Source organism: Pseudothauera lacus, from assembly GCF_003034845.1.
GTDB classification, from domain to species: domain Bacteria; phylum Pseudomonadota; class Gammaproteobacteria; order Burkholderiales; family Rhodocyclaceae; genus Pseudothauera; species Pseudothauera lacus.
Window position 1 is genome coordinate 226,909 of record NZ_PZKC01000003.1, and the last position, 55,894, is coordinate 282,802.

The window sequence follows — 55,894 nt, forward strand, 5'->3', positions numbered from 1 at the left end:
GAGCTGAAGTCGCCATGCGGCGCGTTACCGAGTTGCTGCCCGACAGTGCGGAAGCGTTCAACAATCTTGGTAACACCTTGCAGACCCAGGGGCGCTTCATCGAAGCCCAAAGCTGCTATCGGCGGGCACTGGCGCTGCGGCCTGGTTTTTATGCCGCGCACAGCAACCTGATAAATGCGATGAATGAGTCGGAGAGGATCACTCCGCAGATGTGCTTGACCGAAGCCCGCCGGTATGGTGAGAGCCTTAGTGGTGCCGGTGCCGGGCCTTACGCTGAGTGGGGTTGCGACCCCGCCCCGGCTCGTCTGAGGATTGGCCTGGTTTCTGGTGGTCTGCGTCGTGGCCCGATTGCTTACTTCACGCTTGGCGTACTGCACGCGCTTGACCGCAGCCAGATCGAGATCATTGCCTATCCCACCAACGATTCCGGGGACGAACTCACCGAAGCATTTCGCGCGCAATGCGATCGATGGCAGCCGATCAGGGGGCTGGACGATGATGCGGCAGCGGCCAGAATTCATGCTGACGGCGTACATGTGCTGATCGACATGGCGGGTCATGGTGCAGACAACCGCTTGCCGGTATTTGCCCGTAAGCCTGCCCCTGTGCAGGTGAGCTGGCCGGGCTATTTTGCTACTACAGGGGTGCAGCAGATGGACTGGTTCATTGGCGATTGCGTCAGTTTGCCGGAGAGTCTGCGGGCCCATTTCACCGAGCAGATCTGCTACCTGCCGGATACCCGTCTGTGCTTCACACCGCCGGACGATGCGCCGGATGTGTCGGAGCTTCCGTTGCTGCGCACGGCGTTTCCAACTTTCGCCAGCTTCCAGAGACTGTCTGCCCTGAGCGATCAAACTCTAGTGCTGTGGGCGCGGGTGCTGAATTCAGTGCCGAGTGCCCGTCTACGCTTGCAGGCCAGAGAGTTTGCCTATGCTCCCACCGTCGCGGCCGTTCGCACCCAGTTGCAGTCCTGCGGGCTTGACCCGGCTCGTGTGGATTTCCATGGAACCTCCAGCTTTGCCGATTACCTTGCCGCTTACCGTGACGTTGATGTCGTGCTTGACAGCATCTCATTCTCCTCTGCCGCAAGAGCCTGCGAGGCCCTGTGGATGGGCGTGCCGACTGTCACCCTGGCCGGAGATTCTCTGATCACTCGTCAGGGGGCGGGAGTGCTCCATGCCGCCGGGCTGGATGGTTGGATTGCACGTTCCGTAGATGAGTATGTCGATCTCGCAGTACGGGCTGTCTCGCGGCCTGCTGAGTTGGCCTCTCTGCGTAGCGGGATGCGTGATCGCCTCACCACGTCGGCTTTGTGCGATGCGGGGCGGTTCTCGCGTGCGCTGGAGGCAGCGTTTTGGAGAATGTGGGAAGTCCAGGCTGGCGGTCGAATGCTGGAGCGAGTGATTGATCAATCTACGATTGCAGGGGGAGCGTGATGGCGCAGAAGTTCGAGCAGGATGATCAGGTCAACTTTTTTGTTCCGGTGTTCTGGGGGACCAAGGAACCGGAGCTCTTCGCGGATCTGATGCGGGTGGCGGCTAAGATGACCGGGGCCTACCACTTCGCCGACAACATGTTTGTGTTCCAGCGTAACAATTCCATGGTTCGCGATGTGCCCTTCATGGATGCATGGCAGCAGAACATTGTCTCCTCCTCCGATGAGGCCATCCTCTGGCGACGCTACATTTTGGCCATGGCCGGCTACCACTGCAGTCACCTCGACGGTGATTTTGTCGAATGCGGTGCCTACGAGGGTGTAGGTGCCAAGACCGTGCTCGACTACCTTGGCGGCCCGGAGTTTCCCAAGACCTTCTGGCTGTACGACCTCTTCGAGCACAAGGCCGACTCGGTGAATCATCCCATGCCTTCACATGGCCCTCAACTTCATCAACAGGTCGTGGAGCGCTTTGCTGGCTACCCCAATGTGCGGATTTTCAAGGGCTATCTGCCGGAAGTGCTTGAGCAGGGAGCACCAGAGAGGATCGCCTATCTGCACATCGATCTCAATCAGGCGCCGGCAGAGATCGCCACTTTGGAGGCCTTGTTTGATCGAGTGGTGCCGGGCGGCATGATCATTCTTGATGATTACGAGATGTACTTCTATCGTGCTCAGAAGGCCGCGGAGGATAACTGGTTCGGTCAGCGCGGCTACAAGGTTTTCCCGCTTCCCACGTCGCAGGGTTTCGTGATCAAGAGGTAGGGCGATGCGTCTGACCGAAGATGTGTGTGCTCAGATATTGCAGGCTACCGATGGTGTGCGACTGGGGAGTGGGCTGTCGATCAGTGGGCGGGGGCGGTTTGCATCGCCGTGCATGATCTATGGCGGTGGCGGTGTGATGACGGATGTATCGCTTGGAGGGTACTCCTACCTTGTTCCGCCCTTCGAGGCTAGCCACCTCTCGATCGGCAACTACTGCTCGATTGCTGGCGGCTTCAGAGTTGGACTCGGGCATCCGGTGAACTTGTTGACAGCCAGTCCAGTTGCATGGAGACCCTGGATGGAGGGGTGTGATTTCCCCGGGCGTACGAGTTACGACTACCTCTCCACTCGTATCGGGTCGGACGTATGGATCGGCACCAACGTCATCGTCAAGGCCGGGGTAAGCATCGGTGACGGGTGTTTCATCGGTGCCGGATCGGTGGTTACCCGGGATCTGCCGCCATTTTCCGTGGCTGCTGGAAATCCTTGCCGGGTCATACGCTCGCGCTTCAACCCGGAGTTACTGCAGCGGATCTTGCTGGCGCGCTGGTTTGACCACGACTGGCGCGATGAGCAGCTTGATTGGCGCTCTCCCGAGGCCACTCTTGATGGCATTGAGGCTGCGCTTGTGAGTGGTTACAGCCGGCCGTTCGTGTCGTACTACTATGAAATTGTGGGTGACGGTTTACAGTTGTACCGTGAGGAAGTGTCTGCCTCTGGGTCCCAGTAGCGGTCGCCGGCCTTCAGATCAACTGAGTGGCGGACATTTTTTGCGCAGCGCAATGTGATGACCGCACAGGAAACGGTCAGTAGCTGATCGTCAGCTCGTAGGTGCCCCGGTACTGACCATCAAGATAGGGACGAGGGTCGGCGAGGGTTTCCAGCGTTGCGCCAATTGCGAGTTCCAGTTCACCGTTGGCGCTGCTACGGCCGCTTCCAGCAGGCAGGGTAGTGAAATTCCTGGCGAGAAACTGCGGGGCGTTGATGTTTGGGTCAGTATGGCTCAGCAGTACGCTGCCAGCCTGGGGGGTGATGTGCAGCATATGGTTGGGTGCCGCACCGCTGACCCGGATGCGCCCTGACTGGGCACCGCCGAGCGGTGTGAGCCTGGCTCCGCTGCTGGTACCCGATTCCAGAGTCCCCGCCGGTGAGAGGGTCAGGGTGGCGATATCCACTGGGTGTGAATGGGCCGCCAGCGCGCCGAAGGACAATGGCCGGAGCTCCTCCAGCGCCAGTGTGGAGCGGACTCGGGCGCTGAACTCCAGCGTCTCAGTGAAGGTTAGGTAGCCCTGCGCTTCTGGCGACCAGTACTGCACGTGCAACTGCACGCTGCCGCTGTACGGTGCGTCAGCATAAAGAGTTCCGCTGGCGCTGTTTTGCAGGCGGGCGCCGAGTCTGAATGTGGCTTCGCCACTGGTGGCGCTGAACACCTCCTCGGGATGCTCGAAAGCGGTGGTGAGGAAGAACTCGGGTATTCCGAAACCACCTTCACTGAGCGTACCGTCATCGATCTCGATACGCAGCCTGACACCGGGTGGAAAGCCGTTGAGGCGGTACTCCCCCGCACGGGCGCCGCCGATGACGATGATCTCGCCGCTGCTCACCGCCTGCCCGGCTGCGGAGATGCGCAGCGCCGAGGGCGTGGTGTTGTCACGCAAGGCCAGAATGCCGAAATCGAGCATCTGCTCCACATCCAGCGCAGGCGCGGCGTAACCGTTTGTCGCCCACGCGAGTGCGGTCAGCAAGGCGGTTTGCAAGAGGCGTACTGAGGAGCTTTGCATGTTGGTGAGAGTGCGATCTTGAAGGCGTAGGGCAAAAAAACAGGCAGGGCGCACCCTGCCTGTTGTTTGCTCGCAGCGCGCTCAGTAGCTTGCTTCGACTTCGAAGCTGCCCGAGTATGCCGCTTCTTCATAGGCAGTGCGAGTGCCCGAGACGTCGGTCATGAGCGTTGCGCCGATACCGAAGGAAATGCTGGTGGCGCCGAACGCCGGCGTGATGGTGCAAGTATTGGTCGCCCCGCAGTTGGTGCCCGAGGCGCCGCTGACCACCGAGCCTGCGCGGAAGTTGCCGAGGAAGAAGCGAGCGACAGCGGGGTCAGCGACACGCACTTCAACTGCATTGGCAGCGGCCTGTGCCGTGGAGAAAGCGGTGCCGTTGGTGCCGCCGTTGGTCGCAGTCTGAAGGTCAGCAGCGGCAAAGACAGCGTCAGGGAGGGTGATGCTGACCGGGGTCGTGTTGCCTACGGCGACGCTGCCGCGCGCGGCGCTTTGGCCACCCAGGGTCAGCAGCACGAGGTCGGAGGAGCCATACACCGTGCCGTAGTTGCCGTTGGGCTGCAAAGTCACCCACTTGTAATCATCCGCATCGGCTGATACAGCGAACAGCGTGCCGAGGTTCATGTCGGCTTCGTTGGTGACGGTGAGGCTGTTCTGTACCGTGGCGTTGACGTTGAACTGGGTCTGCGCTGCAACGCCGGTCGCTACACCGAGGATAGCCACAGCGGTTGCGGCCTTGGGAAGCATTTTGGAAGTCATCATGGATCTCCTGGTCGAGTCAAATGGAACTGCTAACAACGGCCGGCGCGTGCTGCTGCTGACCAAGCCCGGTGCCGTTACCATCCCGGTGGGCCACTCACCGAACGCAGCGTTTTCCCGTTGCCGATGCTTGTCTGGGGAGCGCGTCGAAGAGTTGCCGACCTTTGGTGAGAGTTTCAACGGTTGCGCGCTTACAAACTTTAGCGAATTATCGGAGTGTGTGCTCAATTCATCGCACGCGCATGATCTGTTCGTGCCACAGGGTGCCGCGGTACTCGGCACTGCCTTCGTAGGCAACGCGGATCATCGAGCCGGAAGGGAAGCTGCGCTCGCGCAGTACAACGGTCAATTCTCGTTCGCCGACGTCGGGAAAGATGCTGATATTGTCGAGTTGGCCGATGCGTTCTACCGGAGCGTTTTCCGCTTTCTGCAGGTCCACGGTTACGCGACCAAAGCTGCTGGCGTTGCCGGTGTGTCTCAACAGCACCATGAGGCGGGCATTGGCTTCGTTTGCGCTGGCCGGCAGCGGGGTGATTTCGGCAATGCGTACCGCAGGAGTGCCGTCGAGTTGATGGCGGACGACGACAGGCACCGAAATGGAGAGCTGCATGTCGAGCTGCAGGGTGACCCCACTGCCCTCGCCACCGGAGATCTCCTGTCGCGAGATGGGCTCGGAAACCTCCGGTACAACGCGGAACAACAGATGGGAGCGGTATTCGCCCGGCGGGAGCTCGCCGTCCGGACGGAAGCTAACCCGCACGGTCTGGTTGCTATTCGGCTCAACCGTAATCTGCCGCGGAGTGACGCGCAGGTGCGGGCTGGCTTGAGGGTGCGGTGCGGCTGCGCCCTCCTGGATTCGGCTGCCGACTCCGTGACGCCCCTGTTCCTGCTCGATCCATTCGAGTCTGTAGGTGCGCGGGCCATTGCTGGGATTGCGCAGGATGAAGTTCGCCGTCTCGCCAGGCTGCGTCAGCAACAGGCGGATGGGGCTGACCAGCATTTCGGCATGGGCGCTACCGGAGATGAGGAAAAAGCTCACAAACATCATTGCGAGGAGCTGGATTGCCGGCAGTGCGGCGGGGCGCGCGGAAAGCGTGGTGTTCATCTAGGGGCCTCGTTGCTCAAGGATTGAAGATTTTCTGTACAGGTTAGCAGTCTGAGCGATCGGTGGGCATCACCAGGCGCGCACATGCGCACTGCTGCGCAGTTCCAGAGTCAGGCCGCTGTCGAAGCGGGCGAGTGCCTGTTCGGGATAGACCTGCTCAACCAGCAGTTCGCCGAGCGGGCGTTCCTGCGATAACGGCTGGCCTCCTGGGCCTCTTGAGTTACTTTCGTTGACGAACAGGCGCAGCCGCATGCCTGCCTGCAGGTTGCTGGTGAAGCCGGCGTCCAGATGTACCCGTCCTTCGCTGGTGCCGATGATGCGAGCCTGCATGGGCAGGCAGGCCAGAGCGTCTTCGACGGCTTCGGTTTGCTGGCGGAGGAGTTCGTCGATACGTTGGCCAAGTGTGGTGGTGAAGAAATCGCTGCTCAGCGTGCTGTGCCCGCGGTTATCCACTTTACCTTTGACGGCAGTGTTGTGTTGAAGGTGAGCAATCGCGGCGCCGCTGTACCCGTCGTGGATGGTGAGTGTGGTTTCCAGTACGCGCTCGTCGCCGCTGGGCATGGCGATGGGTTTGAAGCGTCCGAGGCTGATCTCGCCACGTCGCGTGCCCAGGCTGGTGAATTCGCCGCTGACCACGACTTGGGCATCGAACTGGCGTGCCAGAGTGGTGATCTGCTCGGCTACGCTGCGCAGAGGGTCAAGCGTGTAGGTGGTACCGTCGCGCAGCAGGAAACGGTCTGTTTTTGCCAGCCGGCGTTGCAGCTCGCGCGGCCAGGCGCTCGCGATGCCAGGTAGGTCGGCGGCCTGGCTGGAGTGGGTGACCGGCATGGCGAGCACCAGTACCTTCTTGCGTAGCACGAATGGGGTGCCGGGCTCTGGACGGCACAGTGCAGAGCTGCGCGCGACCTGACGCTCCTGCTCGGCCAGTTCGGCACGTCGTTTGTCTTCGGCGGTCTGGACCATGGGAAGGGTCGTACAAGCCGAGAGGGCGATGCCGGCGGCGATGGCCGTCACGGTGCGCCATGCCTTGGGAGTGGAAGGGGCTGGGGACATGATGTGGGTCCTTAGCGAGCAGTGCTAGTGGAAGCCAGTGCGCGCAGCATGGCGTCGATGGCGTCGAAGCCGCGCTCGAAGAAGCTTGCCACCACGGGGCCGAAATGGCCCATGGAGAGCGCGAGGAGGAAGAAGCCGAGGGTGAGGGTGACCGGGAAGCCGATGGCGAAGAGGTTGAGCTGGGGAGCAGCGCGGGTGAGTACGCCGAGGGCGACGTTGGTGATCAGCAGGGCGGTGAGCAGGGGCAGTGCGAGGAGCAGGCCGATGGCGAAGATGAGGCTGGCGTAACGGGCGATGAAGGCCCAGCCGCCGGCGGCGAGCGGGGTGGTGGTGATGGGCAGCCAGTCGAAGCTGCGCACGACCAGGTCGACCATGATCAGGTGGCCGTTGATGGCGAGGAAGAGCAGGGTGGCAACGAGGCCGAGGAACTCGGACAGCACCGCGGTCTGGCCGCCGGTGGTGGGGCTGAAGAAGATCGCAAAGGACAGGCCCATCTGCATGCCGATGAGGGCACCGGCCATGTCCACCGCGGCAAATACCATGCGCATCATGAAGCCGATGGCGATGCCGATGGCCATCTGCCAGACCAGCACCAGCAGGCCCTCGTAGGAGCCCGGGTCGATTGCCGGCATCGGTGGCAGGGTAGGGATGATGGCCAGCGCGATGCCCATGCCGATGCCCAGGCGCACGCGCACCGGTACCGAACGGTGAGAGAACAGCGGGGCGCTGGCGAACATGCCGAGCACGCGCGCCAGCGGATAGATGAAGCCGCCCAGCCAGGCGGCGAGCTGTTCGTAGGTGACGACCAGCATGGTGGCGTGTTCAGCCGATCATGTACGGGATGGACTCGAACAGACGGCGCATGAAGTCCGTTATCGTGGTCAGCATCCACGGGCCGGCAATGACCATGGTGATGAACATCACCACCACCTTCGGCACGAAGGACAGGGTCATCTCGTTGATCTGCGTGGCGGCCTGGAAGATGCTGATGACGAGGCCGGTGACCAGTGCCGCGGCGAACAGCGGGCCGGCGACCATGAGGGCGACCTCGACGGCCTGGCGGCCGAGGTCGATGACGGTGGTGGGGGTCATGGCGTTACTCCTTGGGGTGCGGCGCTATACCGCGAAGCTCTGCACCAGCGAGCCGATCAGCAGGGTCCAGCCGTCGACGAGCACGAAGAGCATGATCTTGAACGGTAGCGAGACGATCACCGGGCTCATCATCATCATGCCCATCGACATCAGCACCGAGGCCACCACCATGTCGATGATGATGAAGGGGATGAAGATGATGAAGCCGATCTGGAAGGCGGTTTTCAGTTCCGAGGTGACGAAGGCCGGCACCACCACGCGCATCGGCAGGTCTTCGGCCTTTTCCACCGGCGGCACGTCGGCGAGGCGGGCGAACAGCGACAGGTCGGGTTCGCGGATCTGCTTGAGCATGAAGGCCTTCATCGGCACCGAGGCACGTTCCAAAGCAACGTCGAAGCCGATCTCGCCAGCCGCCATGGGCTGATAGGCTTCCTGATAGACGCGTTCGGCCACCGGTGCCATGATGAAGAAGGTGAGGAACAGCGCCAGCCCCAGCAGCACCTGGTTGGGCGGCGAGGTCTGCGTGCCCATGGCCTGGCGCAGCAGTGAGAAGACGATGATGAGGCGGGTGAAGCTGGTCATCATCAACACCACCGCCGGGATCAGGCTCAGCGAGGTGAGCAGCAGCAGGGTCTGCACGCTGAGGCTGTAGCTGGTGCCGCCGCCCGCGGTGGGGGTGGCGGTGACTGCCGGCATGACCTGGGCGAGCGCGGCCAGTGGTGCGCCGGCGAGGATCAGGCCGCACAGCAGGCGGAGCAGGGTGTTCCTAGGCGTCATGCTTGCGCCGTTCCACGGATTGCCTGAGCCAGGCGGAGAAGTCCTTCACCGCGGGTGCGCCGCTCTCGCCGCCGGGCGTGGCGGGCAGGTCGCCAGCGTCGAGGGTGTGCAGCGTGCGGACGTTGTTCTGGGTGACGCCGAGCACCAGCACCTTGCCGGCGACCTCGACGAGCATTACCCGTTCCCGCGGGCCCAGCGCGGCGCCGCCGAGTACCTTCAGGTGGCCTGCGGCGCCGCGGGGGGCGGAGAGGCGCTTGATCGACCACAGCGCGGCAAAGAGCAGGGCAATGACCACGGCGAGGCCGAACAGCATCTGGGTGATGCTGCCGCCCAGGTCGGGCAGGGCCTCACCCGTCTGCGCGCAGGCGGGCAGGGCGGGTAAGAGCAGCAGGACGAGGAGGATAGGCTTCACGACGGGCTCGCGGACGATCGACGAGCCTAGGATAGCCGCGCAAGGGGACAGGCCGCGGCACGAACAGCGGGGTAAAAGGGCGATTATTCGCGGTTTTGATGGCGCGCTCGCGGGATTGCGCCCCTCCCCCTTCAAGGGGGAGAGGGGGTGGCGCAGCCTGGATGCAGGCCGCAGGATCCGCTTCGGGATGCCTCAGTGGCGGATCTTCCGCATCCTTTCCGCCGGGGTGATGATGTCGGTGAGGCGGATGCCGAACTTGTCGTTGACCACCACCACCTCGCCCTGGGCGATGAGGGTGCCGTTGACCAGCACGTCCATGGGTTCGCCGGCGAGGCCGTCGAGTTCCACCACCGAGCCGTGGGCGAGTTGCAGCAGGTTGCGGATCGACAGCTTGGTGCGGCCGAGTTCGACGGTGAGCTGGACGGGGATGTCCAGGATCATGTCGAAGTCGTTCATCGCTCCGCCGCGTGCGCTGGGGGCGCCGAAATCGGGGAACAGCTCGCTGGCCGGCTTGGCCTGGTAGGGCGACTCGCCCTCCGCCGCGGCGGCAGCGAGGTCGGCCGCTACCTGCGCGGCTTCGGCATCGGCGCTGCCCGATTCGGAGGCGGCCTGCTCCATCATTGCAGCAGCCCAGTCGTCTTCGGTGATCTGTTCGTCTTGGGTGTCGTTGTCAGCCATTTTGGGCTCCCGGTAGCGGCGTGGAGTCGTTCTCCTCCATTGCCAGGAATCGTTCCAGCTTGAGTGCGTACTGGCCGTTGAGCACGCCGTAACGGCCCTCCAGTACGGGTACGCCGTCGGCCTCGGCCTTCACCAGTTCGGGCACCTGCAGCGGGATGACGTCGCCGACGCGCATGTTGACGATGTCGCGCAGGGTGACCCGGGCGTGGCCGAGGTTGCACACCAGCTCGACCTCGGCCGACTGCAGCTGGCGCGACAGCAGGTTGATCCAGCGTTTGTCCTGGGTGAGGTGGTCGCTCTGCATGGTCGAGTAGAGCATTTCACGGATCGGCTCGACCATCGAGTAGGGGAAGCAGATGTGCATTTCCGCCTGTGCGCCGCCCATCTCCAGCGAGAAGCTGGTGGAGATGACGATCTCCGACGGGGTGGCGATGTTGGCGAACTGGGAGTTCATCTCCGAGCGCACGTATTCGAGCTCAAGCTTGTACACCGGCGCCCAGGCCTTGCTGTATTCGGCGAACACCACGCCCAGCATGCCCTGGATGATGCGCTGTTCGGTGGGGGTGAAGTCGCGCCCTTCGACGCGGGTATGGAAGCGCCCGTCGCCGCCGAACATGTTGTCCACCACCAGGAACACCAGATTGGGGTCGAAGACCACCAGCCCGGTGCCGCGCAGCGGCTTCGCGGTGATCAGGTTGAGGTTGGTGGGCACCACCAGGTTGCGCACGAATTCGCCGTACTTCTGTACGTTGATCGGCCCCACCGAGACTTCGGCGTTGCGGTGCATGTAGTTGAACAGGCCGATGCGCAGATAGCGCGCGAAGCGCTCGTTGATGAGCTCCATGGTGGGCATGCGCCCACGCACGATACGCTCCTGGGTGGCGAGGTTGTACGGCTTGACGCCGCCCGCGCCCTCGCTTTCTTCGGCTTCGGGCTCGTCGGACTCGCCGCTGACGCCACGCAGCAGCGCGTCAACTTCGTCCTGGGAGAGAAAGTCCGAAGACATGATCGTGACCTCGTTACTGCACGATGAAGGAGTTGAACAGCACGCCGTGCACCGGCCCCCACACCATACCGGGGCGGATGTCGCGCGGCGCCGGGGCGCCGACAGCTTCGTTGATCTGGATCAGCAGTTCCTGCGCCAGCGCTTCGCGGCCTTCCATGGTGGCGACCTCGGAGGGCTTCTTGCTGGACAGCAGGAGATTGGTGCGGTGGCGGATTTCCGGCATGAAGGCGGGCAGTTGTGCGGCGACCTTGGCATCGGCCACGCGCAGCACGATCACCGCCTGCAGGTAGTGGTCGGATTCTTCGCGGGTGAGGTTGACGGTGAATGTGTCGAGCTGCACGAACACCGGCGGCTTCGACAGATCCACCGTGGTCATCGCCTGGGCCTGCGGCGCGGCTGCGGGGGCGGCTTCGGGGGCGCTGTCGTCCTTGTTCTTGTTGCCCTTGATCAGCAGCAACACGCCGACCAGCGCCGCGACGATGAGGAGGACGAGGACGAGGATCACCACGATGATGATCATCAGCTTGCTCTTCTTCGGTGCGGGAGTTTCGGTTGCTGCCACTTCGGGCTTCGCCGGCGCCTTGGCCATGCTGGTCTCCTGGATACTGGGTGCAATTATCGGGTACGCGATGCTAACCCGAAGCACGGATTAAGGGGGCTGGGCAGCCCCAATTCAGCCGCTTCAGACAAAAGTGTCGACCAGTCCCTCGCTGATCCGTTGCGCCACCGGCGCACTTTCGCCACCGCTGTCGCCGGTGTTGCCGTGATTGCCGCTGCCGCTGCCGCTGCCGTTACCGCCAGTGTGGCGGCCGTCGTGCTGCGCCGCGGGTTGCTGCTGGTCGCTGACGCTGGTCTGGCCGAGGCTGATGCCGGCCTGCTGCATCAGTTCGCGCAGGCGCGGCAGGGCCTGTTCGAGGGCCTCGCGGGCCTCGCGGTTGGCGGCGACGAAATGGGCATTGGCCTGTTCACCGTTCATGTTGATCGAGACCTCCACCTTGCCGAGGTTGGGCGGGGTGATCACCAGCTCGGCCTTGCCGCTGCCGCGTCCGGCCAGCCATACCACCTTGTTGCCGACATCCTCGGCCCAGCCCCGCTGGCCCAGCGGGGTGTGCACCTGCAGCTGGGTGCTGGCATGGGTCTGCAGGGGGTTGCCGCCGCGCGGCGCGAAGATGCCCTGCAGGCCGTTGTTGTTAACGTCGCCCTGCAAGCCTTGCAGGGCGCGTCCGCTTGCTTCCTTGAAGGTATTAACGGCGGCGGCGTTGCCCGACTGTAGCTGGGTGACCAGACTGGCGATGCGGTTGTCGTTGCCGTCGCTGCCCAGCGTGCTGATGACCCGGCCGGCCGCGGGGTTGGCAGTCGTGGTGGCGCTTTCGGGCTGTGCCTGCAGGCCGAGGCCGCGCGAGCGCCCGCCCTGCAGCAGGTCGGGGAGCAGATCGGCTTCTTCCGCCACCGGCATTGCGGCGCTGTCGGCGAAAAGAGCGGCAATGGCTGCCGGCAGGGCGGCAGTTTCCACCGCTGCCTCGGTGCTTTCCGCGGCGCTTTGCCGGGCGGTGGTGGCGGCCTCGTGTTCGCCCTTGCCCTGTTGTGCTGCAGTCGGCGTCGCCTGCGCGGCGGCGGCAGGGTCCGCTTCACCGGATGCCGCGTCCTCATTGCTGCCGGTGGCTTGCGCTGCCTGCGGCCGCTCGCCGCGACTGGCGGCCGCTTGCTCTGCAGAGGGGGCGCTATGCTGCTGTTTCGGCGCTTCTTCCTGTCGGCTCACGGGCTGAGGCTCCGGCTCGGCGTTGGCGCGCGTTTCCATGCGCTTGCCGAGCAGCTGCGAGAAGGCGTTGCCGGCCGCGCTGGCCACTGGCGTGGAGTTCAGCAGCAGGGCCTGCAGGTTGAGGGGCTGGAAGCCGCTCTGGGATACGGTGCTGGCAAGTGGGGCAGTCATGATGGGCAGACCTCGGTGACGGTGTTTGCCGCTACTGTCGCAAGGGTCGTGCCAGGGTGTTGCCGAGCCTCAGTGTTCGCTGTGACGCTTGGTGAACTGGCGGGCGGCGTGTTCGTCGGCGAGCTTCTGTTCGCGCCGCGCTTCAAGGCGCAGGCCGGCGGCCTGGTGGCGCTGCGAGAGGGTGTCGATGGCCTTCACGCGGTTGCGCTGTTCCATCCACTGCTGCTGGCCCTGCCGGGTGCGCAGGCGGGATGATTCCACCGCACGTTGCTGGACGGCGATGGCTTCGTCGATCTTGTCGATGAAGGCGCTGAAATTGCGCCAGGCATCGGCGCTGATGCCGTTGGCGACGGCCTGCAGGAAGCGCTCGTGGTATTCGTCGCGGTAGTTCTGCAGCATTTCCAGCTTGCGCTGCCCTTCGGCCTCGCTGGCGACCAGTTCGCCAAGGCGGCGGGCGGCATCGTCCATGCGCGTGTGGGCGAGGTCGAGCAGGGGCTGGAGGGGGAATCCCTTACTCACTGCGGGCTCCACAGTGGTGAGGAAAAAGTGGCTGGAGCATCAGAGACCTTGTTGGCAGGGGGCCTTGCGGACAGAACAACCCTTCCCTTACCCAACCCTCCCCTTGCAGGGTAAGGGGTGTTCCCGGCGCGCCAGGCGCCGGGCGGGGCTATTTTGAGCCGGTAAACAGTTCGTACAGGTGGCGCACGGCGTCGGCGTAGTTTTCGCGTTCGTCGATGCGCTGCTGCAGGAACGCTTCAAGTTTAGGATAAACCGCGACCGCCGTGTCGAGCAGAGGGTCGGAGCCGGCCTGGTAGGCGCCCACGGCAATCAGGTCGCGCGAGCGCTGGTAGCGTGAGAACAGTTGCTTGAAGCGGCGCACAAGGTCGAAGTGTTCGTCGCCGACGAGGTTGTGCATTGCCCGCGAGATCGACTGTTCGATGTCGATGGCGGGGTAGTGGCCCTGGTCGGCGAGCACGCGCGAGAGTACGAAGTGGCCGTCGAGGATGGCCCGTGCGGAGTCGGCGATGGGGTCCTGCTGGTCGTCGCCTTCGGCGAGCACGGTGTAGAAGGCGGTGATCGAGCCGCCGCCGTCGGGGCCATTGCCGGCGCGCTCGACCAGCGCGGGAAGCTTGGCGAAGACGCTCGGCGGGTAGCCGCGGGTGACCGGCGGCTCACCGATCGCCAGGGCGATCTCGCGCTGTGCCATGGCGTAGCGGGTGAGGGAGTCCATGATCAGCAGCACCTGCTTGCCCTGGTCACGGAAATGTTCGGCGATGGTGGTGGCGTAGGCGGCACCCTGCAGGCGCATCAGCGGGCTGGTATCGGCCGGGGCGGCAACCACCACCGAGCGCGCCAGACCTTCGGCGCCGAGGCTGTGTTCGATGAACTCCTTGACCTCGCGACCGCGTTCGCCGATGAGGCCGACGACGATGACGTCGGCCGAGGTGTAGCGCGCCATCATGCCGATGAGCACCGATTTGCCCACCCCCGAGCCGGCGAACAGCCCCAGGCGCTGGCCGCGGCCGACGGTGAGGAGGCTGTTGATGGCGCGGATGCCGACATCCAGCGGAGCGGAGATCGGCGCGCGCGACAGGGGGTTGAAGGGGCGGCTCTGCAGCGAACGGGTGAGCGGGGCGTTGAGCGGGCCGAGCTGGTCGAGCGGGCGGCCGGCGCCGTCGATGACGCGGCCGAGCAGGTTGTCGCCCACCGGCAGGTGCTTGGCGCGATCGGAGGTGCGCCGCGCCGGTGGCAGGCGCTGGCCGGGGCGCAGGCGGTGGGGGCTGGCTTCGATGGGATAGACGCGGGCGCCGGGGGCGAGGCCGTAGACGTCGTCGGTGGGCATCATGTAGAGCTTGTCGCCGTTGAAGCCGACCACTTCGGCCTCCACTGCGCCGCCGCCCGGGGCCATTACCCGGCAGCCGGCGCCCAGCGGCAGCTTGAGGCCGGCCGCTTCCATCACCAGGCCGTTGATGCGGGTGAGGCGTCCGGAGGTTTCGACGACGCTGCCCTGTTCGACGAGCTTGCGGGCGTCGCCGAGGAAATGGCACCACTTTTCCGCCAGCGGGGCGCTCATGCGACGCTCCCTTCGTCCTTGTCCTTGTCCTCGTCTTCGCCCTCGTCGGCCGGGGTGCTGTCGGTGGCGTGTTCGCCGTGGCCGATGCTGTCGAGCACGCGCCGCCAGCGCGTCTCCAGGGTGGCGTCGACCTCGGTGGCGCCGGCCTCGATGCGGCAGCCGCCGCGGCTCAGGGTGTCGTCCTCGACGATGCGGTGGCCGGCATGCTCGAACTGTTCGCCCAGCTGTGTGCGCACGAGCTCGGCGTCGAGCGGGTTGAGGGCGACGCGGGCGTGGGCATGGGGCAACTGCTGGAGTGCGCCGCGCACTGTTTCGAGGATGGCTTCGGGGTGGGCGGCGAGGGTGTCGCCGACCAGCTTGCGTGCCAGTGTCAGGGCGAGGGCGAGCACTTCGGCGGCGACCTCGCCGTCGAGAGCGGCGAGCGCCTCGTCGAGGCGGGCGACGGCACTCATCAGGTGCCCGGCCTCGCTGGCAGCCTGCTGCTGGCCGGCCTGGTAGCCGGCCTCGCGGCCTTCGGCAAAGCCGGCTTCGTAGCCCTCGCGCTGGCCTTCCGCGCGTGCGTCCTCATGCATGCGCTCGAGTTCTTCGGCGGTGGGAAACTGGAAGTCGGCGGGCAGGCCGGGGTCCTCGTCGGCCGTCTCCGGGGCGACGGCCTCGTCGGCCGGCGTGGGGGCCTCGTCGGCCGGCAGCGCTTCTTCGGGCGACGGCTCGCGCAGTTCGCCGTGCTCGTCGAACTGCGGTGGCGTCCACCGCCGGTAGGCGCCGACGGCCTGGTGGCGGGTGACGCTCATGAGCGGCTCCGGCGTGGCTTACACGAAGGCATCGTCGCCTCCCTTGCCGCCCAGCATGACCTGGCCTTCCTCGGCGAGGCGGCGGACGATCTTGAGAATCTCCTTCTGTTCGGCTTCGACCTCGGACAGGCGCACCGGCCCCTTGGCCTCGAGATCCTCGCGCATCATGTCGGCCGCGCGGCTGGACATGTTCTTGAAGATCTTCTCGCGCAGATCGGGTGCCGCACCCTTGAGGGCGGTGATCAGCGAGTCGGACTGGACCTCGCGCAGGATGGTCTGGATGCCGCGGTCGTCGATGTCCATGAGGTTCTCGAAGACGAACATCTCGTCGAGAATCTTCTGCGCCAGATCGGGGTCGTACTCGCGCACGTTGTCGATCACCGAGGTCTCCGCCGCCGAGCCGACGAAGTTGAGGATCTCCGCGGCGTGGCGTACCCCGCCCATCGCTGCCTTCTTCACCGTCGAGGCGCCGGCGAGCATGCGCGTCAGCGCATCGTTGAGTTCGCGCAGCGCGGTGGGCTGCACGCCGTCGAGGGTGGCGATGCGCAGGATGACGTCGTTGCGCAGGCGTTCCGGGAAGTGCTTGAGAATCTCGCCGGACTGATCGAATTCCAGGTGCACGAGGATGGTGGCGATGATCTGCGGGTGCTCGTTCTTGATCAGATCGGCGGCGGTGGGCGCGTCCATCCACTTCAGGCTCTCGATGCCGGCGGTGTCCGAGCCGTTGAGCACGCGCGAGAGCAGATGGGCGGCGCGTTCGTCGCCGAGCGCCTTGGTGAGCATGAGGCGGATCTGCTCCTCGTCGGCATGAATGGCGGCACCCTTGCCGGAGTGGAGGTCGAGTTCGTCGAGCAGCGGCTCCACCTTGCTGCGCGGCTGCGGGGCCATGCTCGCCATGCGCATGCCGAGCTTCTGCACTTCGCGCGGGCCGAGGTGCTTGAGTACCTCGGAGGCTTCGTCGGCACCCAGGGTGAGGAGCAGCAGTGCGGCCTTGTCGAGGCCTTCGTCGGGCGTGGAGCTCACTTGCGTCCCTCCTCATTGACGCCCATCCATTCCTTGACCAGATCGGCGACCATCTTGGGATTCTCACGCGCCATCTCACGCGCACGGGCGAGGCGCTGTTCGTAGGTTTCCGCCGCCAGGGCGGCCTCGGAGAGGGAGACCTCGGCATCTTCTTCCTCTTCATCCGCGTCCTCTTCTTCCGCCTCCGGCGGCATCACGGTGCGCAGCAGCGGGCGCAGCACGGCGAAGTACACAAAGGCCAGGACGATGAGGATGAGCAGGTACTTGGCGCCTTCCTTGCCCATCTCGATGACTTCGGGGTCCTGCCACAGCGGTGCGCTGGGGTCGGCCTCGACGGCGGCGAAGGCGCTGGCGGCAACGTTGAGGCTGTCGCCACGGGCGGCGCTGAAGCCCATCGCCTCGCGCACCAGGCGGGTGATCTGCTCCACCTCCTGTTCGCTGAGCGGGACATTGACCGTTTGACCGTCGGCATTGGTTTCGGTGCGGTGATTGACCACCACCGCCACCGACAGCCGCTTGACCTGTCCGAGTGCCTGACGCACATGCTGGATGGTGCGGTCGAGTTCGTAGTTGATCACTGCCGAGCGGCTGCTGTTGCGGGTGGCCGCGTCGATGCCGCCACCGCCTTCCAGAGGCGGCACGGTGATCGGCGCGGTGGCAGGCACCGGCGGCTGGTTGGTGAGTGCGCCGGGGACGCCCTGCGGGCCGGGGTCGCGGTTGAGCTGCTCGTTGATCTGCTGGCTGCGGATGGCCTGATCGGGGGTCGGGTTGGGCTTGAAGGTCTCGGCGGTCTGCTCGACCTGATTGAAGTCGATGTCGGCGGTGACCTGGGCGCGGAAGTTGCCCGCGCCCACCAGCGGCGTGAGGATGGTCTCGATGCGGCGGATGTAGGCGGCCTCGATCTCCTCGACGTAGCGCAGCTGGCTGGGATCGAGTCCGGGGCGGTCGAGGGGGTCGGGCTTGCGGGTGAGCAGGTTGCCGTTCTGGTCGACGATGCTGACCCCCGCTTCGGTCATGCGCGGCACGCTGGAAGACACCAGATGCACGATGCCGGCCACCTGGGCGGCGTCGAGCACGCGCCCGGGACGCATGTTGACCATCACCGACGCGGTGGGCTTCTGGTCGTCGCGCAGGAAGGCGGTCTGCTTGGGCATCGCCAGATGCACGCGCGCGCTGGCCACCGAGGCGATGGCCTGGATGGTACGCGACAGCTCGCCTTCCAGGCCGCGCTGGTAATTGACCTGCTCATGGAACTGCGAGACGCCGAGCTTCTGCGTCTCCATGATCTCGAAACCGACCATGCCGCCCTTGGGCAGGCCCTCGGCGGCAAGGCGCAGGCGCACCTCGTGCACCTGCGCGCTCGGCACCAGAATGGCGTTGCCGGTGGGCGAGATGCGGTAGGGGATGTTCTGCTGTTGCAGTGCAGCGACGATGGCGCCACCGTCGCGTTCATCGTAGTTGGAGAACAGTACTCCGTAGTCGGGGGCGCGGTTCCACATCAGTACGCCGATCACCAGGGCGATGGCGAAGGCCAGCACGGCGCCGGCGGCGAGCTTCTGGCGCTGGTCGAGGGCCCGGATGTTGGCGATGATCTGCGCCAGCGGCGTGGCCGGCGGCGGGGCGGCGCTGTCTGCGGTGGCGGTGTCGGCGGTGGCCATGCTGAGTTCCTGTGGCAGTCCCTTTTATGGATGGAGGCATTGTGCGGCCGCCCGCGCAAGTTCGATTGCCGGAATAGCGGCATTTTTTGCCGCCTGTTTGCCGGTTACCATACACCCCTGCCGCCCTAGACTGCGAGGCAGTGAAAAACTGTCCGGGAGTGCCAGCCCGATGATGCCCAGCCCGATGTCTGCCCCCGATGCCGCCGGCCTGCCCGCAGGCGGGGCGCCCGCGCGCATGGATGCGGCCCAGCTGGCGGAGGCCTTTGAACTCTTCAGTCGAGCCTCGGAAGAGCTCTCGCAGGCCTACAACGCCCTCCAGGGGCGCGTCGAACAGCTCACCGAGCGCCTCTCCGTGCTGATGGGCGCGCTGCCTGCCGCGGTGGTGGTGATCAACCGCGCCGGACTCGTCGTGCAGGTCAACCGCGCTGCCGAGACCCTCTTCGGCGCGGCGCTTACCGGTGAATCCTGGGAGCGCTTTGGCGCCGCCTTGCAGCCCACCGAAACGCCCGGCGAGATGAGCATCGAACTGGACGACGGCGCCCGCCGCCTGTCGGTGTCGGAAACGGCCCTGGAGTCTGGCGAAGAGCGCATCCTGCTGCTCCATGACATCACCGAGACCTGGCGCATGCGCCAGACCGCGGAGCGCAATGAGCGCCTCGCCGCGATGGGCGAGATGGTCGCCGGACTGGCCCACCAGTTGCGCACGCCGCTGTCCGCGGCCTTGCTGTATACCGGCAACCTGCGCCAGCCCGAACTCGGCCCCGCCGAGCGGGCGCGGGTGGCCGATCGCGCCATCGAGCGCCTGCGCTACCTCGAACGCCTGATCCGCGACATGCTCGCCTTTGCTCGTGGCGATTGCGTCGGTCGCCAGTTCTTTGGCGTGTGCGAGCTCGCCGCCGAACTCACCCACACCCTGGAACCGGTCGCCCGCGCCCGCCAGATTGCCTTTTCCAGCGTCTGCGAGTGCGGCGAGCTGGCCCTGCATGGCGACCGCAAGGCGCTCGGCGGCGCGCTGACCAACCTGCTCGAAAACGCCATCCAGCACACCGAGAGCGGCGGCAGGGTGGATTGCCATGTACGCAGTGACGGCGGTCAGGTGGTCTTTGCCGTCAGTGACAGTGGCTGCGGCATCGATCCGGCGCTGCAGGAACGCCTCTTCGAGCCTTTCTTCACCACCCGCGCGGAAGGTACCGGACTGGGGCTGGCCATCGCCCGCGGCGTCGCCCGCGCCCATGGTGGCGAGATCGCCCTGCAATCGGCCCCCGGCCAGGGTTCCACCTTCACCCTCAGCCTGCCCCTGCCGCAAGGCGCCTCTGCCGCGGAGGCCCGGCCATGATGCGGCACCCATCGAGGTATTCAGGATGATCGAACAGCTCAACATACTCGTCGTCGAGGACGATGCCGCCCTGCGCGATGCCGTCAGCCTGACGCTGGAGATGGCCGGTCACGGCGTCACCGCCGTCGATGGCGGCCCCGCGGCGCTCGCCGAGCTGGAGCGCCAGTCCTTCAATCTGGTGGTCACCGATCTGCGCATGCAGCCGATGGACGGCCTGCAGGTGCTCGCCGAGGTGCGCAGCCGCCAGCCGCAGCTGCCGGTGCTGCTGATGACCGCCTACGGCGACGTCGACAAGGCGGTGGCGGCGATGCGCGGTGGTGCCTGCGACTTCCTGATGAAGCCCTTCGAGCCCGAGGTACTGCTCGAAAACGTCCGCCGCTATGCTGCCGTGCCGCCCTCCGCCGACGACACCGTGGCCGAGGATCTCCATACCCGCAACCTGCTCGCACTCGCCGCGCGGGTGGCGGAAACCGACGCCACGGTGCTGCTCACCGGCGAATCGGGCACCGGCAAGGAAGTGTTCGCGCGCTACATCCATCATCATTCGGCGCGCGCGCGCGGCCCCTTCGTCGCAATCAACTGTGCGGCGATTCCCGAGAATCTCCTCGAAGCCACCCTCTTCGGCTACGAGAAGGGCGCCTTCACCGGCGCGCAGAGCGCCCAGCCGGGCAAGTTCGAGCAGGCTCAGGACGGCACCATCCTGCTCGACGAGATCTCCGAAATGCCACTTGGCCTGCAGGCCAAGCTGCTGCGCGTACTGCAGGAGCGCGAGGTCGAGCGCGTCGGCGGCAAGAAGCCGGTGGCGCTTGACATCCGTGTGCTCGCCACCAGCAACCGCGACATGCTGCGCGAGATCGCCGCCGGTCGCTTCCGTGAAGACCTGTACTACCGCCTCAACGTCTTTCCGCTGGCGATTCCCGCGCTGCGCGAGCGCCCGGGCGACATCCTGCCACTGGCCCGCCACTTCCTCGCCCGTCATGGCGAACGCCTGAAGCGCCAGGCCCACTTCTCCCCCGCCGCCGAGGCCTTGCTGCAGGCCTACCACTGGCCGGGCAACGTGCGTGAGCTGGAGAACACCATGCACCGCGTCCTCATCCTCACTGCCGGCGACAGCGTGCAGCCGGAGACCGTCCGCCTCTGCCTGCCGCACTGGAACGGCGAGGCTGCCGTGGCGGTGGCTACGCCTGCTGCCGTGCCGGCCGCCGCGCCCTTTGCGGCGCCTTTGCCAGGTGCGGCAATGGTGCCGCCGGCGGGCGGCAATGCCGCCTTTGCAGGGGCGGCAAATCTTGCCGCCACGCCGGCCCCGGTTGCGCCCGCGCGACCGGCGAACATGAAGGACCTGGAGCGTGAGCACATCCTCGGCACCCTGCGCGAGTTCGCCGGCTCGCGCAAGAAGACCGTTGAAAAGCTTGGGATTTCCGAGCGCACCCTGCGCTACAAGTTGCAGCAATACCGTGACGAGGGCTACGACGTCTGAGACGGCCAGTACGGCGGGCCCGCTATTTGCTAAATAAGGTCTGAGAGATCGATGCACCCCGTGCCCGCGGCCCGTGAAGCCGTTCTGGTGGCATGGCGGTTGCTCTGCTAGACTGATTGCAAGGAAGCCCGAGACCGGGGAAAGCGAACATGGATACCCGCGGAATTGACCAGATGCTCAACGAGCTGCGCTCGGTGTCGCAGAGTGCCGGCAACAAGCCGGCCACTGCGGGCAGCGAGGCGGCCGGTGGCGTCGATTTTGCCCAGGTGCTGCAGAATGCCCTGGTCGATGTGAGTACCGCCTCCAAGGAGGCGCGTGCGATGGCGGAGAGCTTCTCCGCCGGCGACCCCAACGTCAACCTTCAGGACGTCATGGTGGATCTGCAGAAGGCCAGCCTCTCCTTCCAGCAGATGGTGCAGGTGCGCAACCGCCTGGTCACGGCCTATCAGGACATCATGAACATGCCGGTCTGACGGCGTCCGGCGAAGTCCGTGGAAGCCTCCTGTCTTTGCGGTAATTGACTGAAAAACAAAGCACTGCGCCCTTGGGTATCCCTGGGGCGTTTTTGTTTGTCCATCGTATTCCGGCCCTTGTGCGGGTAAAGTTGCGGGTAACGAACGGGGGCGATGCCGCCATGCCCGCTGACACTCCGCCGGCCCATGCCGCTTGAGTTGCCGGTTCGTCGACGGGGATGTCTTTGCCCCCCATGTTCCGCTGCCGTGAGCTGCAACGGTACGTCCTGCGAGGGCTGCCCGTTGACGAAGTACTTTCGCAACTGCCTCGACGTTCGCCTCGTCATCGAGCACTGGCGCCGCCATTACAATGAGGGGCGGCGGCGTGCTGTGCCGGGTTGCCTGACCCCGGCGCAGTTCGTTCGGCAGCCGTCAGGCAACGGCCACGAGGCCATTCGTAGCGGTCATCGTGGTCCGGAGAACCGCGGCAGGTCAATGCCATTGGTGCGGGATGCTGCCTGTTGCGTGCAGTCGTGTCACATGCAGGGGGAGAACGCCGATGAAAACGGCGAAATACATGCACCGGGGGCATTCGGATGCTGCCGAGGCGAGGGCGGCGGTGGCGGAGCTTGGCGAACAGGTGGCACAGCCGGACCTGGCGCTGCTGCTGTTTTTCTGTTCATCGAATTACGATCTCGATGCGCTGGCCGACGAAATGAACCGCCGCTTCGCCGGCGTGCCGGTGGTTGGTTGCACCACTGCCGGTGAAATCGGGCCGGCCGGTTATCTGAACCATTCGTTGGTCGGGGTCGGCTTCTCGGCGCAGGCATTTACCGCCGAAACCGGGCGTATCGACGCGTTGAGCACTTTCGATATTGCCGTCGGCCGCGCCTTCGCCGAAGGCGTCCTGGACCGCCTTGAGGTACGCCGGGAGGGCGGTAACGCATTCGGCTTTCTGCTGATCGACGGCTTGTCCTTGCGCGAGGAGCCGGTGACGCACGCCTTGCAGGACGGGCTCGGGGCGGTGCCGATGTTCGGCGGCTCGGCCGGCGACGACCTGAAATTCCAGCGTACCTGGATATTCCACGAAGGTCGTTTTCACACCGATAGCGCGCTGCTGTTGCTGCTGGCCACGCCGCTGCCTTTTCGCATCCTGCGCAGCCAGCATTTCGTTGCCGACGGCGAGCGCCTGGTCGTCACCGAGGTCGACGCGCCGCAGCGCATCGTGCGCGAAATCAATGGCCGGCCGGCGGTGCAGGAATACGCACGGCTGGTTGGCGTGGCGCCCGAACAGCTGACGCCGGAACACTACGCCAGCTGGCCGGTGGTGGTGGTGATCGACGGTACCGATTTCGTTCGCTCCATTCAGCACGCCAATGCGGATGGCAGCCTGACCTTTTATTGCGCGATCGACGAAGGGGTTGTTCTGCGCGTGGCGCACGGTGTCGATCTGCTGGCCAGGATGGAAGCGGAACTCGTCGACGCCGAACGCGAACTTGGCGGTATCGAGGGCATGCTGGTCTGTGACTGCATCCTGCGCAACCTGGAGATTTCCCGCAACGGCAAGAAGGCGGCCGTGGGGGAACTGTTCCAGCGTTTTAATGCACTCGGATTCAGCACCTACGGCGAGCAGCTCGGCGGCGTGCATATCAATCAGACCCTGACCGGCATCGCCATCGGCAGCGCAGGGGCGGGACATGACTGAGCTGAAGGCTTCCGCTAGCGAGGTCGAACTGCAGGCGGAAATCGTCCGCCTGAACAAGGTCGTCACCGCGCTGATGAATCATGCCGAACGCGAGGCCGGCAGTCGCCAGGGGCACTTCGGCCTGTTCCAGAACGCGGTGATGCTGGAGAACCAGGTGCGTCGTCGCACAGCCGAACTGGAAGCCGCCGTGCGCGAGAATGAGCGCATCAACCGCGATCTGACGCGCGAGCGCGAGGAACAGCGTGCGCTGATCAGGCAACTGGAAGAAGCGCACAAGCAGTTGCTGCAATCCGAGAAGCTGGCCTCCATTGGCCAGTTGGCGGCAGGGGTGGCGCATGAGGTGAATAATCCCATCGGCTTCGTGAACTCCAATCTGAACACCTTGAAGAAGTACGTCGCCGGCCTGCTCGAGCTCACTGCTGCCTTCGAGGATCTGGAGTCCGAACTGTCAGCGACCGCGGGCGAGCGGATCAAGGCGATCAAGGCGAGGATCGATCTGCCTTTCGTGCGCGCGGACATGCCGGCCTTGATCGACGAATCGATCGATGGCACGTCGCGTGTCCGGCGCATCGTTGAGGATTTGCGCGATTTTTCCCGGGCCGGGGATTCCGAATGGCAGACCGTCGATGTGCATGCCGGCCTGGAAAGTACGCTCAACGTGGTGTGGAACGAAATCAAGTACAAGGCCGAGGTCGAGCGCGATTACGGCGACTTGCCGGAGATCGACTGTCTGCCGTCACAGCTCAATCAGGGATTCCTGAACCTGCTGGTGAATGCAGCGCAGGCGATTGCCGAGCGCGGGACCATCACCTTGCGCACGCGTTGCGACGGCGAACATGTATCGATCAGCGTGAGCGATACCGGGAGCGGCATTGCGCCCGAACTCATGGACCGGATCTTCGATCCTTTCTTCACCACCAAGCCGGTAGGCAAGGGAACGGGACTGGGCCTGTCGGTGACCTACGGCATCGTCGAGAAACACGGCGGTCGCATCGAGGTCGATAGCGTACCGGGGCAGGGGAGCACGTTTACGATCCGTCTGCCGGTCAGGCGGGGGCGTTGACGGCGCAGCCCCGGGGCCTACGGACGCCGTGGAGGCGTCTCAAAGACCCCGTTCGCGGGCATTGCGGTCGCGCTCGACCTTGAAGATGTAGCGCTGGATGAGGTTGTTGACGCTGTTCGACAGATCGATGAACTCGCACCCGGTGCGCAGCACCTCGACGCCGTTGCGGTTGGTGATGCGGAAGACGTTGCGCACGCGCATGCGCACGCTGACCGGGCCGAAGTCCGGCAGGGTGAGGCGGCAGTTGTCGAACTCCATGCCGGGGCTGAACTCGACATCCTCCGGTGGGACCACCACCGCCATGCCTCCGGCGCTGATGTCGAGCACGCGGGCTTCAATGTTGAAGGGTTCGGCGTCGGGGCGTTCGATGGGGATGGCGCAGATCAGCGCGTGGGTGATCGGCGCCACCAGGCGGTAGTACTCGCGCCGCTGCAGGCGCAGCAGGCGCTCGGGCATGCTGGCGCGGAAGGCATCGCGGCCCTCGTAGGTGACCTCCTCGATGTCATCGAGGGGAAACTGGATCTTGATGCCGTCGAGCTGGGTGGCGCACACCAGCTCGTCGGTAGCGGCGATGCGGCGGTTGATGTCGTCTTCCTTGCTGGCGTCGAAAACGACCCGGGTGTCGCCGTCGGTGGTGGCCAGCAGGGCGGTGAGGAAGGACTGGTTGCCTGCGGCCAGATAGGTGGTGACCAGCGAGCGGCGCTCGATCAGGGTGCGCACGATCTGGGCGATCTCGCGCGGACTCTTCAGCATGTACTGCGAAAAATCGTCCGAACGCAGCAGGTCAACACGGGTGTTGTTTTCGGTGCTCATGCAGTGCTTGGGGCAGGCGCATCAGGGTGGACAGTAAGCGCCCGATTCTATCCCATCGCCGGGCGGGCGTTGGCGCGGATGTGGAAAATTGCCGGCCGCCGTCAGGGCGCGCCGCCGCCGGGCAGTGGCAGGCTGAGTTCGGGTGGGGGGGGCGCATCCATGTCGCCCTGCTCGACGCGGTACAGCCAGGCCAGCAACTCGGCCACGGCGACGTAGAGCTGCGGCGGGATGCGTTCATCGATGTCCACCTGCATCAGCAGGGCCACCAGCTCGGGCGATTCGTGCACATACACGCCGGCCTCGCGGGCGCGTTCGATGATTTCCTGGGCGATCAGCCCACGCCCCTTGGCAACGACCCGCGGGGCGGCGTCGCCGCTGGCGTAGGTGAGAGCGACGGCCTCGCCACGGGGGGCGGCGCTGTCGGCGGCGGCGAAGTCTTCAGGCCTCATCGCGGACCTCCACCACCATGCCGTTGAGCGCCAGACCTGCAGCCTCGAGACGTGTCGCGAGGGCCTCGCGACCGGCTTCGAGGTCGGCGGCGGAGGTCTTGTCGTCGGTCACCAGACGCAAGGCGATGCCGCCGGCGCCAAGGTGCAGGTGGGCGTCCACACCGCCGAGGCGGGGCAGCGTGAGGCGCAGGGTGGTGCGCCATTCGGGGCTGTCGCCGCTGCCGTCGCCTTCACCGTCGCCTCCCGGGTCCTCGATCTGCCATTCGAAGTGCTGACCGGGCCAGGCCTGGGCGTGGACGATGTACTGCTGGGTGGCAAGGGCGTCGAGTTGCTGGTGAACAACCGGCAGCAGGCGTTCGGGGAGCGCTGCCAGCCGTGGTGGGGGCGCGTTGTCGGCGGACAGAGCCGAGGTCCCGCCGCGTGCGGCGCTCCGTTCGGCCCCCTGGGCGTGGGCTGCGGCGCTGCCTGCCGGGGTTGCAGTGGCGCTGGCACCACTTCCAGCCTGGGACTGAAGCTGGGATTGGGGCTGGCGCAAGAGGTCGGCAGTATCGACCTTGCCGCCCAGCCAGCGCGCCTGCTGGGACTCGTAGAACAAGCCGCTTTGACCGAGGGCCTGGCGCAGCAGAGGAGCGAGGGGGCTGCCGTTTGCTGGCGGGTTGGGCAGCAGGGGCTGGCCGCCATTGAGCACGGGGGCTTGCGCTGCAGGCTGGCCGGTGAGCAGGAAACTGATCAGGCGGCCGGTGGGGCTGAGATCGGCCCGGGGTGCGGCGGCGCTGCTGGCGGTATCCGCAGCCTGGGCAAAGACGGCGCGCGGGGTGACCTGGGTGACTACCAGTTCGAGGGTGTCGCCGGCTTGCGCGGCATGGGGGAGAGCAAGGGTGATCTGGCGGCCGGCGACGACGGCCTGGAAGCTGCCGTCCGGCAGGGTGCGCTGCAGTGCCGCGGTGAAGCGTTGGCCGGGCAGGAGGTCGGGCAGTTGCGACTGGATCTCGCGCGCGCGCTGCAGGCCCGGAACCGGTGGTTCGGTGTTGAAGAAGCTTGCTTCGGTAAGCAGGCGGAGGCGGGCGGCGAGGTCGGCGGGGATCATGGTTGCGGCTCGCTGGGTCGCCGGTTCCGCGGGGGCGGCGCCGGTCGCGTGGCTACCTCATGTTGCCGTAGGCCTGCTCGACGCGGCGGGCCCGGCCGGTCTGGGCGAGGAACTTGCGGGTGCTTTCCATCCACGGCATTACATGCGCGCGCACAGCCTCATTGTCGGCCTGAATGGCGCGCAACAGGGTGAGCACTGCGTCGCGTTCGGCATCGTCGACGGCCGCATGCAGATCAAGCCCGGCACGCATGACGTGGTCGCGGTGGGAGGCAAAGTCGCGCTCGCAGGCGGCCAAGCGGTCCCAGTTTTCCTGTTCGGCCGCAGTGCGCATCTGTGCGGCGCAGGCTGCCATCTTCTCAAGCAGGACGGGAATGGCCATCGTCGTGCGCCTCAGGCTGCCTGAGAGGCCTTGCCGACCTGGCTGCCGATCTCTTCCCAGGCGCTGCGCAACTGGCGCAGCAAGTCGGCGACTTCGTTGAGGGCGGGTACGCTGTTGTGCAGGTTGGCGTGCAGCAGGCGGTCGGTCATGTACTCGTAGAGTGCTTCCAGGCGCAGGGCCAGCTCACCGCCGGCTTCCTTGTCGAGGCTGGCCGAGAGGCCGTTGGCGATGATCTCGATGGCGCGCGAGATGGCCTGCCCCTTGGCAGGGATGTCCTTGCGCTCCATGGCTGCGCTGGCGACGGCGATGGAGGCCAGGGCGCCGTCGAAGAGCATCAGGATGAGCTTGTGGGGGTCGGCGGTGGTGACACCCGTTTCGACTTCGACGCGGGCGTAGGCGGCGGCGCGATTGGAAAACGATGGGCTGAACATGGGGCGTTCCTCGCTGGCGTCACTTCTTCTTGGTGTTCATGGCAGACAGGCTGTCGACCATCTGGGTAATGTAAGAACTGGTGGTCTGCATGCTGGCGATCATCGAATCGAGAGCGGAAAACTGTGCACGGTAGCGTGCTTCGATTGTCTCCATGCGCATGTCCAGGCGTGAGCGATCCTCGGCTATTGCAGCAAGGGAGTCTTCCAGGTTGGCGCTGCGTGCGCTCAGGATGCCGGAGGAGCTGTCCAGGTAGCTGGAAAGGAGGTTGTCCATGCGCTTGGCAAATCCGTCGCTGCCGGTGAGCACCTCGCTGAGATCGGCGCTGGCATTGCCCAGTGCGGTGTCGAGCTTGCCGCTGTCGAGAGTGATCATGCCGTCGCGGCCGATGGAGATGCCCAGCGAGGCGACGTCGCCATCGACGCTCATGCCCAGAATCCTGCCCAGCTCGCTGACCCCCTCGCTCATGCTCTGGCGCAGGGTCTGCATGAGGTTGCGCGCGGTGCTGTCGCCCTGCAGTATGCCGGCCTGGCTTTCTTCGTCGTCGCCGCTGGCGGGGACGAAGGCGGTGAGGCTCTTCATCGTCGTCATGGCCTCGTTGTAGGCCTTGACCATGTCGTTGATGGCGGTGCGTGCACCGGCGTGGTCGTTGGTGACGTTGATGCGGATGCGTTCGCCGGGGGCACTGTCGAAAAGGTTCAGGGTGACCCCGTCGATGAGATCGCTGATGGTGTTCGAGGCACGGCTCAGTTCGATCCCGCCGAACTTGACCTTGGCATCCTGGGCCGCGTCGAGCAGATCGAGATTGCTGCTCGGTGCGGCGGTCGAGGCATCGTAGGTGAAGGCGCTGAGGCCGTCGGTGCCGGTCATCGTGAACGCCGCATTGGCACCCTCGGCGCCGCGGGCGATGACCAGCTGGTCGGTGGTGCCGTTGTTGACGATGGATGCGGTGATGCCGATGTTGGCACCGTTGATGGCGTCGCGCAGATCGGCGAGCGAGTCCTTGCCTGGTTCGAGGGTGATGGTGTGCGAGGTCGTGGCGGTGAAGGTGGTGACCGCGGCTTCCCCTTCCCCGGTGGTGGTGTAGCTGCCGAGATTGAAGGTCAGCGTGCCGGCCGCGACCGACGGCGCCGCCGTGCCACTGGTCATCACGCGCTGGCCCTGGGCCATCTGCATGACCTCGACGGAATAGGCGCCCGGTGCCGGGGTGCCGGTGACCGTGGTGCCGAGCACGCTGTCGTTGCTGATGCTGGTCTTGACGGCGCTGAACAGCGCGGGGTTGTTCAGTGACTTGAAGGCGGACTGCAGAGAATTGAGCGCCGAACTGATCAGCCCGTAGGCCGACAGGCGGGTTTGTGCGCTTTCCTGCTTGGCGTCGAGACGGGCGGCAGGAGCCTGCCGCTCGGCGGCCACCAGTTGGGTGACCAGCCCTTCGATGTCGAGGCCTGAGCCGATGCCGCTCGAAGTGATGGTGGCCATGGGGGGATCTCCTTGGTCAGACTTCCTGCTTGACCAGCAGGCCCTGCAATTTGTCCAGCGCCTTGGAGATGCGCAGCATCTCTTCGGAGGGAATCTGCTTGATGACTTCGTCGGTCTGCGAATCGACGATCTTCACCAGCACGCGGCCGCTGTCGTCGTCGATGGAAAAGGCCAGTTCGCTGGCCACCGGCTGAATGGCATTGCGCACGTCTTCAAGCGCCTGCTCCAGGACTTCGCGCGTGGCCGGCTGCGATGCAGCCTCCGGTTGTGCAGCGCGTTGCGAGTCCGCGGGCTGGCGCGCAGGGGCATCCACGGCTGCGGCCGGCTGCGCCCTGCCGCCCTGGGGAAGGGGCATGGCCTGCGCGACCGTGCTGGCCGGAACGGCGCTGATGGAGGGAGTACTCATGTCGCTCTCCTGATGGCAAAGCGGCGCGGCGGCTGTGAAGCCCCGCGCCGCTGTCCCTATATGTTAGCCGATCAGCCCAGCAGGCTCAGGACATTCTGCGGCAGGGAGTTGGCCTGCGAGAGCATCGCGGTGCCGGCCTGCTGCAGGATCTGCGCGCGGGTCAGGTTGGCCGTTTCCGCTGCGAAGTCAGCGTCGCGGATCCGCGAGCGGGATGCAGAGAGGTTCTCCGAGGTCGCCTGCAGGTTGCTGATGGTGGTCTCGAAGCGGTTCTGCAGGGCGCCGTAGCGGGCACGCTGGGCATTCACCGCGGACAGTGCGGAGTCTGCCATTGCCATCGTCCGGTTGGCGGCCTCGACCGTAGAGACGTCCATCTTGTCCACCGCCTGGAGCTGGCCACCGAAGGTGCCACTGGAGGCCGTGATGTCGGTATTGGTAGTGGTCAGCGAGAAGGAGCGGTCGGAGTCGATGACGACCTGGCCGGTGATCCACATCGCGTCGCTGCCGCCCCACTGCGAAGCGTCACTGACGCCGGTGATGGCACCGCCGCCGATTGCTGCGTCGCTGTCGTTGGAGGTGTCGCCGTCGATCACGCGGATGTCGTTGAGGGAGATATCAACCGTTGCGCCGGAACCATCGACCGAGGCATTGGTGACACGCAGATCCTTGCCGGACTCGCTGGTGAGCTGGACGCCGAAGCTGCCGTCATCCGCTTCGACGATCTTGGCCACGAAACCGGTCTTGCCGGAGACGTCGTTGAAAGCCTGCACTGCGGAGGCGAGCTGGTTGGCATTGGTGACGTTGGCGCCGTCGGTGCTGCCGCCGATGGTGAAGGAGACCGTGGTGTAGGACGACGGATCGCTGTTGGCGGTATCGGTGGCGAGCAGGAAGGTGTAGCTCTGGCCCTGCGTGAAGCCGTCCGCGGTGCCCGCACCGAGCACGAAGGTGGTGTTGGCGGTGGCGGTGACGCCGGCCTGTGCCTGGTTGACCTTGGCGGCGATCTCTTCGGCGCTGGCGCCTTCGGCGTAGGTGATGTCCTTGCTGCCCAGGCTGCTGGCGATGGTGATGGTGCCGCCGGCGATCGCCGAGGAGCCGCCTTCGGTTGCCGTGGTCAGCTGACCATCGGCAGTCGAGCCGCGCACCAGGTCGCCAGTACCGGACTGGGTGTTGGCGGAGACTTCCAGGCCGCCGATACGGTAGTTGCCGTAGGCGTTGATCTGGAAGTTGCCCGAGGTTGCGGTAATCGTCTGGTTGGCGTTGGCGCCGACCTGGAAGGTTGCCGAAGTGAAGGAGCCGTCGAGCAGCTTCTGGCCGTTGAACTCGGTGTTGGTGGCAATGCGCTGCAGTTCCTGGGTGAGCTGCTGCACTTCGGAGTTCAGTGCGGCGCGGTCACCGGCGGAGTTGGTGGCGTTGGCCGACTGTACGGCCAGTTCGCGGATGCGCTGGAGGATGTCGCCGGAAGACTGCAGGGCGGCTTCGGCGGTCTGCGCCAGCGAAATGCCGTCGTTGGCGTTGCGCTGTGCCTGATTGAGGCCCTTGATCTGGGCGGTCATGCGCTCGGAAATCGACAGGCCGGCGGCATCATCCTTGGCACTGTTGATGCGCAGGCCGGAGGACAGACGCTGCAGCGAGGCGTTCAGCGAATTGGCATTCGCGTTCAGGTTACGTTGCGCGGTCAGGGAGGCAACGTTGGTGTTGATGACTTGTGCCATGATAATCTCCTGAATTCAACAGGTTGTTGAAGCGCCAGGGTGGCCGGTAGTGGTGTCTGGCGTCGAGCTTGGTGCGCTCTTGAATCCATTAACGGCGATGCTCGGGGAAACTTTAGGGCGCTGCTGATGAGATTTGCTCTGCTTGCGCCAGCGTGCGGCAAGGCCGCCCTCTTGAGGGTGTCGCCCCCTGCTAAGGGCACGGCTTTTTGCCGGTGTCAGAGCCCCTCTGCCCTTGCCCGCATTTCTCACCCCGTCCCTACTGCGGGTGCCGATACGCTCGCCGTGGCACGCCGTACTTGCTCACGCCGCCTCGACGTAGTGTCAGCTACGCCTTCGGCGCCGCTCGCTCCGTGCGGCGCACCACGACGGCGCCTCGGCCCCCTCGTGACGTGCCAGGGTGGGAAATGCGGGCCAGATGTCCATGAATCGCCTGTACCCCCGGTCGACTCCGCGTGTTCACTCAACGGAAAAAAACAGGGGGCACTTGAGGCCCCCCGTGAAGCGCTGCGGCTGTGGCAGCAGCGGGCACTTATTGCAGCAGGCTGAGAACCTGCTGCGGGATCTGGTTGGCCTGGGCCAGCATGGCCGTGCCAGCCTGCTGGAGGATCTGCGCGCGGGTCAGGTTTGCGGTCTCGGCGGCGAAGTCGGCGTCGCGGATGCGCGAGCGTGACGCCGAGAGATTCTCCGAGGTGCTCTGCAGGTTGCTGATGGTGTTCTCGAAGCGAGACTGCAGGGCGCCATAGCGCGCGCGCTGGTTGGTGACCGCAGCAAGTGCCGAATCGACGATGGCCATGGTGCGGTTGGAGGCCTCCACCGTCGATACATCCATCTTGTCCACCTGCTGGAGTTGGCCGCCATAGGTGCCGGCGGTGATGGCGATGTCGTCGTTGGAGGTGGTGAGCGCGAACGAGCGGTCCGAGTCGAGGATCACCTGACCGGTGATCCACACCGAGTCGGCGGCACCCCACACGGTGGCGGTGGTCACCCCGGTGATCACCCCGGCGCCCATCGCCGCTGCGCTGTCGTTGGTGGTGTCGCCGTCGATGACGCGGATGTCGTTGAGCGAGACGTCCACCCCCGCACCGCTGCCATCGACCGAGGCATTGGTGACGCGCAGGTCCTTGCCGACCTCGCTGGTCAGCACGATGCCCAGGGAGCCGTCGTCGGCCTCGACGATCTTGGCGACGAAGCCGGTCTTGCCGGAAACGTCGTTGAAGGCTTGCACCGCGGACGACAGCTGGCTGGCGTTGGAGGTCGCCTGGCCCACCGCCGAGCCGCCGATGGTGAAGGCCACCGTGGTGTAGGAGGACGGATCCTGCCCCGCGACCGTGTCGGTAGCGAGCAGGAAGGTGTAGCTCTGGCCCTGCACGAAACCGCCGTTGGTGATGTCGCCGGCACCGATCACGAAGGCGGTATTGGCGGTGGCAGTGACCCCGGTCTGGGCCTGATTGATCTTGGCGGCAATCTCCTCGGCGCTGGCACCATCCATATAGGTGATGTTGCTGCTGCCCAGGCTGCTGGAGATGTTGATGGTGTTGCTGCCGGTGCCGCTGCCGATGCCGGAGTCGTTGCCGGCCGCTGCGGTAGTCAGCTGACCGTGGGCGGTGCTGCCGACCAGCAGGTCACCGACACCGTTGGGCGTGTTCGACGAGGTCGACAGGCCGCCGATGCGGTAATTGCCGTAGGCATTGGTCTGGAAGTTGCCCGAGGTCGCAGTGATGGTCTGGTTGGCGTTGGCGCCAACCTGGAAGGTCGCCGAGGTGAAGGAGCCGTCGAGCAGCTTCTGGCCGTTGAACTCGGTGTTGGTGGCGATGCGCTGCAACTCCTGGGTGAGCTGCTGCACTTCAGCGTTCAGCGCGGCGCGGTCACCGGCGGAGTTGGTGGCGTTGGCCGACTGTACGGCCAGTTCGCGGATGCGCTGGAGGATGTCGCCGGAAGACTGCAGGGCGGCTTCGGCGGTCTGCGCCAGCGAAATGCCGTCATTGGCGTTGCGCCGCGCCTGATCGAGGCCGCGGATCTGCGACGTCATGCGTTCGGAGATGGCCAGACCGGCCGCATCATCCTTCGCGCTGTTGATGCGCAGGCCCGAAGACAGGCGCTGCAGCGATGTGTTCAGCGAGTTGGATGTCCCATTGAGGTTGCGCTGCGCCGTCAGCGAGGCAACGTTGGTGTTGATGACCTGTGCCATGTTCATCTCCTTGCATGCCGTTATTTCGTTGTGCGTGTTGGCGGATGTTTGGTTTTGGGATTCCGCCGCCGATCTTGCTTGCCACCCCTTCAGCGAGAAGCGTGCCAGCTTCTCGTCTGGGCAGGATCGGGCCGCCCTGGCAGTGCCTCAAGGATGTGTGAAGAGAGTTCTTAAGTAATTGAAAACTAGACGTTTAATCGTGATCCATGGAGTTGGTGAGCGCGCTTTATAAAGGCTTTGTCATGTGTGGAAATATGTATTTCGCGTTGATCGTGCGCATGCCCGCGGCGCTTTCTGCGGCAAGGAAGGCAGCAGGGTTTGCCGCCAGCCTGCTGTCCCGCATGCTGCCGGGCGGCAGGATTTGCCGGCGGCATGTCCTTGCCGTGCAGGCGTTGCCGCTGCAGCGGATGCAGTTGCCGGTGAGTTTGTCCGGGTGCCCTTTTGCGTCTTGCAATGGCAGAATGCACCGGGAGTCTGGCTGGTACGTTGCCGGCAGCCATTTGCGGGAGGGTGGTGTTACCGATGGATGCAGTGCAGTCGATCTACCAGGAAGCCGTAGCGGCCCAGCTTGCCGGGCGCATGGAAGACGCCAAGGTGGCCTATCGCAGGTTGCTGGAGGAGGTGCCGGATCATCCCGAGGGGCATCACAACCTCGGTTTGCTGGCCTATCAGGAGGGCGAGGTCGAGCAGGCTCTGGAGCATCTCATGAACGCCGTCGAGGCGCGCCCGGGTGAGGCCGAGTTCTGGCATTCCCTGATCGGCGTCCTGGTTGCGCTGAGTGCCTTTGACCACGCTCACAATGCCCTTGAGCAGGCAGGTGCGGCGGGGATAGCGGCTGAAGAGCTGGAACGCATGCGGCAGTGCATTGCTGCGGCTGAGGTGCCTCCGCCTCCGGAACCGGTGGAACCTGTGCAATTGTCAATCGACGGCGAGAGGGAAGAGATCCTTGCCGCCGTGCAGCGCATCCTTGTGCGTAGCAGGGCGCAGAAGGCCAGCGGCAAGAAGGCAGAGTTGCGCGGCCGCATTCCTGAGCGCAAAGTCATCGACCGCATGACCCGCTTGTTCAATGCGGGAGAGCTGCGCGAGTTGGAGCAGTTCGCCGGGAAGCTGACCCGCTCCCATCCGCTGCATCCTGCAGGATGGCATTTCCTGGGCATGGCCCGGATGCGTCTGGGGGAGCGGCTGGAGTCACTGCGGGCGCTGATCAAGGCCAATGAATTGCATCCTGGCGATGCGCTGATGCTGGACCACCTGGGCACGGCACTGACCTCGTTCAACTATGTGGCGGAGGCGGCTTCGCTTTTCGAGCTTAGTCTCGAAATACGACCGAACAAGATCGATACGATCGTGCGTTATGCCAATCTTGCAGTCAGTTGCCGTGATCTTGACCGAGCGGAAGAACTCGCTCGTCGTGCAGTGGAGGTGGCGCCATGCAGTGCCATGGCTTGCCGCATGATGGCAATAGTTCTCCTCCACAGACGCAGCCCACTGGAGGCCGTTCCTTATCTTGAGCAGGCCATTCAGGCCGACCCGACGATGGGCGATGCCTATCAGGATTTGGGCTACGCCTATTTTTCGTTGGGCATGCTGGACAAGTCGGTTAGCACGAGCGAACTGGCCGTTGAGCGCAATCCGGAGAATGCAGCGGCCTACTCAAACCTGCTGTTCTTCATGACTCATCAGGAGAACCTTTCGCCTGAAGAGGTGCTTCGCAAGCACCTCGGCTTTGGCGAACGCTTTGAAGTGCCTTTGGGAGACCCGCGGCCTCACGAGAATGATCGAAATCCGGAGCGCCGATTGAGGATAGGGTTCGTTTCTGCGGACTTTTACAATCACGCGGTTGCACACTTCTTGATGCCTGTGCTGGAGCACATCGATCGTGATCGTTTCGATCTTTTTGCGTTCCATAACACAGTGAAGTTTGATGAGACCTCGGAGAAATTGAAAAGCCTGTTCAAGTACTGGGTCGCAGTTTCCCATGTTTCGGACAGAGATCTGGCGGAAATTGTCCGTGCTTGCCGTATCGATGTGCTCATTGATCTTTCAGGCCATACCGCAGGTAATCGACTGCTGACTTTTGCGCGAAAGCCTGCGCCGGTGCAGATGAGCTGGATAGGCTATGTTGATACCACGGGGCTGAGGTCCATTGATTACTACGTGACAGACCGCTTCCTCGCCCCACTTGGGCAGTTCGATGAGCACTTCAGTGAGAGACTGCTGCGCTTGGATAGCGCTGTGGCATTTACTTTCGACCAGGATGCCCCTCCAGTGGGGCCCGCGCCGATGCTTCGCAACGGCTTCGTGACATTCGGTAGTTTCAATCGTCCGGGCAAGATAACCTCAACCACCTTGGATCTATGGGCGGCTTTGTTGAATGCAGTGCCCGACGCCAGGATTTTGATAGGTTCCGTTGAAACCGAGGATACCCAGCGGCACCTGACGCAGGAGCTGTCGTTGAGGTGCGTTTCCGAGGGCAGGCTGCGTTTTCTTCCGCGCGTGACGCTTAGGGCTTATCTGGAAGCACACAACGAAGTGGATATTCTGCTAGATACGTTTCCCTACAATGCTGGCACTACAGCACTGCATTCCTTATGGATGGGCGTGCCAGTGCTGACTATGAATGGGTCGCGTATGTTGTCGAATGTGGGCGCAGCACTGATGTCGAAGGCTGAGTTGCCCGATTTTGTTGGCGAGGATGGGGAGGACTTTGTCAGTAAGGGTGCTGCGCTTGCTAAGCAGCCTCATTTGCTAGCCGGCATTCGCGCAGGGATGCGGGAGCGCTTGATGCGACAACAGCTTTTTAGTGCTAGGTATGTTACCCGCTGCTTGGAGGGCGGCTTCCGAAGTGCTTGGCTGGATTGGTGCGCTCGTCGCGAGTAGGGTCATTTTTCTGCATGCGCCGCTTCAGCGTTTAATGCCTGTCGCGGATTTGGCCTGACTGTCAAGCTTAAGTCGTTCTTCACATTTGAGAAGGTCGCGAGCCCTTTCGCCAATGCAGCGTGCGGGCGTGCCAGCATAGATGCGGAATGGCAGACAGTCTTCCTTAACCAGAGCCAGCGTAGCGATAGCTGCTCCCTCCGAAAGCGTCACGCCCGGCAACACAACGCTGCCAGAGCCGATAATAACGTGTCGACCGATATGCACTGGGGCGTGGCGGACATTCTTGTAGGCGTCCGGCACGGTAGGGTTGGTAAGTGTGCTGCCGGAATAGTCATCATTGCTTGAGTATATGCTGACCCGGGAGGATAGGCCGCTGAAGTCGTCCAGTCTGATGCTGGCTTGGCCGATCAGTGAACAAAATACGGCTATGTGAACATAGTTGCCGATTTGAATCCCATCCACTCCTGCTGATAGAACGCAGAAGTCGTCGATACGAACATGGTCGCCGATATGAATATTTGGGCAGTTATAGAGGCGTGCGTGGCGGGAAATGTAGACATCGTTTCCAAGGGAGCCAAAGCCCATGGCTTGGATTTCGGATGCGTTAAGCCAACTCATTGTGCACTCCGGCGAATTATATCGATGATCGTCATTTGTTCAGTTTTTTCCAGTGTTGGATAGAGCGGTAGACAAAGAACCTGTTGCGCCAAGCGGTGGGCGTTTGGAAGGCGTGTGGGGTTCGCGCTTGGTAGTCCCCGATACATAGGGAAAGCGCTGAGGAGTGGGTAAAAGTAACGGCGTGCATGGATGTCATGTTCTTTCAGTTGGTCATAGATTCGATTGCGGCTGACAGGGTGGGCACGGTCAACAAAGATCGGGCAATAGGCGTGGTTCCATACGATGTCGTCGGGTAGGGTGATGAGCTTTAGGGTGGGAATATCCTGGAGCACTTCTCGGTAGCGTTGGTAGATCACGGCGCGCGTATTCATCGCTTCGTCGATGTGACGCAACTGCAGCAAGCCCATCGCCGCCTGGACCTCGTTCATCTTGCCGTTGATTCCCGGCGCGACCACGGTGACCTCATCCGCGAAGCCGAAGTTCTTCAGGTAGTCGATGCGTTGCTTGATCTTGGCGTCCGGGCAGATGATGGCGCCGCCTTCGAAGGTGTTGAAAACCTTGGTGGCGTGGAAGCTCAGGATGGAGAGATCGCCGTGGCGCAGGATGCTCTCGCCGTCCTGCCTGACGCCGAAGGCGTGGGCGGCGTCGTAGATGACTTTCAGGCCGTAGGTGTCGGCGATGCGTTCGATGCGCTCGACGTCGCACGGGATGCCATAGCAGTGCACCGGCAGGATGGCCGTGGTGGCCGGGGTGATGGCTTCCTCGATGCGGTCGGGGTCGAGGTTGCAGGTGTGCGGGTCGATGTCCACGAACACCGGTTTGATGTTGTTCCACAGCAGTGAGTGGGCGGTGGCGGCGAAGGTGTAGGGGGTGGTGATCACCTCGCCGGTGATGCGCAGTGCCTGCAGGGCGGTGACCAGCGCGAGGGTGCCGTTGGCGAACAGGCTGAGATGATCGACGCCGAGGTAGCGTGCGAGCTCGGTTTCCAGCTGCTGGTGGAAGGGGCCGCCGTTGGTGAGGCGCTTGCTCTCCCAGATCTGTTCGAGATAGGGGATGAACTCTTCCAGCGGTGGCAGGTAGGGCTGGGTGACGGTGATCGGTGGGGAGGGGGGCGTCATGTCAGTGCTCCACGTGGGCGGGGAGGAGTTCGCGCAGGTAGGTGCCGTAGCCGGAACTGAGCAAAGGGGCGGCGAGGGCTTCGAGTTCGTCGTCGCTGATCCATTTCATCCGCCAGGCGACCTCTTCCGGGCAGGCGATCTTGTAGCGCTGGCGTTTTTCCAGGATGGCGATGTACTGGCTGGCTTCGAGCATCGATTCGTGCGTGCCGGTATCCAGCCAGGCGTAGCCGCGCCCGAGGGTGCGGACTTCGAGGCGTCCGGCGCTGAGGTAGTGGCGATTGATGTCGGTGATCTCGATCTCGCCGCGCGCGGACGGCGGGGTGTGGCGGGCGATGTCGACGACTTCGCCGTCGTAGAAGTACAGCCCGGTGACCGCGTAGCGGCTGGCAGGGCGGGTGGGTTTTTCTTCCAGGGCGGTGGCCCGTCCGTCGCGATCGAAGCTGACCACGCCGTAGCGTTGCGGGTCCTGAACCGGGTAGGCAAACACGGTGGCACCGGCGGAGGCCGCCGCGGCGCTGCGCATCAGCGCCGGCAGCCCCTGGCCGACGAAGAGGTTGTCGCCGAGGATGAGGGCGCTGGGCGCTCCGCCGATGAAGCCTTCGCCGATCAGGAAGGCTTCGCCGATGCCGCCCGGGCGGGCCTGGGTGGCATAGCTGAGGGCTATTCCCCACTGACTGCCATCGCCGAGAAGGTGCTGGAAACGCGGGGTGTCCTCGGGGGTGGAGATGATCAGGATGTCGCGCAACCCGGCGAGCATCAGGGTGGTCAGCGGATAGTAGATCATCGGCTTGTCGAAGATCGGCAGCAACTGCTTCGACATCGCCCGGGTGGCCGGATAGAGGCGGGTGCCGGCGCCGCCGGCGAGGATGATGCCCCGATGTTCCATCACTGCCTCCTCCTTCCAGTGCGGATATGCGGCTGTTCTTGTTGCGCCGGCGCCCGGGTCGGGGCCGGTCAGAAAAACGTGCCTGCATGCAGCTTAGCGCATGGCCACCGCAGCGGTGATCGGGATAGCGGGGCGTTTGACGCGCTATTGTGCGTTTTGCCTCAGAGGGCGGCGATCTCGACGCGGTTCTTGCCGGCCTGCTTGGCGCGGTACATGGCGTCGTCGGCGCGCTTGAGGACGGTGTCCATCGACTCTCCGGGCTGCCACGCGGAAATGCCGGCGCTGAAGGTGATGAACACCTTCTGGTTGTCGGCGAGGAAGAATTCCTTGGTGAGCTGGCGCTGCAGGCGGGTGAGGGCGGCGGCGGCCTCGGTGAGGTCGGTGTCGGGGTAGAGCAGGATGAACTCCTCGCCCCCGTAGCGCGCCACGGTGTCCTGCGGACGGAGGTTGTCGCGTACCACGCGGGCGAGGTGAATGAGGGCCTCGTCGCCGGTGTGGTGGCCGAGGCTGTCGTTGAGCTTCTTGAAGTTGTCGATGTCGAGGAGGGCGACGCTCAGTGTGCTGCGGTGGCGGCCGGCGCGACCTGCTTCCTTGGCGAACATCTCTTCCAGGCCGCGGCGGTTGAGTACTCCGGTGAGGGTGTCATGGGTGGCCTGGCGGCTGGCCTCGTCGAGCTCGCGCTGCATGGTGGCGATGCGTTCTTCGGCGGCGTGTACGCGCTCGCGCATGCTCTGCAGCTCATCTCGCGAGTTCGCCGCTTGCTGCTGGATGTGGCGGGTCTCGCGCATCACCTCGTCGAGCACGCCACTGATCTGGGTGATGTCGCGGGCGGTGGCGATCTGCTGTGCGCAGGCGCCGATGCGGTCGTGGTAGCTGCCGGTGCTTTCGGCAAAGTTGGCGAGCTGGTCGACGAAGCCGGCAAGCATGACCTTGAGGGCCTGCTGGGCCTCGCTGAGGTTGTGCTTGAGCTGGCTCTGCTTGTAGATCACCTCCTTGAGGCGGCGTTCGGCGTCGTCGATGCCGCGTACGGTGGCGGGTTTGTCGACGATCTGGCGCAGGACCTCGACCTGGCCGTGCAGCCACTGGTCGTCGAAGACCAGTTCGTCGATGTTCTGCAGCAGCAGGCGGAGCAGGTTGAGCAGGCCGGCATGCACTTCGCCGGCGTCGCCGGCGGCCATCTCCACGCGCAGTGCGAAGCGCCGCAGGAGTTCGCCGCACTGGCGCAGTGCGGCGGTGGAGGTGGCGCCCTCGGTGCGGTGCAGCAGGGCAGTGGCCTCTTCGATGAGCTGGGGCTGCTCGCCGAGGGCGGCGGGGACGACGTCGGCAAGCGTCGTGCGCAGCAGTCCGCGCAGGGTGTCGATCAGTTCGCCGGCCTCGCCCGGGGCCACCAGCTGCGGAGTGCCTGCGGTGTCGTCGCCGAGGGGCGGCGGCGGCGCGCTGTCGGCGTCGGGCGGCGGGGCCTCGGAGGGGGTCTGACTCCACGACCGCAGCAGGCCCTGCATGCGTGTGAACAGGGTGTTGGGGTCGTTGGCGGTGAGCACGCGTTCGAGCGATTCGCGCTTGCGTGCGGTGGTCCACCCGGCGTGGCGGGCTTCCCATTGGCGCAGCAACTGCGCGATCAGCTCGTTCCATGCCGGCGGGGCCTGTTCGGCAAGGGCGGCGAGGTATTGCCACAGCGCGGTGCGGGCGGCGCCGCCATTGCCGGCGGCAATGGCCTGATCGACGCTGCGCGCCAGGCGCTGGCGTTCGGCGCTGTCGCGGGGCAGCTGCTGGGCCAGGGCGCGGAGGAATTTCTCCGGTACGGCGTCGTCGTCGGCTGGTGCGCCGGCGATCTCGTTGTACAGCGTGCGGTAGTGCTCCGGCGTCGGTGGCACACGGCGCATGGCGAGCTGACGCAGGGCTTCGCGGGCGATCTCCGACGGATGCGAAAGCTTGCTCATCGCCTGGCACTCACGGCGCGGCGAAGACGCGGTTCTTGCCGGCGCGCTTGGCCGCGTACATGGCCCGGTCGGCACGCTCGATGGCGATGTGGGGCGGCTCTTCAGGGTTGAGCACGGTGACGCCGGCGCTGAAGGTGATCAGCAGCTTCTGCTGTTCGGCCATGAAGAAGCGCCGCGTCAGCTCGCGCTGCAGGCGGGTGAGGATGGCGGTGGCAGCAGCAATGTCGGCCTCCGGCAGCAGCAGCAGGAACTCCTCGCCGCCGTAGCGGCATACCGCGTCCTGCGGGCGCAGCGACTCGCGCACCACCGCGGCGAGGTGGCGGAGGGCGTCGTCGCCGATATGGTGGCCGTAGGTGTCGTTGAGGTGCTTGAAGTTGTCCAGATCGAGCAGGCCGATGCATAGCTCGGTGCCGCGCCGCCGCGCCATGGCGATCTCGCGTTCGAGCGCTTCGTCGAGGCCCTTGCGGTTGAGGGTGCCGGTGAGGGGGTCGTGGCGGACCAGTTCGGAGGCCTCGTCGAGCTCGCGCTGCAGACGCAGGATGTGCTGGTTGGCGGCTTCCACCTCGCCGCGCAGTTCGCCGATCTCTGCCGTCGAGCGCGCGGCGATGTCGTGTGCCTGGTGGGTTTCGGCGAGCAGGCCGGCGACCACTTCGGACAGTTCGTCGATGCTCTGCGCGCGTTCGATGCGGGTGGCGCTGGCTTCCAGTGCGGCGGCGTACTCGCCGGTGACGTTGCCAAAGCCGGCAAGCTGGTCGACGAAGCCGGCGAGCATCGACTTCAGACGCTCCTGGGCGTCGGTAAGCTGGCGCTTGAGATGACTCTGCTTGTCGATGACGTCGCGCAGGCGGCGCTGCACCTCGTCGAGCACGCGCACGTCGAGAGGGCCGGCGAAGGCTTCGCTGAGCACGCTCAGCTGGCCGTGCAGCCAGCGGTCGTCGAGCACCAGTTCGCTGATGTTGTGAAGGATCAGGCGCAGCAGGGCGAGCAGGGCTTCGCGCACGGCGTGCAGATCCTCGCCGGTCCATTCGAGCTGGCGGATGAAGCCTTCGAGGCGGGTGGCCGCAGTGTCGAGGTCGGCACAGTCGTCGGCGTCGCTGAATTCGCCGGCAAGCTTGCGGGCCTCGGCGGCAAGCTCGGGGGCGTCGACAAGCAGGGCGCTGACCCCGGGGTGCAGCAGACGGCCGAGTTGCTGCAGGCTGTTGCCGTGTTCGGCGGTGGCAAGGGCGAGGATGGCACGGCGCAGCATCGGCCAGTTGGCGCTGCCGACGGCGTGCTCGAACTGCTGGGCAAGCTTCAGTGCTGCCGGGGTGTTGCGCGGCAGGGCATGGGCGATGGCCTTCAGGTTGCCGGCCGGGAAGGCATCGTCCTGCGTGCTGCCGGCAATTTCGTGATAGTAGGTGCGGAAGTTCTCCGGTGTCGGCGGCAGGCGCCTGGCCGCCAATCGACGCAGCGCTTCGCGGGCAATCTCTGACGGCGAACTGAATTCCGGCATCTTTCTAACCTGGCTGGCGCTGCTGTGGAGTCACGATACTCGCCGCATTATGACTTGAGTGTCGCTCATTCGGCCAGATTATGGCGCACCCCATAATGGGTCAGCTCGGCGTTGTTACGCATGTTCATCTTTTCCAGCAGGCGGGCACGGTACACGCTGACGGTCTTGACGCTGATGTTGAGCGTCTCGGCGATCTGCCCGGGGGTGCGGCCGCTGGCAATCATGCGCAGGGTCTGGAACTCGCGGTCGGAGAGTTTCTCGTGCAGGGGGCGCTCGAAATCCTCGGCGACGGCATTGGCGAGTGCCTCGGCAACCGCTTCGCTGACATACTTCTTGCCGTTGGCGACCTGGCGGATTGCCACCACCAGCTGTTCCGGAGCGCTCTGCTTGGAAAGGTAGCCGGCAGCGCCCGCGCGCAGGGCGCGCACGGCGTACTGCTCTTCCGGATACATGCTGAGGATCAGCACCGGCAGGCGGGGCAGCTCCTTGCGGATCAGCTTGAGGGCGTCGATGCCGTTGCGGTCGGGCATGGAGACGTCCATCAGTACCACGTCCCAGGCTTGCTCGCGCGCCATCTGCACGACCTGGACACCGTTGGCGGCCTCGCCGGCGACCTCCATGTCGTCGGTTTCGGAAAGGATCTGGCGCAAACCCTGACGGACGATGGCATGATCGTCGGCGATCAGGATGCGCAGGCGCTGGGTGGTACTCATGGGTGGTCGATTCCTGCGGAAAACCTGCCGGCGTCGGTGCGCATCGCGCCGGTTGCGCTGGCCAGGGGAAGGGCGATCAGCAACTGCGTGCCCTGTGCTTGTCCCGGGCGGGCCTCGAAACGCCCGCCGAGGCTGGCGATGCGCTCGCGCATGCTGCGCAGGCCAAAGGACAGGGGTTTGTCGAGATCGCCGGCCTGCAGGCCGCAGCCATCATCCCAGACCTCCAGCAGGGCCTCGTCGCCCTCCTGCACCAGGCGCACTGCCACGGAGCTTGCCCCGGCGTGCTTCCAGACGTTGGTCAGGGCCTCCTGGAAGATGCGGAACAGCGCCACCGCGGCATCGTCGGGCAGTTGCAGGTCGTAGTCTGCACAGAGGATGCGGCAGCGGATCCCGGTACGGCGGCTGAAGTCCTCTGCATGGCATTCGATCGCCGCGCCGAGGCCGAAATCCTTCAGGATGCCGGGGCGCAGTTCGCGGCTTACCCGGCTCACGGTGGCAATGGCGTCGTCGAGCAGGCGCTCTATGGAGCGCACGCGCTTGCGCAGCGGGGCGGGGTCGAACTCGCTGTCGAGGCGGGCGCCGAGCAGGGCGGTCTCGATCTTGATCGCCACCAGATGGCCGCCGAGAACGTCGTGGATGTCGCGCGCGATGCGTTCGCGCTCTTCCTCGCGGGCAGCTTCGAGATGGGCGCTGAGGGCCTGCAGCGGCGGTGGGGCGTGGCTCATGAGTGGTCGGGCGTGGTCGGCGTGAAGGCGAACTGCTTGCTCAGTGAAGTTTCGTAGCGCCAGCCTTGCGGCGTGGCAATCGGCGTACCGGGGGGCGGGGCGGAGTCGTCGCCGGTGGCGCCGCGCAGCCAGCAGGTGCTCACCCAGTGCCCTCCGCCGTCGATGTCGCAACGGCCGAAGCCAAGCCAGGCGCATGCCGTGGTGGGGCCGTGCTGCTGGTCGGCGACAGCGAGATCGACAGCCTCGCCATTGTCGCCGATGAAGCACAGGCCGGCATCCTGCAGGGCGTCGGTGAAGCGCTGGGTCTCCGCGGGGGAAAGGAAGCCGATGCGGTAAAGGGCGTCGTCTTCGCACAGGGTGCGATTGGGCAGCAGGGCGCGGAAGCGCTCGTCGCCGCCTGCGAGACGTTGGTTCACGGCGTCCTTGCGGACGATCACGGAAATGGCTTCGGCTAGAACGGCCATGTGGTCTGGGCGTTTGTTTTTTGCCGATTATCGCATGATGCCGCGGCCGCGCAGCGCTGCGCTGGCACGGGCCGAGGCGACCACCACCAGCTTCATGGTGGCGCGCGTGGCACCGACAAAGAGCTTGCGCACGGTGGCGTCGTCGAGGGCGTCGAAATCGACCTCGGCAAGAATCACTGCAGCGGCGGCCTGGCCCTTGAAGCGGTAGACCGATTCCAGCAACACCTCGCCGGTGGTAAACAGCGGCTGTCCGCTGTTGTCGTAGCGTCCGGTGAACTGGCGCAGGCTGTGCGGACCGATGCGGGTGTGGCCGAACAGGCGCGAGTGTTCGCGGCCGCGGAAGCTGACCACGGCGACGTCCTCCTTGCGAAAGCCGGCGGCGTAGCAGCGCCGGATGGCCTCCTTGACTGCGCCGGTGAGGGCTTCGGTGTCCTCGTAGGTGATCACCTCGACTTCGTCTGCGTCCAGTGGCGATGCCGCCTCGATGGGCGGGCCATTGTCGATCAGGGCCTGCAGCATGCGCACCACCGGACGCGGGCTGCGGTAGTTGCTGTGGGCACGCAGGCCGACCCAGCCGGGCAGCGCTACCGGGTCGCGCGCGTAGAGGTTCTGCAGGGGGTCCTCCAGCCACAGCAGGCGGGCGTTCTCGTGCGCATGGGCGAACACCAGGTCGCGCCAGGCGGCGGGGAAGTCCTGGCCCTCGTCGACGATCACGCTGTCGAAGCGGAAGGCTGGATCCACCGGCAGCTTCTCGGCCTCCAGCACCATGCGGTCGAAGGCCCCGGCGGCGCTGAAGTCTGGGCTGCGCCCGGCGGCGCGCAGACGCTGGTGGCAGAGCTGATGGACCGTGCACGCCAGGCCGCCGGGCGGGGCGATGAGGTTGAAATGATCGGCCAGCGGGCGGTTGAAGCACACGTACAGGGGGCGCCGCCCGGCCTCCAGGGCGGCGCGGTACTCGGCCAGGGCGAGCTGGGTCTTGCCCGAGCCGGCAGTGCCGGTGACGCGCAGCCGGAAGGGCTGGAAGTCGAGCTGGCGGGCCCAGTGGGCAAGCCCGCCGGCCACCCGCGTGACCATCTCGCGGGCGCGTCCGACGAGGGCGCTGACGTCGGCCTCGAGCTGGATGATGTCGCGCAGGAAGCGATGCACTTCGCTGCTCGCCGGGCCGGGGCTGGCGGGCGGCAGAATGGCGCCGATGATCGCCGCAAGGGCGTCGCGACGCTCGCTGTCGACGATGCGCTCGGCGTCAAGGCCGGCGGTGAGCGGCTGGCGGACGCGGTAATCGGGGCAGTAGAGGAGAAAGTCGACGCGCAGTCCGGCGCAGCCCGGGCGGTTGCCGAGCTTGCCGCGCAGCACCTCGGCACTGCGTGCGAGCTGCGCGGGAATGCTGTGTACGCGGCCCGGATAGCGCTTCACCAGGCCGTCCGGGGTCTCATCGAGAAAGCCGCATTTCTGTTCGATCAGCAGCAGCTCGCCGGCGGCGTTGACGATGACGAAATCGACTTCGCCGTGCACCGCGTAGCCGCGTTCGAGATTGGTCCAGTGGACGCCGTGATAGACGGTGTAGTCTGCCGGCAATGCTTCTGCCAACAGCTTGAGGGTGTCGATCTCGCGCTGCGCGGCGCCGGTGACGGCCAGCTCGCGCCAGCCGTCGGGAATGATGCGGGCCACGGGCTGGGGACTCTCCGGAAGTAACCCGCCGATCTTACCCCAAGGCCGCTCAGTGCGGCCGCGGGTGGCGCTCTTCCTTGTGGCGGAAGCAGATGCGCGCCTTCGACAGGTCGTAGGGCGACATCTCCAGCGTGACGCGGTCGCCGGCCAGGATGCGGATGCGGAACTTGCGCATCTTCCCCGAAGCGTAGGCGGAGACGTCGAGCCCGTTGTCCAGCTTGACCATGAAGCGGGCATCGCGCAGCACCTCTTCGACGACACCTTCGAACTGGATCAGATCTTCCTTGGACATGCATGACTCCTTGTTTCTGCGCCCGGCACAGGCGCGGGCGGATCATCGGGGCAGCGACGCCGGCCGCCCGACAGGGGCGGCAAGGTCTGCACAACAGGTGATCAGCAGGCCGCTCCTTGCGTGGCATTGCTGATACTGCCCGGGGGACGAAGCCGCATGGGCTTCGGGCGTAGGCGTCTTCGGCAAGCGGCGCCTGGGGGCGCCGGGTGGCGGAGTGCGCGGAGATGGCAGCGGGCAGGCCGCAGCCGGGCCGAAGAAAGCTGACGGCATGGCCGCACAGCGAGTGTGGCAGCGTGCCCGCGGCGGGCAGGGCTGCCGGATGCCGTCGATTATAGCACTGTTGCGGTGCAGCAGGGGTCAGCGCCTGTCCGTCGCCGGCGGGTGCCCGAGGCCGCGGCGCCACAGCGGCAGCATGGCCAGCGCGATGACGATCTCCAGGCCGCCGACGATGATGAATACCGGCAGGTAGGGTTCCATGCCGGCGGCGCGCAGGCTGCCGACCAGAAAGCCGCCGAGCAGCGGGCCGAGCGCAAAGCCGAGGGAGCCCGCAAGATTGAAGCCCGCCAGGGTGCTGGCGCGTTGGCCGGGGCCGGCGAGCTCGGCGGTGAGGACCAGCGAGGGCGCGTACATGAGCGCTGCCACCACCCCGCCGCAGGCCATCAGGGGGGTCACGGCGGCGGCCCCGGCGTGACCGAGGGCGATCAGGAAGACGCCGTAAAGCAGGCTGCCGGCAATCATCAGCGCAAGGCGGTCGACGCGCTGGCTGAGGTGGCCGGCGGGGTAGGTGAGCAGGGCAAAGGGAATCAGGAAGGCCGCCATCGCCAGGCCGATGCGCGGGGCGTCGAAACCGAGCTCGGCGCCCAGGTAGAGCGACAGCGTGGAAACGATGAAGCCCACCGTCAGGCGGTCGACGAAAGCGAACAGATAGGGAATCCCCAGCCGCCGGTTGGCCGCCAGGCTGCGCAGCAACTGCGCTGCCGAGGGGCGTTCGCCCGCGCTCGGCAGGTCGCGCAGCAACTGCGGGGTGAGGACGGCCAGCGCAAGCATCGCCCAGCCGCCCAGCCAAGGCACGCGGACGGCTTCCTCTGCCCCCAGCCAGCCGCCCAGCGGTGCGCCGCTGGCCACGCCCAGGCTGACCGCGGCACCCACTGCACCCATCGTCGCGCCGATGCCGCGGCTGCGGCCGAGATCGGCGCCGAGCGTCATCAGCAGCGACAGCGCCGTCATGTGTGCGCAACCCTCGATGAAACGCAGGACGAGGATCGCCGTGTACGACCATTCGCCGGCGATGGCCAGCAGGGTGAAGCCGTTGATCAGCAGCGCTGCGGTGATCAGCGGCACGCGGCGGCCGAGACGGTCGGAAGCCAGCCCGGCGAGGGGGGCGGCGATGAGGGCGCCGATCATGTTGATGGACATGAAGAGGTGGCGGTCGAGGTCGCCGGTGTGGGGGTAGCGCCCCTCGGTGAGGCCGTGCAATACCGGTACCATGCCGGTAACCGGCAGCATGAGCAGATAGATGATCAGAGCAAGACGCAGGACGGACATGGCGACAGGTGCGCGGGGCTGGGCCCGTGGCGAAGGTTTGTGTGCAGCTTGCCCGAGGCCGCGCCGCACCGCAAACCGCACGCGGGGGCGGCGATGAGCGCCGCGCCGCGACGGCGCTGGCGGCGCTGGCTGGTCGATGCGCTGCTGGTGGTGGCTGTGGTCGCCGGTGTCGGCTGGTGGCAGACCCGCAACGTACCGGCCGGCGCCGCGCCGGACTTCGAGACCCTTTTCGCCGATGGCCAGCCTTCCTCGCTGGCGCACTGGCGCGCGGCCCAGGGCGAACGCGCCGTGCTGCTGTACTTCTGGGCGAGCTGGTGCCCGTTGTGCCGCAGTGTCGAGGGCAGCGTCGATGCCCTGCAGGCGGATTGGCCGGTACTCACCGTGGCGATGCAGTCGGGGGATGCGGCAGCGGTTGCCGCCGTCATGGCCGAGCGTGGGCTGGCGTGGACGGCCGCGCTCGATGCCGACGGCGCCATCGCCGCGCGCTATGGCCTGCGCGGCGTTCCGGCCTTCGTCATCGTCGATGCCGGCGGGCGCATCCGCTTTGCCGAGGTCGGCTACACCACCGCAGCCGGATTGCGTGCGCGCCTGTGGTGGGCGAACACTTTCTAGCCCGCATTTCTCACACAGGCACGTCACGAGGGTGCCGAGGCGCCGTCGTGGCGCGCCGGCGCGCGCGCCGCTGGGGTAGAATGCCGGCCATTCCCCTTGCTGCCGCAGCGCCGTGCCGATGAGTACCGAAGAAACCTCCGACCACAGCGCTGCCAATGCAGCGCCCGCCATCGAGCCGCGCGAGCTGCTGAAGCGCCTGCAGGCGGCCTCGCCGACCTTCCGGGACTGCCGGCCGCTGGCGATCCGCATCGATGCGGCGATACACGAACGCTTCCCGGAGTTCAGCCGCAAGGCGCTGCGCGCTGCGCTGCGTCTGCATACTGCGTCCACGCGCTATCTGAAGGCGGTGGAGAAGGGTGAGCAGCGTTTCGATCTCGACGGCAATCCTGCCGGCGAGGTCAGCGCCGAGCAGCGCAGCCATGCCGCCACCCTGCTCAAGGAACGCTTCGCCAAGGTCGCCCAGCAGCAGCGCGCCAAGCGCGAGGCGGAAGAGGCCGAGCGCCGCAAGCAGGAGAAGCTCGCCCAGCTGGTGGGCAAGTTCTCGCGCTGAGCGTGCGGCCGCGCACGGCGTCATGGGTATCCGCCTGAAGCGGCTGTATCAGCCGCGCAATCCCTCGTTCTGGCTGATGGTGGCCTTCAACCTGCTGTCTTCGGTGCTGGCCTGGGTGCTCCATGGCTGGCCGCTGACCTTCCCCGCGCGTCTGCTGCTCACCGTGCTGGCCCTGGCCAATGCCGGACTGGGCATGGCCATGGCGCTGCGCCTGCTCCGCGAGCCGCCGGCGCAGTCGCGCTGACCCTGCCTGCAGTCGCAGCGTTCAGACCGCGCTGGCCTTGCTGCGCCAGCATTTCTCCCAGTATTCGGCTGGCTGGGGGCGGCCGAGGAGGTAGCCCTGCAGTTTGTCGCAGCGATGGCTGGCGAGAAATGCGCGCTGCGCTTCGGTTTCCACCCCCTCGGCGACCACTTCCAGACCCAGACTGTGGGCGAGGGTGAAGGTGGCCGCACAGATCTGTGCATCGCTGGGGTCGCTTTCGATGTCGCCGACGAATTCGCGGTCGAGCTTCAGGACCTGGATGGGCAGGCGCTTCAGGTAGGCCAGCGAGGAGTAACCGGTGCCGAAGTCGTCGATCGCCAGGGTGACGCCGAGGGCGCGCAGGCGCTCCAGGGTCTCCACCGCGGCAGCGGGGTCGGCCATCGCCACCGACTCGGTGATCTCCAGTTCCAGTTCGCCGGCGCCCAGCCCGTGGCGCTCCATGAGGGTGCCGACCCGTTCTGGCAGGGAAGGGTTGCGCAACTGATGGGCGGACAGATTGACGGCGACCCGCGCGGGGTTGATAGCCGCGCTCTTCCATGCGGCAAAACAGCGGCAGGCCTCGTTGAGGGCCCAGTCGCCGATTGCCTCGATGAGGCCGCACTCCTCGGCAACCGGAATGAAGCGTGCCGGGGCGATCAGTCCGCGCTGCGGGTGGTGCCAGCGGATCAGCGCCTCGACCCCGCAGGGGTGGGCGGTGGCGCCTGCGGCGGTGGCGAACTGGGGCTGGTAGTGGAGTTCGAACTGGCTGTCGTCGAGTGCCACGCGCAGTTCGCGTTCCATCGCCAGACGTTCTTCCGCGGCGGCATTGAGGGCCGCGGTGAAGTACTGCATGTTGTTGCGACCCTGTTCCTTGGCGTGGTACATCGCGGTGTCGGCATTCTTCATCAGCGTGCCGCTGTCGGCGCCGTCGTCGGGGAAGATGCTGATGCCGATGCTGGGGCTGGTGTGCAGGCGTTCGCCGTCCAGCTCGTAAGGGGTGGCGAGGCGTTCGAGGATCTTTGCCGCCACCGGCGAAGCGTCCTGCGGCAGGGCGAGACCGGTCAGCACGACGACGAACTCGTCGCCGCCCTGGCGGGCGACGATGTCCGCCTCGCGCACGCAGGTGCGCAGGCGGTGGGCGACCTCGACCAGCAGACGGTCACCGGTCTGGTGGCCGAGGGTGTCGTTGATGAGCTTGAAGCGGTCGAGGTCGATGAACAGTACCGCCAGATAGCTGCCTTCACGGCGCGCTGCCAGCACCGCCTGGGAGAGGCGGATCTCCAGGTTGTAGCGGTTGAACAGGCCGGTCAGGCTGTCATGGTGGGCGAGGTGCTCGATGCGCGCCTCGGCGGCCTTGCGCTCGCTGATGTCGGTGAAGCTGGCAATGTGATGGGTGGGTTGGCCGTCGGCGTCGCGGATGACGGAGATGGCTGCCCACTTGGGGTAGATCTCGCCGGAGCGGTTGCGGTCCCACAGTTCGCCCTGCCAGTAGCCGGTGTCGCTGAGCGCCTCCCACATGCGTTCGTAGGTCTCCTGCGGTGTGCGCCCGGAAGCCAGCAGGCTGGGGTTGCGGCCGCGAATCTCTTCGATGGTGTAGCCGGTCTGGCGGGTGAATGCCGGGTTGGCCTCGATGATGTTGTTGTCGCGGTCGGTAACGAGGATGGCTTCGCCGCTGTGGTGGAAGATGTTGGCGTAGAGTTGCAGAGCCTCCTGGGCATGGTGCAGTTCGCTGATGTCCTGTGCCGTGCCGCGTGCGAACAGTGCGCTGCCCTCGCTGTCGCGGACGATCTCGCCGCGTTCGTGGATGTGGCGGATGCGACCGTCGGCAAAGCGCAGGCGGTGGGTGATTTCGTACGCGGTGCCGTCGCGCAGCGCGGCGCTGAAGGCGGTGTCGACGCGTGTGCGGTCGTCGGGGTGGATGGCGTCGAGAAAGGCCTGGTAGCTTGCACCGAAGCGCTGCCGGTCGATCTCGAAGATGCGGTAGATCTCTTCCGACCATTCGAGGCTGCCGCTGCGCAGGTCGAGCGTCCAGTGCCCGATGCGTGCCAGCCGCTGGGCCTCGCGCAGGTTGCGCAGCGATTCGCCAAGGGCGTCCTCGGCACGCTTGCGGGCGGTGACGTCCTTGAACACGGAGAGGATCTCGCCTTCCGGCAGGCGGATCACGTCGTTTTCCACCCACAGCTGCAGTGTGCCGTCGTTGTAGGCGGTCAGGCTGACCGCCTCGCTGCCGCCGCGGCGATGAACGCGCTGGAAGGCGGCAAAGATGCCGGCGCCCTCGAGACCGGGAAAGGCCTCCCGCGAGCGCTTGCCGACGACGTCGCGGCGGTTGACGCAGGCGATGCGTTCGCCGGCGGGGTTGATGTCGATGACGATGAACTCACTGCCGTCGGCGGTCGGACGGTACAGCGCGACGCCGTCGTTCATGCTGCGGAACATGGCCCGGTAACGGGCCTCCTGCGCGGCGATGATGGCCTCGTTGCGCACGAAGCGCCGGCCCAGCAGCAAGGCCGCCGCCGCGGCGGCGGAAAGGAAGACGGCAAAGGCCAGCACGGTGGCACGCTGCTTGGCATACAGCGGCGCCAGAGCTTCGGCGACATCGATCTTGACCACCATGCCCCAGTTCAGTGCGGGCAGGTAATGCCAAGCGGCGGCAACCGGCACCTCGGCGTAATCAGCCACCAGCCCGCGCCCGTGGCGCCCGGCGAGGGCTTCGCGCATCGGCCACGCGGCATTATCGTGTGGCACCACCACGGAGAACGGCGCCCCTGGCCGGCGGCTGAGCTCGACGGTGTAGCGCACGCTGGTGCCGTCACGGAAGGCGAGTACGGTTTCACCGCTGTCGCCAAGGCCGGTTGGGTCGCTGACCACGGGCAACAGGGTGTCCAGGTTGACCTGCAGCGCCAGCGCGCCCAGCGGCTGGCCACCTTTCATCACCGGTGCCACGGCAAAGGCAGCGATGGCATCCGCAGAGGGCGCATACGGCGAGAATGCGCTCAGATCGGTGTACAGAAAGGTCATTGCCTGGCGGAAGCCGTCGGCCAGCGGCGTGTCGCTGTAGGGCCCGTGCAGCAGGTTTGTGCCCAGGTCGGCTTCCCCGCGCAGGGAAAAAGCGATGTTGCCGGCGCGGTCGATGAGCAGGATGTCGTGATACTGCCCGTGTTCGCCGAGCGCGAGGAGTGCGTCGTGCAGCTGAGCCGCATCCAGCGTCGTGCCGTCCCTGAGCAGGGCCTCCACGGCGTCGCGGACGAACTGCTGGTGGGCATAGATGTGGGCGTCGGCGAGACGTTCGTTGATGTACTGGTCGATCTGGTCGGCTTTCTTGTCCGCCACCGAGGCGACGTTCTGCAGCACGGCGCTGCGCAGGGCGCTCTCGAAACTGTTCAGGTAGTACCAGGCGAGGCCTGCGAGTGGCAGCAGGGCGACGAGCAGAAAGCCGATGACCAGTCGTGCGGCGAGGCTGAACGCTTTCACTGCGGAGCTCCGCCGTGTTCGCCGAGGTGCAGCCATTCCTCGCGGCTGCGGTAGGGCGGGAAGGGCGCCGGGCGCACCGGCGTGGCGGACAGTTCCTCAATGTCGAACTGGCCGTCGCGGCGCGCGTGGCCGACGTATACCCGCCGCCACAGATGGCGGGTGGCAGCGTCGAGGATGACCACGCCGTCGGCTCCGTCCACACTGACACGGCCGATCGCACTGAGGACCCGCCGGGGCTCGGCACCGCCCTGCGCCCGCACGGCGGCCGCCCACAGGCGCACCGCATCGTAGCTGCTGCGCATCGGGTCGCTGACCACGCGTTCGGCACCATAGCGCGCCCGGAAGGACTCTACGAAGGTTGCGTTGGCGCGGCCGGGCACACTCTGGAAGTAATTCCACACTGCGTGGTGGCGGGGATGGTAGGGCAGCTCGCGCAGTTGCAGCAGCTCGGGTTCGCCCAGGCTGAAGGACAGCACGGGTACATCGAGCGCGCCGTGGCGGGCGAGGGCAGCGAAGAGATGGACATTGGCCTCGCCGTTGATGGTATTGAGGACGACATCCGGTGAGAGGCGGCGGATCTCGGCAACGGCGGCATCGACATCGGCGGCGCTGGCCTGCAGGGGAAGATAGCGTTCGCCTGCAACCGTGCCGCCGGCGGCGTCGAGCAGGTCGCGGACGAGCTGGTTGGCGGTGCGCGGGAAGACGTAGTCGGAGCCGAGCAGGTAGATACGCGGGCCGAAGCGCTCGAAGGCCCAGCGCGCACCGGGGATGATCTGCTGGTTGGGCGCGGCGCCCATATAGACGATATGGCTGGAGTTCTCCAGGCCCTCGTACTGGAGGGGGTAGAAAAGCAGGTGGTGATGGCGTTCGACCACCGGCAGAAGCGCCTTGCGGCAGCTCGACGTCCAGCAGCCGAAGAGGGCTTCGACGCCTTCCGCGGTGATCAGGTGTTCTGCGCCGGCTGCCGCCTGCGACCAGTCCGAGGCACTGTCGGCGACCACCAGTTCCACCTTGCGGCCGAGGAGCCCGCCAGTGCCATTGATCTCGTCCACCGCCATGTGCAGGGCGTCGACGAGGCCGCGTTCGCTGCCGGCCATTACTCCGCTGAGCGCGTGCACGGCGCCGATGCGCAGCGGCGGGGGCGTGTCGGCGCCGGGCAGGGCGAGGGCGGCGGCAACAAGCGCGGCGACAGCGAGGAGTGCCAGAGGAAGGCGGGTTGCGGCCATGGATCTCAGTGCACGGTAGTGCGGACGGTGTAACTACTATGCCATCGAAGGCAGCGCCGCGCACGGTGTCGCGCGGGCCTTGCGCGGGCCCCGGTGAAACGGATCAGATCAGCAGCAGGCGGTCGCGCACTTCGCGCAGATGGGCGACCGCCTGGCGGGCCTCGCTGCAGGCGATGCGCACCGGGATGACGACATGACGGCGGCGGTCGCGCGCGCACAGCTCCATGAATGACAGCGCGTCGGCGGGGCTGGCGCTGCCGTCGGCGACGATGGCGCCGTCGCGGTCGACGCGCACGTCCATGGCCTGCAGGCTGAGGGCCTGTCCGGCGTTGGCGAGGAAGTCGGCGAGGGTGTCCACCAGCCTTCCCGGCAGCTGGCCGTCGGCACTGGCGCGCAGGCGCTCGTCGAGTTCGGCGAGGCGGCGGCCATGGCGCAGCGCCCACTCCGGTTCGCTGGCGTGGGCGCCATACTGGCGGGCGCGCTCCAGTTCACGGGCGATGTGGAGCTGCTGATGGGCCTCGCGGGCGGCTTCGAGGTGGCTCGCGAAGGTGCGCAGCAGGCTGTCGAAGGCGGCTGCGCGCAGACGTTCGCGGGCAGCGGCGGCGTCGATCGCGGGCAGCACCACGGTGTGGTCGGAGAAGTACAGCAGCCGCCGCGGCACGTCGGTGGCGATCACTTCGCCCTGGCGGGCGACGCCCAGCACCTGTTTTTCCTGCGGCCGTGCGGCCATCAGCGCATGGCAGTAGTCGTCGCTCCAGGCCTCCGGGGTGGTCAGGAACTCGCGCAGTTCGGCGCTGTAGCCGAGGGTGAGCTCAATGTCGTCGGCGGTGGCGAACAGCGCGTGGATCATCGGATCGCTGGCAAAGGCGCTGCGCTGCAGGTCGATTGCCGGCGGCAGTGCTTCGACGAGGGCGTCACAGTGCGCCAGCGCTGCGCCCACCGGGCCGCCGAGGCGGCGCTCGAAGGCGCGTTCGGCACTCAGCGCGGCGCCGAGGATCTCGCCGATGCGCGCCAGTCCGGCGGCGACGCGGGCGTCCGGGGGCGGAGGCGGGGCGAGCAGGGCGGTGAGCGAGGCGAGAAGATTCATCGGCAGCGGTGGTGGGCAGGGTTGTGCTTGTCCGCCATCATGCCATGCTGCCCTTGATTTCGATCAAGATGGCTGCTGCCGGCCTTCGTGAGAATCGACGCCGTCCGACTTCCATTCCCGTACCCCGGAGACCTGCCCATGCAGTTGCTGGCCTGGAGCGATTCGCTCAGGACTCACATCGACGTCATCGACCGCCAGCATCGCGGCCTGGTGGACATGGTCAATGCCACCGCAGCGCGGCTTTCCGCCGACAGCGACCTCAGCGGCGACGAGGTACGTCTGTTGCTGGGCTACCTGAAGGAGTACGCCGAGGTGCATTTCAGCACCGAGGAGGCGCTGATGGCCCTGTGCGGCCTGCCGCCCGATTACAGCGATGCCCATCATCTCAACCATGCGCGCTTTCTCGAACACGTCGGCGACATGGTCGATGAGCTCAGCGACGATGCGGTGCTCGACGGCCAGCAGCTGCTGACCTTCCTTGGCGACTGGCTGATCCGCCATATCAAGGGCGAGGACCAGGGGCTCGCACGGCGCCTGCAGACCGCCCATCTGGCCGCTGCGGCAGCCCTGCCGGCGGCCGTCCGCGCGCTGCCTGCAGACTCCGGCGGCAGTCCGTTTGCCGACGCGCTGGCGCGCAGTTCGGCTGACCTGCACGAGAGTGAGGGCGACGTGCTGGCGCTGATCGAAGAGGGTGATGCGCCTGCACTGGTCATTGCCCTCGACGCGGCGCTGCTGCCTGCCGCGGTAGTGCATGTCAATCGCGCCGCCGCCGAACGTTTCGGGTGTTGCAGCGAAAAACTGCAGGAGTGCTCGGTGGATCGCCTCTTCGGTGCGCAGAGTGCCCGCCTGCCGGTACTGATCAGCGAGGTGCTGGTCAGCGGCAGCTACGAAGGCATGCTCAGCTGCGTCGATGCGACGGGGGTGCCGTTTACCGCGCCGGCGCGGGTCACCCATCTGTGCCTGCAGGGACAGATGGCCATCCTGATGATCTTCGAGCGCGCCGCAGTGCCAAACGGCGCAGCGGTAGCGCCCGCGCGCGCCGCACTCGCGGAGGCTGCGCG

The 55,894-nt window shown here is 65.8% G+C and carries 53 protein-coding genes (2 of these 53 running past the window's edge); 13 read left to right on the plus strand and 40 right to left on the minus strand.

All coding sequences use genetic code 11. The features are described from left to right. The 3 genes in view from C8261_RS04955 to C8261_RS04965 are tightly spaced (at most 4 nt apart) and all read left to right on the plus strand, a layout consistent with a single transcriptional unit that may run on beyond the window. Positions 1-1,436, plus strand: partial view of a tetratricopeptide repeat protein gene (locus tag C8261_RS04955; RefSeq protein WP_107492556.1) — the 3' portion only. It extends 697 nt beyond the left edge of the window; only the last 1,436 of its 2,133 coding nucleotides appear in the window; its start codon lies beyond the left edge, outside the window; its stop codon occupies positions 1,434-1,436. Further along, entirely contained in the window at positions 1,436-2,200 is a 765-nt protein-coding gene (locus C8261_RS04960) for a TylF/MycF/NovP-related O-methyltransferase (RefSeq protein ID WP_107492557.1), read from the plus strand. The genes C8261_RS04955 and C8261_RS04960 overlap by 1 nt, the downstream gene beginning before the upstream one ends. A gap of 4 nt (positions 2,201-2,204) precedes the next feature. Beyond that, positions 2,205-2,930: a CatB-related O-acetyltransferase gene (locus tag C8261_RS04965; protein WP_107492558.1), complete on the plus strand. Its 726-nt coding sequence runs from the start codon at positions 2,205-2,207 to the stop codon at positions 2,928-2,930. A gap of 76 nt (positions 2,931-3,006) precedes the next feature. Here the strand turns inward: C8261_RS04965 and C8261_RS04970 are convergent, their stop codons facing one another. From C8261_RS04970 to fliF, 17 genes are all read right to left on the minus strand, one after another. Continuing rightward, positions 3,007-3,945, minus strand: coding sequence for a DUF4402 domain-containing protein (locus C8261_RS04970; protein ID WP_181358847.1), 939 nt, complete (start codon positions 3,943-3,945; stop codon positions 3,007-3,009). Between the two features lie 117 nt (positions 3,946-4,062). Continuing rightward, the gene (locus tag C8261_RS04975) at positions 4,063-4,737 is read right to left on the minus strand and encodes a hypothetical protein (RefSeq protein WP_146161646.1); all 675 of its coding nucleotides are present in this window, start codon (positions 4,735-4,737) and stop codon (positions 4,063-4,065) included. A gap of 226 nt (positions 4,738-4,963) precedes the next feature. Next, positions 4,964-5,734, minus strand: a complete 771-nt coding sequence (locus C8261_RS04980; protein WP_181358848.1) for a fimbrial biogenesis chaperone — start codon at positions 5,732-5,734, stop codon at positions 4,964-4,966. Positions 5,735-5,908: 174 nt separating this feature from the next. Next, positions 5,909-6,892, minus strand: coding sequence for a flagella assembly protein FlgT middle domain-containing protein (locus C8261_RS04985; RefSeq protein WP_107492562.1), 984 nt, complete (start codon positions 6,890-6,892; stop codon positions 5,909-5,911). An 11-nt stretch (positions 6,893-6,903) separates the two neighbouring features. Beyond that, positions 6,904-7,704, minus strand: a complete 801-nt coding sequence (gene fliR, locus C8261_RS04990) for a flagellar biosynthetic protein FliR (RefSeq protein WP_107492563.1) — start codon at positions 7,702-7,704, stop codon at positions 6,904-6,906. 10 nt (positions 7,705-7,714) lie between these two features. Beyond that, positions 7,715-7,984, minus strand: coding sequence for a flagellar biosynthesis protein FliQ (fliQ, locus tag C8261_RS04995; protein WP_107492564.1), 270 nt, complete (start codon positions 7,982-7,984; stop codon positions 7,715-7,717). A 24-nt stretch (positions 7,985-8,008) separates the two neighbouring features. Next, positions 8,009-8,761 carry a flagellar type III secretion system pore protein FliP gene (gene fliP / locus C8261_RS05000; RefSeq protein WP_107492565.1) on the minus strand — a complete coding sequence of 251 codons (753 nt, stop codon included), beginning with the start codon at positions 8,759-8,761 and terminating at the stop codon, positions 8,009-8,011. Further along, complete coding sequence (fliO, locus tag C8261_RS05005; protein WP_235864839.1) at positions 8,751-9,173, minus strand: flagellar biosynthetic protein FliO; 423 nt, start codon at positions 9,171-9,173, stop codon at positions 8,751-8,753. The genes fliP and fliO overlap by 11 nt, the downstream gene beginning before the upstream one ends. Before the next feature lie 192 nt (positions 9,174-9,365). Next, positions 9,366-9,851, minus strand: a complete 486-nt coding sequence (gene fliN / locus C8261_RS05010; protein WP_107492566.1) for a flagellar motor switch protein FliN — start codon at positions 9,849-9,851, stop codon at positions 9,366-9,368. Beyond that, positions 9,844-10,857 carry a flagellar motor switch protein FliM gene (gene fliM / locus C8261_RS05015; RefSeq protein WP_107492567.1) on the minus strand — a complete coding sequence of 338 codons (1,014 nt, stop codon included), beginning with the start codon at positions 10,855-10,857 and terminating at the stop codon, positions 9,844-9,846. Before fliM ends, fliN begins: the two co-directional genes overlap by 8 nt. A 13-nt stretch (positions 10,858-10,870) precedes the next feature. Further along, positions 10,871-11,446 carry a flagellar basal body-associated FliL family protein gene (locus C8261_RS05020; protein WP_107492568.1) on the minus strand — a complete coding sequence of 192 codons (576 nt, stop codon included), beginning with the start codon at positions 11,444-11,446 and terminating at the stop codon, positions 10,871-10,873. A 93-nt stretch (positions 11,447-11,539) separates the two neighbouring features. Then, positions 11,540-12,787 carry a flagellar hook-length control protein FliK gene (locus C8261_RS05025; RefSeq protein WP_107492569.1) on the minus strand — a complete coding sequence of 416 codons (1,248 nt, stop codon included), beginning with the start codon at positions 12,785-12,787 and terminating at the stop codon, positions 11,540-11,542. Between the two features lie 69 nt (positions 12,788-12,856). Continuing rightward, a complete protein-coding gene (gene fliJ, locus C8261_RS05030; protein WP_107492570.1) occupies positions 12,857-13,306 on the minus strand; it encodes a flagellar export protein FliJ in 450 nt (149 codons plus the stop codon). Positions 13,307-13,454: 148 nt separating this feature from the next. After that, positions 13,455-14,861 (minus strand): flagellar protein export ATPase FliI, encoded by a 1,407-nt coding sequence (fliI, locus tag C8261_RS05035; RefSeq protein ID WP_107492571.1) that lies wholly within the window; start codon positions 14,859-14,861, stop codon positions 13,455-13,457. Continuing rightward, entirely contained in the window at positions 14,858-15,652 is a 795-nt protein-coding gene (locus tag C8261_RS05040) for a flagellar assembly protein FliH (RefSeq protein WP_107492572.1), read from the minus strand. Before C8261_RS05040 ends, fliI begins: the two co-directional genes overlap by 4 nt. Positions 15,653-15,670: 18 nt before the next feature. Then, positions 15,671-16,675: a flagellar motor switch protein FliG gene (gene fliG, locus C8261_RS05045; RefSeq protein WP_107492573.1), complete on the minus strand. Its 1,005-nt coding sequence runs from the start codon at positions 16,673-16,675 to the stop codon at positions 15,671-15,673. Continuing rightward, a complete protein-coding gene (gene fliF, locus C8261_RS05050; RefSeq protein ID WP_107492574.1) occupies positions 16,672-18,333 on the minus strand; it encodes a flagellar basal-body MS-ring/collar protein FliF in 1,662 nt (553 codons plus the stop codon). The genes fliG and fliF overlap by 4 nt, the downstream gene beginning before the upstream one ends. Before the next feature lie 184 nt (positions 18,334-18,517). Here fliF and C8261_RS05055 point away from each other — a divergent pair, with 184 nt between their 5' ends. The 5 genes from C8261_RS05055 (at position 18,518) to C8261_RS05075 (ending at position 24,366) form a co-directional block, all read left to right on the plus strand. Continuing rightward, entirely contained in the window at positions 18,518-19,669 is a 1,152-nt protein-coding gene (locus C8261_RS05055) for a sensor histidine kinase (protein ID WP_107492677.1), read from the plus strand. Between the two features lie 25 nt (positions 19,670-19,694). Then, positions 19,695-21,146: a sigma-54-dependent transcriptional regulator gene (locus tag C8261_RS05060; RefSeq protein WP_107492575.1), complete on the plus strand. Its 1,452-nt coding sequence runs from the start codon at positions 19,695-19,697 to the stop codon at positions 21,144-21,146. A 149-nt stretch (positions 21,147-21,295) separates the two neighbouring features. Continuing rightward, positions 21,296-21,619 carry a flagellar hook-basal body complex protein FliE gene (fliE, locus tag C8261_RS05065; RefSeq protein ID WP_107492576.1) on the plus strand — a complete coding sequence of 108 codons (324 nt, stop codon included), beginning with the start codon at positions 21,296-21,298 and terminating at the stop codon, positions 21,617-21,619. A gap of 538 nt (positions 21,620-22,157) precedes the next feature. Continuing rightward, the gene (locus tag C8261_RS05070; protein WP_107492577.1) at positions 22,158-23,303 is read left to right on the plus strand and encodes an FIST N-terminal domain-containing protein; all 1,146 of its coding nucleotides are present in this window, start codon (positions 22,158-22,160) and stop codon (positions 23,301-23,303) included. Next, positions 23,296-24,366, plus strand: coding sequence for an ATP-binding protein (locus tag C8261_RS05075; RefSeq protein WP_107492578.1), 1,071 nt, complete (start codon positions 23,296-23,298; stop codon positions 24,364-24,366). The genes C8261_RS05070 and C8261_RS05075 overlap by 8 nt, the downstream gene beginning before the upstream one ends. A gap of 39 nt (positions 24,367-24,405) precedes the next feature. On the opposite strand, the gene C8261_RS05080 is transcribed toward C8261_RS05075, so the two are convergent. From C8261_RS05080 to C8261_RS05120, 9 genes are all read right to left on the minus strand, one after another. Next, positions 24,406-25,179, minus strand: coding sequence for a flagellar brake protein (locus C8261_RS05080; protein ID WP_107492579.1), 774 nt, complete (start codon positions 25,177-25,179; stop codon positions 24,406-24,408). Positions 25,180-25,280: 101 nt separating this feature from the next. After that, positions 25,281-25,628, minus strand: coding sequence for an EscU/YscU/HrcU family type III secretion system export apparatus switch protein (locus C8261_RS05085; RefSeq protein WP_107492580.1), 348 nt, complete (start codon positions 25,626-25,628; stop codon positions 25,281-25,283). Then, positions 25,618-26,715, minus strand: a complete 1,098-nt coding sequence (gene fliK / locus C8261_RS05090) for a flagellar hook-length control protein FliK (protein ID WP_107492581.1) — start codon at positions 26,713-26,715, stop codon at positions 25,618-25,620. Before fliK ends, C8261_RS05085 begins: the two co-directional genes overlap by 11 nt. A gap of 52 nt (positions 26,716-26,767) precedes the next feature. Further along, entirely contained in the window at positions 26,768-27,094 is a 327-nt protein-coding gene (locus C8261_RS05095; RefSeq protein WP_107492582.1) for a flagellar protein FliT, read from the minus strand. Between the two features lie 11 nt (positions 27,095-27,105). Then, positions 27,106-27,525 (minus strand): flagellar export chaperone FliS, encoded by a 420-nt coding sequence (fliS, locus tag C8261_RS05100; protein ID WP_107492583.1) that lies wholly within the window; start codon positions 27,523-27,525, stop codon positions 27,106-27,108. 19 nt (positions 27,526-27,544) lie between these two features. Further along, positions 27,545-29,002 (minus strand): flagellar filament capping protein FliD, encoded by a 1,458-nt coding sequence (gene fliD / locus C8261_RS05105; protein WP_107492584.1) that lies wholly within the window; start codon positions 29,000-29,002, stop codon positions 27,545-27,547. A 16-nt stretch (positions 29,003-29,018) separates the two neighbouring features. After that, a complete protein-coding gene (locus C8261_RS05110) occupies positions 29,019-29,408 on the minus strand; it encodes a flagellar protein FlaG (protein WP_107492585.1) in 390 nt (129 codons plus the stop codon). A gap of 71 nt (positions 29,409-29,479) precedes the next feature. Then, positions 29,480-31,117 carry a flagellin N-terminal helical domain-containing protein gene (locus C8261_RS05115; RefSeq protein WP_107492586.1) on the minus strand — a complete coding sequence of 546 codons (1,638 nt, stop codon included), beginning with the start codon at positions 31,115-31,117 and terminating at the stop codon, positions 29,480-29,482. A 529-nt stretch (positions 31,118-31,646) separates the two neighbouring features. Further along, positions 31,647-33,305 (minus strand): flagellin N-terminal helical domain-containing protein, encoded by a 1,659-nt coding sequence (locus tag C8261_RS05120; RefSeq protein WP_107492678.1) that lies wholly within the window; start codon positions 33,303-33,305, stop codon positions 31,647-31,649. Positions 33,306-33,827: 522 nt separating this feature from the next. On the opposite strand from C8261_RS05120, the gene C8261_RS05125 reads away from it, so the two are divergent. Continuing rightward, the gene (locus C8261_RS05125; protein ID WP_181358849.1) at positions 33,828-36,185 is read left to right on the plus strand and encodes a tetratricopeptide repeat protein; all 2,358 of its coding nucleotides are present in this window, start codon (positions 33,828-33,830) and stop codon (positions 36,183-36,185) included. A gap of 24 nt (positions 36,186-36,209) precedes the next feature. Here the strand turns inward: C8261_RS05125 and C8261_RS05130 are convergent, their stop codons facing one another. The 11 genes from C8261_RS05130 to C8261_RS05180 all read right to left on the minus strand — a co-directional run bounded on the left by C8261_RS05130 (position 36,210) and on the right by C8261_RS05180 (position 47,646). Continuing rightward, positions 36,210-36,803, minus strand: a complete 594-nt coding sequence (locus C8261_RS05130; RefSeq protein WP_107492588.1) for an acyltransferase — start codon at positions 36,801-36,803, stop codon at positions 36,210-36,212. After that, complete coding sequence (gene vioA / locus C8261_RS05135; protein WP_107492589.1) at positions 36,800-37,921, minus strand: dTDP-4-amino-4,6-dideoxy-D-glucose aminotransferase VioA; 1,122 nt, start codon at positions 37,919-37,921, stop codon at positions 36,800-36,802. Before vioA ends, C8261_RS05130 begins: the two co-directional genes overlap by 4 nt. Before the next feature lies 1 nt (position 37,922). After that, on the minus strand, positions 37,923-38,807 hold the full coding sequence (gene rfbA / locus C8261_RS05140; protein ID WP_408003206.1) for a glucose-1-phosphate thymidylyltransferase RfbA: 885 nt from the start codon (positions 38,805-38,807) through the stop codon (positions 37,923-37,925). Between the two features lie 161 nt (positions 38,808-38,968). Beyond that, entirely contained in the window at positions 38,969-40,747 is a 1,779-nt protein-coding gene (locus C8261_RS05145) for a GGDEF domain-containing protein (protein WP_107492591.1), read from the minus strand. 10 nt (positions 40,748-40,757) lie between these two features. Then, positions 40,758-42,239, minus strand: a complete 1,482-nt coding sequence (locus C8261_RS05150; RefSeq protein WP_107492592.1) for a GGDEF domain-containing protein — start codon at positions 42,237-42,239, stop codon at positions 40,758-40,760. Positions 42,240-42,304: 65 nt separating this feature from the next. Then, positions 42,305-42,952, minus strand: coding sequence for a response regulator (locus C8261_RS05155; protein ID WP_107492593.1), 648 nt, complete (start codon positions 42,950-42,952; stop codon positions 42,305-42,307). Next, the gene (locus tag C8261_RS05160; RefSeq protein WP_235864840.1) at positions 42,949-43,677 is read right to left on the minus strand and encodes a sensor histidine kinase; all 729 of its coding nucleotides are present in this window, start codon (positions 43,675-43,677) and stop codon (positions 42,949-42,951) included. The genes C8261_RS05155 and C8261_RS05160 overlap by 4 nt, the downstream gene beginning before the upstream one ends. Then, positions 43,674-44,141, minus strand: coding sequence for a hypothetical protein (locus C8261_RS17580; protein WP_235864841.1), 468 nt, complete (start codon positions 44,139-44,141; stop codon positions 43,674-43,676). The genes C8261_RS05160 and C8261_RS17580 overlap by 4 nt, the downstream gene beginning before the upstream one ends. Positions 44,142-44,168: 27 nt before the next feature. Then, on the minus strand, positions 44,169-45,809 hold the full coding sequence (locus C8261_RS05170; protein WP_107492596.1) for an ATP-binding domain-containing protein: 1,641 nt from the start codon (positions 45,807-45,809) through the stop codon (positions 44,169-44,171). A 49-nt stretch (positions 45,810-45,858) separates the two neighbouring features. Then, a complete protein-coding gene (gene infA, locus C8261_RS05175) occupies positions 45,859-46,101 on the minus strand; it encodes a translation initiation factor IF-1 (RefSeq protein WP_107492597.1) in 243 nt (80 codons plus the stop codon). A gap of 357 nt (positions 46,102-46,458) precedes the next feature. Further along, on the minus strand, positions 46,459-47,646 hold the full coding sequence (locus C8261_RS05180; RefSeq protein ID WP_107492598.1) for an MFS transporter: 1,188 nt from the start codon (positions 47,644-47,646) through the stop codon (positions 46,459-46,461). Positions 47,647-47,739: 93 nt separating this feature from the next. Here C8261_RS05180 and C8261_RS05185 point away from each other — a divergent pair, with 93 nt between their 5' ends. The 3 genes from C8261_RS05185 (at position 47,740) to C8261_RS05195 (ending at position 49,052) form a co-directional block, all read left to right on the plus strand. Beyond that, positions 47,740-48,258: a redoxin family protein gene (locus tag C8261_RS05185; RefSeq protein ID WP_107492599.1), complete on the plus strand. Its 519-nt coding sequence runs from the start codon at positions 47,740-47,742 to the stop codon at positions 48,256-48,258. A gap of 118 nt (positions 48,259-48,376) precedes the next feature. Further along, positions 48,377-48,808 (plus strand): ProQ/FINO family protein, encoded by a 432-nt coding sequence (locus C8261_RS05190; protein WP_107492600.1) that lies wholly within the window; start codon positions 48,377-48,379, stop codon positions 48,806-48,808. A gap of 22 nt (positions 48,809-48,830) precedes the next feature. Beyond that, positions 48,831-49,052, plus strand: coding sequence for a hypothetical protein (locus C8261_RS05195; RefSeq protein WP_107492601.1), 222 nt, complete (start codon positions 48,831-48,833; stop codon positions 49,050-49,052). Positions 49,053-49,073: 21 nt separating this feature from the next. Here C8261_RS05195 and C8261_RS05200 read toward each other — a convergent pair whose 3' ends face one another. From C8261_RS05200 to C8261_RS05210, 3 genes are all read right to left on the minus strand, one after another. Continuing rightward, positions 49,074-52,520 carry a bifunctional diguanylate cyclase/phosphodiesterase gene (locus C8261_RS05200; protein ID WP_219905143.1) on the minus strand — a complete coding sequence of 1,149 codons (3,447 nt, stop codon included), beginning with the start codon at positions 52,518-52,520 and terminating at the stop codon, positions 49,074-49,076. Further along, entirely contained in the window at positions 52,517-53,746 is a 1,230-nt protein-coding gene (locus C8261_RS05205; protein WP_107492603.1) for an urea ABC transporter substrate-binding protein, read from the minus strand. The genes C8261_RS05200 and C8261_RS05205 overlap by 4 nt, the downstream gene beginning before the upstream one ends. Positions 53,747-53,849: 103 nt before the next feature. Further along, positions 53,850-54,833: a hypothetical protein gene (locus C8261_RS05210; RefSeq protein ID WP_107492604.1), complete on the minus strand. Its 984-nt coding sequence runs from the start codon at positions 54,831-54,833 to the stop codon at positions 53,850-53,852. 138 nt (positions 54,834-54,971) lie between these two features. On the opposite strand from C8261_RS05210, the gene C8261_RS05215 reads away from it, so the two are divergent. Beyond that, positions 54,972-55,894, plus strand: the 5' portion of a protein-coding gene (locus tag C8261_RS05215; RefSeq protein ID WP_107492605.1) for a bacteriohemerythrin. The gene runs 679 nt beyond the window's last position; only the first 923 of its 1,602 coding nucleotides appear in the window; its start codon is at positions 54,972-54,974; the stop codon falls past the right edge of the window.

Bases quoted from the DNA above. Each gene is read 5' to 3' on its own strand.
- C8261_RS04960 (WP_107492557.1), top strand. From the start codon at position 1,436: ATGGCGCAGAAGTTCGAGCAGGATGATCAGGTCAACTTTTTTGTTCCG.
- C8261_RS04965 (WP_107492558.1), top strand. From the start codon at position 2,205: ATGCGTCTGACCGAAGATGTGTGTGCTCAGATATTGCAGGCTACCGAT.
- C8261_RS04975 (WP_146161646.1), bottom strand. From the start codon at position 4,737: ATGATGACTTCCAAAATGCTTCCCAAGGCCGCAACCGCTGTGGCTATC.
- C8261_RS04980 (WP_181358848.1), bottom strand. From the start codon at position 5,734: ATGCTGGTCAGCCCCATCCGCCTGTTGCTGACGCAGCCTGGCGAGACG.
- C8261_RS04985 (WP_107492562.1), bottom strand. From the start codon at position 6,892: ATGTCCCCAGCCCCTTCCACTCCCAAGGCATGGCGCACCGTGACGGCC.
- fliR (WP_107492563.1), bottom strand. From the start codon at position 7,704: ATGCTGGTCGTCACCTACGAACAGCTCGCCGCCTGGCTGGGCGGCTTC.
- fliQ (WP_107492564.1), bottom strand. From the start codon at position 7,984: ATGACCCCCACCACCGTCATCGACCTCGGCCGCCAGGCCGTCGAGGTC.
- fliP (WP_107492565.1), bottom strand. From the start codon at position 8,761: ATGACGCCTAGGAACACCCTGCTCCGCCTGCTGTGCGGCCTGATCCTC.
- fliN (WP_107492566.1), bottom strand. From the start codon at position 9,851: ATGGCTGACAACGACACCCAAGACGAACAGATCACCGAAGACGACTGG.
- fliM (WP_107492567.1), bottom strand. From the start codon at position 10,857: ATGTCTTCGGACTTTCTCTCCCAGGACGAAGTTGACGCGCTGCTGCGT.
- C8261_RS05020 (WP_107492568.1), bottom strand. From the start codon at position 11,446: ATGGCCAAGGCGCCGGCGAAGCCCGAAGTGGCAGCAACCGAAACTCCC.
- C8261_RS05025 (WP_107492569.1), bottom strand. From the start codon at position 12,787: ATGACTGCCCCACTTGCCAGCACCGTATCCCAGAGCGGCTTCCAGCCC.
- fliI (WP_107492571.1), bottom strand. From the start codon at position 14,861: ATGAGCGCCCCGCTGGCGGAAAAGTGGTGCCATTTCCTCGGCGACGCC.
- C8261_RS05040 (WP_107492572.1), bottom strand. From the start codon at position 15,652: ATGAGCGTCACCCGCCACCAGGCCGTCGGCGCCTACCGGCGGTGGACG.
- fliF (WP_107492574.1), bottom strand. From the start codon at position 18,333: ATGGCCACCGCCGACACCGCCACCGCAGACAGCGCCGCCCCGCCGCCG.
- C8261_RS05055 (WP_107492677.1), top strand. From the start codon at position 18,518: ATGTCTGCCCCCGATGCCGCCGGCCTGCCCGCAGGCGGGGCGCCCGCG.
- C8261_RS05060 (WP_107492575.1), top strand. From the start codon at position 19,695: ATGATCGAACAGCTCAACATACTCGTCGTCGAGGACGATGCCGCCCTG.
- fliE (WP_107492576.1), top strand. From the start codon at position 21,296: ATGGATACCCGCGGAATTGACCAGATGCTCAACGAGCTGCGCTCGGTG.
- C8261_RS05070 (WP_107492577.1), top strand. From the start codon at position 22,158: ATGAAAACGGCGAAATACATGCACCGGGGGCATTCGGATGCTGCCGAG.
- C8261_RS05075 (WP_107492578.1), top strand. From the start codon at position 23,296: ATGACTGAGCTGAAGGCTTCCGCTAGCGAGGTCGAACTGCAGGCGGAA.
- C8261_RS05080 (WP_107492579.1), bottom strand. From the start codon at position 25,179: ATGAGCACCGAAAACAACACCCGTGTTGACCTGCTGCGTTCGGACGAT.
- C8261_RS05085 (WP_107492580.1), bottom strand. From the start codon at position 25,628: ATGAGGCCTGAAGACTTCGCCGCCGCCGACAGCGCCGCCCCCCGTGGC.
- fliK (WP_107492581.1), bottom strand. From the start codon at position 26,715: ATGATCCCCGCCGACCTCGCCGCCCGCCTCCGCCTGCTTACCGAAGCA.
- C8261_RS05095 (WP_107492582.1), bottom strand. From the start codon at position 27,094: ATGGCCATTCCCGTCCTGCTTGAGAAGATGGCAGCCTGCGCCGCACAG.
- fliS (WP_107492583.1), bottom strand. From the start codon at position 27,525: ATGTTCAGCCCATCGTTTTCCAATCGCGCCGCCGCCTACGCCCGCGTC.
- fliD (WP_107492584.1), bottom strand. From the start codon at position 29,002: ATGGCCACCATCACTTCGAGCGGCATCGGCTCAGGCCTCGACATCGAA.
- C8261_RS05110 (WP_107492585.1), bottom strand. From the start codon at position 29,408: ATGAGTACTCCCTCCATCAGCGCCGTTCCGGCCAGCACGGTCGCGCAG.
- C8261_RS05115 (WP_107492586.1), bottom strand. From the start codon at position 31,117: ATGGCACAAGTCATCAACACCAACGTTGCCTCCCTGACCGCGCAACGT.
- C8261_RS05120 (WP_107492678.1), bottom strand. From the start codon at position 33,305: ATGGCACAGGTCATCAACACCAACGTTGCCTCGCTGACGGCGCAGCGC.
- C8261_RS05125 (WP_181358849.1), top strand. From the start codon at position 33,828: ATGGATGCAGTGCAGTCGATCTACCAGGAAGCCGTAGCGGCCCAGCTT.
- C8261_RS05130 (WP_107492588.1), bottom strand. From the start codon at position 36,803: ATGAGTTGGCTTAACGCATCCGAAATCCAAGCCATGGGCTTTGGCTCC.
- vioA (WP_107492589.1), bottom strand. From the start codon at position 37,921: ATGACGCCCCCCTCCCCACCGATCACCGTCACCCAGCCCTACCTGCCA.
- rfbA (WP_408003206.1), bottom strand. From the start codon at position 38,807: ATGGAACATCGGGGCATCATCCTCGCCGGCGGCGCCGGCACCCGCCTC.
- C8261_RS05145 (WP_107492591.1), bottom strand. From the start codon at position 40,747: ATGAGCAAGCTTTCGCATCCGTCGGAGATCGCCCGCGAAGCCCTGCGT.
- C8261_RS05150 (WP_107492592.1), bottom strand. From the start codon at position 42,239: ATGCCGGAATTCAGTTCGCCGTCAGAGATTGCCCGCGAAGCGCTGCGT.
- C8261_RS05155 (WP_107492593.1), bottom strand. From the start codon at position 42,952: ATGAGTACCACCCAGCGCCTGCGCATCCTGATCGCCGACGATCATGCC.
- C8261_RS05160 (WP_235864840.1), bottom strand. From the start codon at position 43,677: ATGAGCCACGCCCCACCGCCGCTGCAGGCCCTCAGCGCCCATCTCGAA.
- C8261_RS17580 (WP_235864841.1), bottom strand. From the start codon at position 44,141: ATGGCCGTTCTAGCCGAAGCCATTTCCGTGATCGTCCGCAAGGACGCC.
- infA (WP_107492597.1), bottom strand. From the start codon at position 46,101: ATGTCCAAGGAAGATCTGATCCAGTTCGAAGGTGTCGTCGAAGAGGTG.
- C8261_RS05180 (WP_107492598.1), bottom strand. From the start codon at position 47,646: ATGTCCGTCCTGCGTCTTGCTCTGATCATCTATCTGCTCATGCTGCCG.
- C8261_RS05185 (WP_107492599.1), top strand. From the start codon at position 47,740: ATGAGCGCCGCGCCGCGACGGCGCTGGCGGCGCTGGCTGGTCGATGCG.
- C8261_RS05190 (WP_107492600.1), top strand. From the start codon at position 48,377: ATGAGTACCGAAGAAACCTCCGACCACAGCGCTGCCAATGCAGCGCCC.
- C8261_RS05195 (WP_107492601.1), top strand. From the start codon at position 48,831: ATGGGTATCCGCCTGAAGCGGCTGTATCAGCCGCGCAATCCCTCGTTC.
- C8261_RS05205 (WP_107492603.1), bottom strand. From the start codon at position 53,746: ATGGCCGCAACCCGCCTTCCTCTGGCACTCCTCGCTGTCGCCGCGCTT.
- C8261_RS05210 (WP_107492604.1), bottom strand. From the start codon at position 54,833: ATGAATCTTCTCGCCTCGCTCACCGCCCTGCTCGCCCCGCCTCCGCCC.